Source organism: Candidatus Glassbacteria bacterium (genome assembly GCA_019456185.1).
In the GTDB taxonomy this organism is placed as follows: Bacteria; Gemmatimonadota; Glassbacteria; order GWA2-58-10; family GWA2-58-10; genus JAJRTS01.
Map to the genome: position 1 here is coordinate 1 of VRUH01000021.1, position 57,671 is coordinate 57,671.

A 57,671-nucleotide genomic window follows, 5' to 3' on the forward strand; every position below is an offset into this window, starting at 1 on the left:
TGTGGGGCCGGCGCCTGGCGGTCGAACGCATCCGTTACATCTCCCGGTTCTCCGACCACCTGATGCTGCTGTTGCTGGCGGCGATCGCGCTCAGCGGCCTGACCCTCAAGTACGTCGCCCGGACCGACATCGTCGCCCTCAAAGAGTTCATCATCGGCCTCCTCACCCTCGACTGGCGACCGCTGCCCGCCGATCCCCTGGTCCTGATCCATCTCGGGCTGGTCGTGGTGCTGATGGCGGTACTGCCGTTTTCCAAGCTGCTCCACATCCCGGGCGTCTTCTTCAGCCCGACGCTGAACCAGATCGACGACCCGCGCGAGCGCCGCCGCGCCGCCCCCTGGGCGGCGGATCCGAACGCCCGGCGGCGGGGCTGAACGGGAGCCGTCCGTGGCCAGAGAACGATACCAAGCCCCCGAACTGAAGGACTTCCTGGAGCTCCCCGCCCTCCGGGAAGGGGCCACGGCCCACCTCAAGCCCTACCCCGCCTCGCCCGAGCACCAGCATGCCCTGGGCTTTCCCGGCGAACTGGTCGACGGCTGGCAGGACGCGGCCGCCGCCAAGCTGGGCGAGCTGCTGGGCCGGTACCGTTCCCTGGAGGTGTTCCTGGATTCCTGCGTCGAGTGCGGGGCGTGCGCCGACAAGTGCCAGTTCTTTCTCGGCTCCGGCGACCCCCGGAACATGCCGGTGGCCCGCGCCGACCTGCTGCGCCGGCTCTACCGCTGGCACTTCACGGCCTCCGGCCGCCTGGCTCCCGAGCTGGTCGATGCGGCGCCGATGAGCGAGGAAATGCTGAACGACTGGTACGTCTACTTCCACCAGTGTTCCCAATGCCGCCGCTGTTCGGTGTTCTGTCCCTTCGGCATCGACACCGCCGAGATCTCGATGGCGGCGCGCGAGATCATGAACCACATCGGAGTCGGCCAGAAGTACGTCAACGAGGTGCTGGGCAAGGTCCACAAGATCGGCAACAACCTGGGCCTGCCGGGGCCGGCGCTGGTCAACACCCTCGAGGAGCTGGAGGAGGAGGTCAAGGAGAGCACCGGCGTTAACGTCCGGTTCCCCCTCGACGAAGCCGGCGCCGAGGTCCTGCTGGTCACCCCCTCGGCCGATTTCTTCGCCGAGCCCCACGTCGACGGCCTGATCGGCTACGCCAAGGTTTTCCACCAGGCCGGCATCCGCTGGACGCTCAGCAACCATGCCTCCGAGGCCGGCAACTTCGGCATGTTCATCGGCTCCTACACGCAGATGCGCAAGGTCGCCATGCGGATCCGCGAGGCGGCCCTGGAGCTCGGGGTCCGGCGCATCGTCTTCGGCGAATGCGGCCACGCCTGGCGGGTCGCCTACAACTTCCTCAACACCCTGGCCGGGCCGTGGGACTTCCTGGACCCCGGCTATCCGGTGCCCCAGCACATCTTCGAGGTCACCCACGAGTTGATCGGGCGGGGCGCCCTCGCCCTGGACCCCTCGGCCAACGACCGCATGACGGTGACCTATCACGATTCGTGCAACATCGCGCGCGCCTCGCGGATGGGCGACAGGCCGGGCGGCCAGTTCCACATTCCCCGCCAGGTGATCAAGGCCAGCGTCAACCGGTTCGTCGAGATGAACCCCGCCACCACCTTCGAGAAGACCTTCTGCTGCGGCGGCGGCGGCGGCCTCCTGACCGACGAGCTGATGGAGATCCGGATCCAGGGGGCGCTGCCGCGGATGCAGGCCCTCAAGGACGTGGTGGACAACGACGGGGTTACCCACATGGTCGCCGTGTGCGCCATCTGCAAGGCCCAGTTCACCGGCGTGCTGCCCTATTACGACTTCGATCCCGAGATGATCGTCAGCGGCCACCAGCTGGTCGGCAACGCCATCCGGCTGGGCACCAAGGAGTGACGGTAATGGCCGATTCCGCCCTGACCTACCGCCGCTACCGGGACGGCGACGACAGTCCCGGCGAATGGCGCGAATGGATCGTCGTCGGCGGCGAATCCGATCTCTGTCCGACCTATGTCCACCGCACCCCGCCGTGCCAGGGGAACTGTCCCTCCGGCCACGACGTACGCGGCTGGCTCAACATCGTGCGCGGCCTCGACACCCCTCCCGAAGGCGTCTCGTGGCAGGAATACGCCTTCCGCCGGATGACCGACGCCAACCCCTTCCCGGCGCTGATGGGCCGCTGTTGCCCGGCGCCCTGCGAGGACGGCTGCAACCGCAACCAGGTGGAGGACCACGTCGGCATCAACGCGGTGGAGCACTATATCGGCGACTTCGCCCTCGAGGCCGGCCTTGCCTTTCCGCCGCCGGAACGCGAGACCAACAAGAGGGTCGCCGTCGTCGGCGGCGGCCCGGCCGGCCTGTCGTGCGCCTACCAGCTCCGCCGGATGGGCCATGCCCCGGTCGTCTTCGAGGCCAACGCCAAGCTCGGCGGCATGCTCCAGTACGGGCTCTCCACCCACCGTTGCCCGCGTCCGGTGGTCGATGCCGAGATCAAGCGCATCCTCGACATGGGGATCGAGGTCCGCGTCGCGACGCGAATCGGCGTTGATGTCTCCGCCGACCGGCTTGACGCGGAGTTCGAGGCCGTCTTCTGGGGCATCGGCGCCCAGGCCGGACGGCCCCTGCCGTGCCCCGGCGCCGAGGCCGCCAACTGCATCGACGGCCTGGCCTTCCTGCGCGCCGTCAACCTGGGCCAGACCACCCGTCTTCCGGGCAAGGTGCTGGTTATCGGCGGCGGCGACACGGCGCTCGACTGCGCGGCGGTGTCGATACGGCTCGGCGTCGAGGCGGCCATCGTCTACCGCCGCTCCATGGCGCGGGCGCCGGCGGCGAGCGATGACATCGAAGACGTGATCGCCGAAGGCGTCGAGTGGCGCCAGGAGCTGGCCCCGGTCGAGGTCATGCGGGGCGAGGACGGCCTGGCCACCGCCCTGCGCGTGGTCCCGGTGGAGTGGATCGACAACAAGAAGATGGTGCCCCGCGACGGCGAGGAGTTCGACATCCCGTGCGCGATGATCGTCGCCGCCACCGGCCAGCGGATGGACCTCGCCGGGATCGAGCGCCTGGACAACGGCGAGGGCTGGATCGATTTCGACAAGGTTTTCGGGATCGCGGGCCGGCCGGGCCATTTCGTCGGCGGCGACGCCATCGCCCCGGGGCTGCTGACGACGGCGATCGGCCACGGCTGGAAGGCCGCCGAGGGCATCGACGCCTATCTCCGCGGCGAGGAGCCGGCGCGCCGGCCGAGGGTCGATGTCCATCGTTTCGAATTCCCCCGCGCCGGGGGCGCCGACCTCACGCTCCACAACCTCGAGGACCGCGCGTCAGTCGAGACCGTCGGCCACGACAACCTGTTCCTCGGCCATTTCACCTATGGGGAACGCAACCGGCGCCGGCGCGTGGAGATCGCCGCCGAGGCCCTGGTCGGCAACTTCGACAACCGGCTCATCGCCCTTGACGAGGAACAGGCGGTCGCCGAGGCCGGGCGCTGCATGGACTGCGGGTTGTGCCTGGAGTGCGACAACTGCGTCATCTACTGTCCCCGGGACGCGGTGTCCCGGGTGGCCAAGGACCGGCGGACCATGGGCCGCTACGTGGAGACCGACTACGGCGCCTGCATCGGCTGCCACATCTGCATGGACGTCTGCCCCAGCGGCTACATCCAGATGGGGTTGGGCGGATGAACCCGCTCCGCGTCCTTCCCGCCGTCGCCGCGGCGGCGTTGCTGTGGGCGGCGTTGCTGTGGGCGGCGTCGGCCGAGGGCGAGGAGGGGAAATGCGTCGCCCCGGTGGACGTCATGCGCCGCTACCATATGGATTTACTCTTCCACCAGCGCGACGACACCGTGCGCCGGGGCATCCGCGACGGTCGCTACTCCCTCAAGGGCTGTGTCTCCTGTCACGCCGTTCCCGACCCGGCCGCCGGCGGGGAACCGACCGTCCGTCCCTTCTGCGAGACCTGCCATGCCTACGTGGCGGTCCGCATCGACTGCTTCCAGTGCCACACCGCCAAGCCGGGGAGGCCGGGCAGATGAACCGCCGCCGCCGGAGGCTGGTCGGCGCCATCGCCGGCATTGCCCTGGCCCCGGGGATGGTCCTGGTCGCCCCGGCCGGCGCGGTCTCGGCCAGGGTGCGCTGGGGGCTGCTCATCGACACCACAAAGTGCAAGGACGGCTGCCAGACCTGCGTCGAGGCCTGCCGGAACGAGAACGGCTGGCGGCAAAGCGGCGATATCGACACCGACCCGCAATGGATCCGCATCGTTACCGTAAGCGACCGCCAGGGCGGCGCGACCCGCCGCCTGCCGGTGATGTGCCAGCACTGCCGCCGTCCGTCCTGCGTCGACGTCTGCCCCACCGGCGCCTCGTTCAAGCGGGCCGACAACGTGGTCCTGGTCGACAAGCACATCTGCATCGGCTGCCGCTACTGCATGATGGCCTGTCCGTACAAGGCGCGGTCCTTCGTCTTCTCCGAGGTCGAGGACCAGAAGCCTCACGCCCCGCGCGGCAAGGGGACCGTGGAATCGTGCACCCTGTGCGTCCACCGCATCGACGACGGCCGCATCCCGGCCTGCGTCGAGGCCTGTCCCGGCGCGCTGACCTTCGGCGACCTCTACGACCCCGACAGCGCCATCTCCCGGCAGGCCTCCCGCCACCTCGCCACCCGCATCCGGGCCGACCTGGGCCTCGAGCCCGGCGTCCTCTACCTGGGTTTGTGAAGGGAGGAGGACGGGACCATGAAACGCTTCGTCTACCGGCAGATCGCGGGCCGCGGCGGCGACTACGTGACCCTGCTCTTCTGGCTGTTCCTGTTCGTCGCCGCCGGCCTCGGCGCCGCCTGGTACGTCGATGACCAGGGCCACCAAGTCACCGGGATGACCAACCAGGTGGTGTGGACCCTGCCCCACGTGGTCTCGGTGTTCCTGATCCTGGCCGCCGCCGGGTCGTTCAACGTGGTCACCATCTCGCGGCTGTTCGGGCGTCGGGCCTACTGGCCGCTGGCCCGTCTCTCGGGACTGCTGGCGGTGGCCCTGCTGGCCGGCGGGCTGTTCGTGCTGGTGCTGGACCTGGGACGGCCCGACCGCCTGTGGGTGGCGATGAGCCACTTCAACTTCAAATCGACGCTGGCCTCGAACATCTTCCGCTACGCCGGCTTCGTGGCCGCCATCGGCGTCTTCCTGTGGACGGTGATGGAACCGCGGATGAGTCGCTACAGCCGGGCGGCCTGCCTGGTCGGGTTCCTGTTCGGCATCTCCCTGAGCACCGGGATCGGCCTCGAATTCGGCTTCCTGGCGGCCCGCGAGGCCTTCGATTCGGCGCTTCTGGCGCCGATGTTCGTGTCCCTCTCGCTGGTCCTCGGCCTGGCCGTCTTCATCCTGGTCCTGACGGCCTGTCATGTCTGGAGCCGCCGGCCCTTGGGGAAGACCGTGGTGCGCCGCCTGGGGAACCTGCTCGGGGTGCTGGTCGGCGTGGTGCTGTATTTCACCGTCGTCCACCACCTGACGACCCCGTACGCCGCCGAACATCGGGGCATCGAACGTTTCATCCTGCTCGAAGGCGGCGTTTACACGGCCCTGTTCTGGGCCGGTCAGGTGGCGCTCGGGGGGCTGGCCCCGCTGTTCCTGATCTACTATCCGAGGACCGCCGGCTCGCTGGGGGCGGTCGTCGTCTCGGCGCTGCTGGTGGTGATCGGAGGCCTGGCCCAGATCTACGTCCTGATCATCGGCGGCCAGGCCTATCCCATGGTCCTGTTCCCGGGGATGGTGGAGGCCAGCGTCATCGACGGCCATATCAACGCCTACGCCCCCAGCCTGCCGGAAGCGGCCCTCGGGGCGGGCGGGGTCGCCTTGGCCCTGGCCATCGTCGCGGTGGCGGTCAAGGTCCTGCCGCTGCTGCCCGAAAGCCTGGCCGACGAACCCGCCGAGTGAACCATGGCCCACCTCTACATATCGGCGGCCCACAAATCGTCGGGCAAGACCGTCGTCACGACGGGCCTGTGCGCCGCCATCAAGAAACGCGGCCTTGCCGTCCAGCCCTTCAAGAAGGGTCCCGACTACATCGATCCCATGTGGCTGGGCGCGGCCGCCGGGTGCCCCGATATTCGCGCCGCCATCGACGGCGGGCTGCCGGCCTATGTAGCTTCGCAAATCTCATATGTCGAGGGATCATTGGCGATATCTACTATCATACTGCCGATCCAACGCCCGCACGTAAAATGTGCTCCACACCTTCTTGCTGAGCGGATGAAGCCAGTCGGCCTCTGCCTCCGCGAAGCCGGGCTGGGGGAGTTGGTCTCCTACTGCCAGGCCAGATGGGAATAAGCAATCCCATCTGGCCCCAATGCTTTCTGTAACGCCGAAACGGGAACTACTTCTTGGCAGCGGCCTCGATAGTCTTGACCTTCTTCTCGAGCGCCTTGATTTTCTTGTTGACGCCGGCGAAGTTGTACCACTGCTCGCCAGCAACGGGATAATCCAGCTGGGAGCCGTAGACTCGCCATGATTCATCCCAGTTCGCGGGGTCCTTGAACCCGAGCAGCCTGAGTTGCAGGTAGGTCATGGTCGAGCGCGTTCCCGTCTGGCAGTAGGCGACGGTGCGCTTGTTCTTGTCCAGGGACGCGAATTTCTCCGCCACCACGTTGGGGTCGAAGTAAGAGATCGGCCCCATCTTCCCTGTCTTCGGATCCTTCGCCTGGGCCAGGGTGTCCAGATGCGAGACATTGAGGTCCGTGTTGGGGACGCGACCGCCCCGGATCGCCCGTATGTCCTTTCCTACGAACTCGGCCTTGGTCCGGGAATCGAGAAGCTGCACGTCTTTCAAGCTCCCCGTGGCGATCCGCAAAATCTCCTCGGTTTCGCTATAGGCGCTGGCTTTCACGTTGGCCTTGAAGGTGGCTGCCTTCCTGATGGTCGGCTTGGCTTCGAGACGGTTGCCCGCCTTGCGCCATGCGTCCAGGCCGCCGTTGAGGACATGGGCCTTGTCGTGGCCGAGATATTCGAGAATCCAGAATCCAACCGTGGCGTCGGTTATGGTTCCAATACCGTCATAATAGAATACCACATGGGTGTCGTTGCCGATGCCCACCTTTCCCAGGAGACTCTCGTATTTTGAAATGTTCCGAAAGGCTCTGGCGGTGACGTCCCTGAGCGCCTTCTTGCACCGCTTGCCGAGGCTTATGGCGCCGGGGATATGGCCTTTGGCGTAGGCCTTCAGGGCCCTGCAGTCGATGACCGCCCAATCCGCCTTGCCGATGTTCTGTTTCAGGGTTTCCGCCGACAACAGCAGATCGGGGTTCGCCCATTCCGCGGCCTTGACCGTTGCGCTCCAACCTAACAACGAAAGAGCCATAACGCCGGCGGCGAAAGTCCGCCAAATAGATAGCTTGATCATACTTTTCCTCCTCTGTTTTGGACTCCGTTGACATTCCGCCTCTCCCCTGGCCCTCGATGCGGGGGCGGACGGTTTCATGACAACACTTTACCTGTTAGCCCTTCTTGACCGAGGGCTTAACGGTCTCGCAATAGAGCGGAATCGGTGATTCCCCTGTTGGCAAGGCGGGAGGCGCCCGAAACCAAGATACTGCATGGCACCTCCCCTTCCTGCCACAGGAAAGCATGGCCACGCTCATGTGCGTTCACACAATGTATTTTCTCTTTAATATATTAGATTCTTCAATATTTCAACATTTCAAATGGAATTACCCATGCTCGCATCAGCTCGCGCCGCGGCTTTCCCTAACTCTCGACATCCTCAAGACCGACAAGGAACGGCCCCCGTCCTACTACTGAGCATCGATGCTACGCCGTCTTGCCGTGGCCGGCGCTGTTGGCAACCCACACCGGCTTCTATAGTATCGTTGTCATAGGACGATGGCGCCATTTATCTCCTTAATAATTCCCAACCGCAACGGCGAAGCGACGATCGGACTATGCCTTGAAGCGGCCTTCGCGTCCAAGTACGAGCCCTTCGAGGTGATCGTCGTCGACGACCATTCCGAGGACGAGTCCATCGAGGTGATCGAACGGTTCCCTTGCAAGCTGATCCGCCTCGACCGGCATGGCGGAGCCTCGACCGCCAGGAATACCGGCGCCGCGTACAGCCGCGGCGAGGTTCTTTTCTTTACCGACGCCGATTGTCTTCTGGAAGAGGGCTCCCTCGCCGTTGCGGCGAGGTCTTTCTTATCGTACGGGCCCGGCGTCGTGATCGGGGGGACCTACACCCAACAGCCCTACGACCAGGGCTTCTTCGGTCATTTTCAATCCATTTTCATCAACTACTCGGAGTGCAAGAACATCGACCAGGCCGACTATGCGGCCGCCCACGTGATGGTCATCGACTCCGAGACGTTCCGGAGGAACCGGGGCTTTCCGGAGGGTTTCCTGCCGGTGGCCGAGGATGTCGAGTTCAGCCACAGGCTGCGCCGGGCGGGATGCCGCATCGTCATAAACCCCCGCCTTCAGGTCCGTCACATCTTCAACTTTTCCCTCTACCGGTCCCTGCGCAATGCCGTCTTCAAGTCCATGAATTGGACCATTTATTCCATTAAGAACAGAGATGTCTTCGCAGATTCAGGAACAGCATCTACTGAATTAAAAACAAATGTCGCTTTCTTCTTTACTAATGTTACTCTACTACTATTGTATGTAATTTATAATAATTCCTTGATATTGTATTTGATGACCCTGCCTATTGCCGGCAGTCTATCGGTTAGCAGGGGCCTGATCATGGCGTTTTTCAAGGGTGGAGGGGGCGTCTTCGGGGTTGCGGCAGCGGCGTATTATCTGTTCTTGTATCCCCTGGCCGTAGGCGCCGGCGGCTTCGCCGGCGTCGTGCGATATCTCGCCTTCGGACACAGCCAACGAAAGGGCGGATGACGATGTATTCCCCCTTGCGTCACATTCCATCGATTTTCCGGAAAGGCCGGCCGATCCAGTTGACCTTCTTCGTGACCAGGAAATGCAACGCCAACTGCCCCTGGTGTTTCTATCTGAGAAGCGCCGACGGCGCGGCCGGCGACGGCGAGGACCTGTCGTTGGACGAAATCCGCAGAATCTCCCGGTCCCTGGGGCGGCTGTTGTGGGTCGCCTTCTCGGGAGGCGAGGTTTTCCTGCACGACGGCCTGGTGGAAATGAGCGCGATCTTCCACGACCAAAACAGGCCTCCGATCATGCTGTTTCCAACCAACGGCCTGTTGCCGGAAGTGATCCGGGATCAGACCGAACGGATTCTCCTGCGTTGCCCGAAAAGCGTGATCGTCGTCAAGGTCTCGGTCGATGGGCTCAACGGCGCTCACGATGCGTTGCGCGAATCGCCCGGCGGTTTCGACAAGGCCATGGAAACCTATCGGTTGCTGGGCGATCTTCTCGACAGGTATCCGAATCTCGAACTGGGAATCAACACCGTCTTCTTTTCCGAGAACCAGCACCGGATGGACGAGATCATCGATTTCGTCGCGGGCCTCGCCCCCCAGGGCACCCATACGATCTCGATGGTCCGCGGCAATCTCCTCGAGGAACGATACAAGACGGTCGATGTCGAAAAATACCGTCGCGCCATAGACCGTCTGGAGCATAACTTGAGGAACCGGACGGCCAACATTCACAAGTTCGCGGGCGCCCGTCTCAAGGCCGCGCAGGATATTCTGCAACGTCGATTGATCCATCGAACCCTGATCGAGGGTCGCCGGCTGGTTCCCTGTTATTCGGGAAGGTTGAGTCTGGTCCTGACCGAATCCGGCGAGGTCTATCCCTGTGAAATCCTAACAACAAGTTTCGGAAACGTGAGGGACCATGGCTGCGATATGGGGAAGATGCTACGCTCGAAACAAGCCAAAGAAGTATTGAAACCCATTATGGCCAGCGCCTGCCACTGCACCCACGAATGCCATTTCATCATGAACATACTGTTCAATCCGAGGCTGTATCCCGCGCTCCTCAAGGAGTACCTCAATATAAGCGGTATTCGCCCGGCGCCCGCCGTGGCGCCGGCTTCCCCCGATGAAAAAGCATCCTGTCCATCCACAGCCAAAACAGGCTCCGCAGGCCCGTGATGGCGGTCTTGCAGTCGCTCCAGCTCCGTATGGCGCCAAGCCTGCGGACAAGGAACGAGGGCCGCGAATAGAATCTCCGGAAAGCCAACTGTCGGGCCTTCAGAATCTCGTCTCTGGTCATGGTGTGGGGGACGAACGCCGCGCCCTGATAGGTGAAGTCCAGGAGATCGCCGGAAACGGCGCCATATTCCTCGGCGCGGTCGTACAGCGGCGTCCCGGGGAACGGCGTGATGGCGTGAAAGTTGGCCAGGTCGGGATCCAGTTCGACGGCGAAATCGATGGTTCTGAGGGCATCGTCAAAGGTCTCGCCGGGAATTCCGAACATGAACGGCACGCTTACCCTAAGACCCACCTTCTTGGCCGCGCGCACGGCGTTGCGTATCTGATCGAGGGTGATGCCCTTGCGCAGCGTGTTGAGGTTCCTTTGCACGCCGCTTTCGCCGCCGATCAGGATCGCCCAGCAGCCGGCGTCCTTCATCGCCGCGAGCAGAGGTTCGTCCACCTGGTTCGCGCAGGCCGAGGCAAACCAGGTGAAGTCGAGGCGGCGGCGCTTGATCTCGCCGGCGAGCCGCATGGCCCGGCCATAATCGGCGGCAAGGGAATCATCAATGAACTTGATTTCGCGGTAGCCCTGTCTGAGGCACAGTTCGATTTCTTCCAGCACGTTTTCGACGCTGCGAAAACGGACACCGCGGGTTCCGCCCTTTCTCTCCTTGTCGATCTGGAAACAGAAGACGCAGCGCCGGTCGCATCCTCTCGAGGTGGTGATGACGGCGACAGGCTTTCTTCTGTATGTGGCCGGCGCCGGGATGTAGCGGCTTCCGTCGCCCAACAGCTCCCGGGCCGGGAAAGGCAGCCTGTCCAGGTCGGCGATCAGGGGCCTTGGCGGGTTGCGGACGATGTTGCCGTTTTTCCTGGCCACCACGCCCGGAACGCCTACCAGATCCATTCCCGATCGGAGCCGCTTCAGGATCTCGACGACGGTTCCTTCGCCCTCACCGACGACGACCGCGTCGATCCCCTCGCCTCCATCGCCCAGGCACCCGTCCTGTGCCACCGTTGGATAGGGCCCGCCGACGCAGGTCAATATCTGCCGGTCGAGCGCCTTGATATCGGCCGCCGTCCTCACCGCTCCAGGCCAGCCGAAGGTCGTCGAATAGATGCCCGCGAAGTCGGGTTTCATTCGGTCGACCCGGCGCAGTATGGCTTCGTGAGTCAAGAACGACCCGTCGAGGAACTCGACCTCGTGGCCGGCCTCGACAAGGGAGGCCCCCACGTAAAGGGTTCCGAGGGGCTGCCAGTAATTGATTTGCGAGCCGGCGGTCCTGGTCGAAAATATCTCCTCGGGCCTCCAGGCCGGGATGATCAACGCACATTTCATGGGCGCGCCTCCGCCAGGGCCGATTCGTCGCAGCCGTGGGAGCGCAATTCCGGATTTCCGGCGATGATCTCTTCGGCCGCGGAGATTCCCGATTCGATGGCGTGATCCATGTTGAAATACCTGAACGTCCCGCCCCGTCCGATCACCCGCAAGTTCCCGAATGTCTCCAGGTAATCGCGGATTTTCCGGCGGTTCTCGTGGTGGCTGACTTCAAAGACAGGATAGGCGTTGGGAATCCTCAGGACCAGGCTGTCGATCACCTCGTGCCTGAGGATGAACCCCAGGCCTTCCAGGCTGGCGACGGTGGTTTCGACCAGGGCATCATCAGCCGTCCTCCAGAGACCGTCGCCGCGGAAGCAGAAATGCTCGGTGACCAGGAGGGTCTTTCCCTCCGGGGCCATTTTCGCGCTCCAGTTGGTCGGTTCGTGTATTCGCCCGAACGGTATCTGGCGCCCGGGCACGTATATCCAGGTCAGGTCGGTAACCCTCGGACGGTCGATCATGACCGTGACCATCAAAAGGTCCCGGAATCGAAGCCCGGCCGCCGCCTCGAGGATCTCTGCCGGCGGTTTCGGATCGAGCAGGCGCACCAGGGTGTTGAGGGGGATGCTGGAGACGAATTCCGCGGCCCGGTGGAGACGGGTTTCGTTCCCCTTTCGCACCGTCACGCTATCGATCTTGCCGGTGGAATGATCGACCCGCACGACCGTTGTGTCGGTCAGAACAGGGTTGTTTCTTTCGATTTCCCGCCGCAGTCCCTCGGCGATCATCCCGATCCCCAACGGAGGAAAGAGGAACTTGCGGGCAAGAGTGCGCACGTTTCCGCCGCCGGGACCGTACAACGCGTCCCTGGCGGCGACCCACAAGGAAAGGCCCTGGATGCGCCACTCGGCCAATTCCTTGGCGATAAGGCCGCACTCGATGCCCCAGACCTTTTCGCTGTATTCCTTGATGAAAATGTCGAACATGGCGCGGCCGAAACGGTGCACCATCACGTCCTCGAACGATCTTATCTCGGTTTTGCGGAAAAGACGGCGAAGCCGTTCGGCGGAATAATCGAAAAGAATCGCCGACGTTCCGCGGACGCCCAGGCCCCGGAACGCGTTCAACAGTCTCCACGGGTAGTCGAAATACTTTCCGTTCAGGAGGACCTTGCTCGAGCGGTCCACTTCCAGAAAATCACCGTCGAGGATATCCTTGACCAAATCATCGACCCTCTGGTTGTCGGTAATGAACCGGTGCCCTCCAAGGTCGAACCTGAATCCGTTGTGCTCCATGGTCCTGGAAAGGCCGCCGACCGCCCTTTCCCTCTCGATGACGAGTACGTCCGCGCCCGGCCCGGACAACAGATTGCCCGCCGTGAGGCCGGCGAGGCCCGCGCCCAAGATCACCACGTCCCAGGCTTCGCCGTCATTCATATTCAAGGGAGATTCCCGCCGCCTAATGCAAAAGATAGCGGCTCATTCCGACAGCAGTTTCTTGTAATAGTCTTGCATCTCCTCGTCCATTCCGGCGGCCCCGGCATCTCCGTCCCCCGCCCCGGCGCCGTAGCTGCCGGCCTCGACGGCCTCGAAATATCCGGGCTCGACGCCGGTCTTGAACGACACGGAATACCCCAGAAGAGAGGCCAAGAGGCCCACCGTAATAACTGTTAGCACCCAAAGAGCGGTGCGCACTGTACTAGTCATTCACCCTCGCCCTATTCACCCTCGCCCTATTCGCCTTCGGCGGCGAGGCTGCGGTAATACTCCTCCATGGACTCGTCCACTTTGGATTTCAGTCCGACCTCCCCGCTTTCACCGCCGCCCCCTATCAACCCGACCTCGACCATGGGCGGCACGGTGTAGCCTATCAAGTAGCCGATGAAACCCGCCACTATGATGGTAACAATCCAAAAATCGGTTTTCATAACCAACCCACCTCTTAGACCACTAGGCCTTGCGTATGTTCCATATGAACTGGCCGCCCTCCTGGCTCTTTTCGATTATTTCATCGCCCTTGTTATCGCACATGGTGGCGATCGATTCCCCCGACGAGGGGTTGTCGAAGGCGACTTCGATAACGTCTCCGGGGTTCACCTTTTCAAGCGCCTTCTTGGTGTAAATCTGCGGATGCGGACAAACATAGCCCTTCACGTCGAGCAGATAGACGCCATCGGCTTTCTTTTTGAACTTCATGGTCCCAGTTACCTTTTTCCTAAGTTGGGAGAAGCCTAGAAATCACAGGAGTTGAATTCTTTCGCCATTTTCCTCTCGGTCCACCAGTTGAAGACCTTAACTCCGACAAAGGCGCCGGCGAACATCCCTATTCCGAACAGCCATCCCGAAGGATCGCCTTGCGAGACCCTTACGAAAAAGGCTCCGACGTTGCATCCGAGGCCAAGCCGCGAGCCGATGCCCATCAGCGTGCCCCCGATAATGGCCCAGGTGGCGAGTTCCAGCGTCGTCTTCTTGAACTTGAATTCGTTGTGTAAAAGCGCCATCACCGCGGCGCCGCCGATCAGGGCGAGCGACATCCAGTCGGCCGGGTTGACGGCGGGGTTGGGGATGCCGTTGACCAAGCCGAAATAGATGTTGTCCATGTTCTCCGTGCCGAGCTTCTGGAACGCCCAGCCGACCCATTGCGCCTCCTGGGTGGTCACATACCAGTATCCCGGATCGAAGACGGTTCCGTTGACCGATATACCGAAGTCGAAACCCATTCTTTCGAGCAGCGTTCCCGCGTTCTTGACGCCGAACTTGACCCGCAGGCCTTGGATGACAAACATGTGCATCCCGGCCGCGACGCCGAGAATAAGGCCGGCCATGGCGGTTCTCTTGTTGGCCGTGATCATCGCCCAATAGCCGGCCACGTCGTCGGCGAAGGTGGTCGCCGTTTTCCCTTCCTTCATCTTTTTCCGCAGGTAGCCCTTACGCGACCAGCCGTAATAGACCACGATCAGCAGCAGCGCCGCCGGGATGATGACGCCGATCAACAGGTTGCCGACGAACGCCCCCATGAACGACTCGTTAAGCCACCCCGACATCTGCGCGAAGGTCGTCACCGGCTGGTCCCAGACATAACCGGCGAGGTACTGATCGACCCAGCCGTCACCGGCGTTGATGGACGGCGGCAACCCCTTGGCGACCGCCGAATCGTGCCAAGCCTGCGGCACCAGCTCGTTGGTCCATCCGCCCATGTTGACGAACAGCGCCTGGGCGACGCTGATCGACACCACCACAATCAGCGCCGAGCCGTTGCCTTCGCCGGTCTTATAGAGGGACCCCGAGGCGCAGCCGCCGGCGAAAACCATCCCCACGCCGAAGATGAATCCGGCGACCACCGAATGGAAACTGGTCGGGGCGGGGTGGAAGGTGCTCAGGCCGGTCGCCGTCACGAAGGCGCTGACCAGGGCGAACAGCACGGTGGCGATCATGATGCCGACGGCCATCCTGGGCACGCCGACCGCGAAGAGGTCCCGAAACGCCGAGGAAAAACAGAAGCGCCCGTACTGGAGGCACATTCCGTAAATGAACCCGAACCAGAGGTAGACGGATAAGTAAGCGTAATACTCGTTGTAGGAGTAGGTCCCTACGCTGACAATGGCGAAGAAAGCCGTTATCCCGAACGCCCAGCGGCGTTTCTTGATCATGTCGTCAGTCATCATTTCAACGTGACCAACGGCATTTGTTGTTACTGCCACCATCTAAACCGTCCCTCTCCTGAAATGATTTGAGGATAGCGAGTTCAAGATACATGATAAAAGTTTAATACGGCGAATATTTATTTAGAAACCCCAAACGCCACCCCTGGCGCCGCCTACGGGGGAAGGTAAATCCCGACGATGGTCTTGAACCTGAAGACCCTGTCGGCCACGGCGAACTCCTTGGACAGGTGGTAGCCGGCGAGTCTTCGGGCGATCCGGGGCGGCGGCGGCTGGCCGTCGCGGCTGGCGATCACCACCAGCACCGTATCGTCACCCGGACTCTCGAGGCCGGGCGCGAAATAGGGAGGGGTCTGGAATTCCCAAGTGAACCTCAACGGCGAGGTCTCGATCAGGTTGCGGGCGGGTGGCGGTTCCTGGTTGCCCCGATAGACGATTCGTTTCCCGGTAAACAGATCGAGAATGGGAACCGTAACGGCCGGATTGATGATCGACCGCGTCCGGGGCAGGGTGATGACTTCCACCTTTTCCACGTCCAGGGAATCGAGGTATTCGCCCGCCCGCATCAGGTTGACGGCGCTGGTTCCCTTGAGGAACGGCAGGAACCCGACAAGGGCCGTCACCAGCGACGAGGCGACGGCGCAGGAAACGATGAACCTCCGTGTTTTGCCGTCGGCGATCTCCCTCAGCCCGTAGGCCGCCATCAGGGCCAGCATTGGAAAGGTGATGAGGATATACCTGGCCCGCCTCACGCCCAGAACCATGATAAGAAACAGCATCCAGCCGATGATCGCGTACTTGACATCCCTTTTTGCGACGGCGACGAAAATGGAGAAAACCGCCGCTACGGTGACGAAGGGATGGACCTGAAAGAGAAACGTGGACGTATGGCTCTCCCCCCACCGCGCCAGCCCGGGAACCTGGTAGTTCCACAATAATTTCAGTTGATCGGCGAAGACGCCGAATTTCATCGACAGGGCGGCGCCCGCGAGCAACAGCGTACTCAGCGAGATAACCGCGGCGCGGCGCAAAACCGTTCTCCGTCCGTATTTCAGGTGGGCCAGGAAAATGACGGGAACGACGCTCAGCATCACCCAGGTGGAATACTTGGACAGCATGGCGAGGGTTATCGCCACCGGCGCCGCCGCCAGGAAAGGCGCGCCGCCGTCCCTGACGCCCTTGATCGTCGTGTACACGGCCAGGGTCAGAAAGAACATGGTCGGGACGTCGACCAGCATCAGCGGAGGCTGGGTGAGAAGATAGGGCATGGCGAGGAGAAGCGCGCCGGCGCAGGCGCCGGTAGTCTGGTCCCACAAGGTCCTGCCGGTCAGGTAGGTAAGGACCACGGTCGCGGAAAAGAGAAGGGTGGTGAACACCTGCACCGCAACCCGCGTCTCGCCGGACACGGCGAGGACCAGCCCTTGAAGGAAGGGGACCAGGGGAAGGTCGGTCCACGCCGCGATGCCCGTGCCCCATTCCCCGAGGAAATACCCGACGCCGTACAGTTCCAGATACTTGGCCTGCATGAAGTACCTGGCGGCATCGACGATGACCTCGGGTTCCCCCCAAAAGAGCGCGGCGGCGGCGAACGACGCAACGAACAGCATCGCCGCTCGCCCGCGTTGGGGAAAGGAAACCCTGGAAACCGCGTAGGCGACAACGATGCCGGCGGCCAAGACAAGGAATATGGGAACGATATCGGTCCCGGCGAATGTCCACCGCCAACTGGTCAAGCGGTTGTCGTCGAGGGAACGGAGGACGAAAAGGCCAACGAACGTGGTCAGCGTCAGAAGGGAAATCAGGACGGTCGGGAGGCCCTGTTTGTCCTCTTCCGGCTTATTACAGTGCGGCGCGATTATCAAACGGCCCCTGCTACCATGAAACCACCTTGTCGCTCGAAAAAATGGCGTCGATGACGGCCTCATAGGAGAGGTCTTCACGCGACAGGTCGATGACCTCGACCTCGTTGTCCGGGGACTGTGTTTCGACGATCCGGGTGGATAGTTCGCCGGGTCCGCCGTTCAGGATATGGAGCAGTTTCATGGTTGCGTGGTTTCCATCCGATTATTGCCTTAGAGGACGATCAATTTGTCGGCCTTGTTGACCATCATGGCGTTTTCGAACTGTCCGGCGAAGACAATCGCATCGGAAATTCCTTCGGTGACGACCCCGTGCGCTCTGGCGCTGTGGTCGCAGACGCTGACGAAAACACCTTCCCGCCCGGCCAATTCAACGAAGGAGACGTTTTCGAGCAGCCGGGCGCCTTGATCCATGGCGAAAATCATGACCTCGTGATCCTTTGCCGTGGCAGCGGCGACGAGTCCCAGGATGTGCCCGAGGTGCTTGTCCGTGTTCACCAATATCCCCAGCTTCATCCTCCGAATCCTTCCCCGCGGCGGCAATGTTCAATACGGGATGACATGATCGTAATCGGTCAACTTGCGCGCCATCTTCTCGGTGGAGACATGCTCCGCGTCCTCGTTTCCCTGGTTGTTGGTGAAGAACTCGACATCCAATTCCTTCATCATCTCGATGTTGGTGGAATCCGCCTCGCTCAAATCGAACCTTTTGTCGACGAGGTAAACATGGATGGTGTCATCCATGAGGGTCAAACCCAGCGCCATCCTCAAGGCCTCACCTTGCCGGTCCCTGACGATTACGGCGATCTTCCGGGTCATTGATCGCGGCCTCCCTAAGTCGTGGTTTGAACCAATCCGGCGGATATCCGAGGCCTCTCAGACTCCACCGTGCATCACCATATAGAATTACGGTAACAACTCAAACCGATGAGGTGGAACTCATTTCCATGAAACGAGCCAATATTTTGAACCTTTGGTATCCGTCGCCTGCGGCCCTGGCAACCCGGGATGCATCGGGCATGACGAACTGACGGACCGTCTCGTAGGCGCGGGCAGCCCGCAGCGCCAAGGCGTCGGTGGTACATGGGGCCGACGATCTGCAGGCCGCCCGGCAATCCGTCCGCGGTGAAACCACAGGGGACGAAGGCCGCCGGCTGCTGGGTCAGGTTGAAGGGATAGTTGAACGGCGTCCACGCCGACCACCGATCCTGGTCCGCCGGGTCGGCCATCTCGCCCCCGGCGGCGAAGGCTGGGATCGGTAGAGTCGGTGTGAGCAGCAGGTCATAGGTGTCGCTTTTCCCACCCCCTCTGGGCGTCGGGAACGCTTGACGATGTCCCCTTCATCACCGGTACGAGCGCCTCGCCGCCTGACCACAGCGGGGCTTCGAGCGAGATCTGTCGCCAGCGACGTGGCCGCAGCCAGAGGCTGCCTGCCTTTGGACCAATCTGTTCACTCCAATCCGGCTCGAACAGCTCGGGCGGGCGTTTCTCGAACCTGGATTTCCTGCTATCCCGAGATTCCGTCGGCGGATGCCCGAGAGGCGGGTCGTCGTTGGGGTGGGCCGATTGGATAAATAGGAGGGACAGGTCTGGCGGTGGGTTCGCGGGGGGAAGGGTGGTGGGCCCGGCAGGACTCGAACCTGCAACCAGACCGTTATGAGCGCGATTTTACGGTGAATCCCAGTGAAACCCCATGAACGACGATATCACGAAAATGCCTTCCATATCATCATGTTACAACGCACCGCCCAAATATCGTTGTGCATGCAGATTCACCATGTTACATTCAATCTGCACTTACAGTGCACTTACAGAACGCCCCCCGATTTGCACTTACAGAAAGAGGGTCACGTGTGCAAGCGGTAATCAGCAACACCTTCCTCAAGGCTATCAAGCCGGCGGACAGGCCCTACGAGGTACGCGATACCCAACTCAAGGGCCTGATCCTGAGGGTCCAACCCAGTGGCGTCATGGCCTATTACGTCGAGTATGGCCGTGGACGGCGGATCAATCTCGGACGGGCCGATGCAGTCACCCCGGCCCAGGCCCGGGCCAGTGCCAAGGCCGTTCTCGCGGAAGCCTACAAGGGCGGAGACCCGAGGACCAGCCGGTGCAAGATCAAGGCCCATACTCTCGCCACCTTCATCGCCGAGGTCTACACCCCCTGGGCCGAGGCCAACATCCGCACCCATCGGAAGACGGTTGCCAGGTTGCAGGGCAACTTCCCCGACCTCCAGGACCGGAAGCTGGCCGACATCACCCCATGGCAGGTCGAGAAATGGCGGACGGCCCGGCTGAAATCGGGGATCAAGAAGACCACCGTCAACCGTGACCTCGACGACCTCAAGTCCTCCCTGGCCAAGGCGGTCGAATGGGGACTGCTCACGACCCACCCCATAGGAAGCGTCAAGCGGGTCCGGGTGGACACCAACCCGACGTCACGGTTTCTCGCCGACGACGAACATGCCCGCCTGATGGCGGCCCTCAAGGAACGTGAGGAACACCTCCGCCAGGACCGGGACAGCGCCAACGAATGGCGCCGGGATCGCGGCTATCCGCTATTGCCCAACCTACGCGCGGTTTCCTTCGCCGACCACCTGCGGCCCATGATCATCTGCAGCCTGAACACCGGATTGCGCCGTGGCGAACTGTTCGGTCTCACTTGGCAAGTCGTACACCTCGCCGAGGCCTACATCACGGTGCGTGGTGCCACCGCCAAGAGTCTCCGAACCCGTCATGTGCCCTTGAATGGTGAAGCCCAACATTGCCTGATGAACTGGAAGGAGCAAGCCATAGATGCCGACGGTCTGGTATTTCCGGGCAAGGACGGCAAGCGGTTCGACAACGTCAACAGCTCCTGGCGGCGGATCCTGAAAAGTGCCGGCATTCGGAACTTCCGCTGGCATGATCTCCGCCACGACTTCGCCTCGAAGCTGGTCATGGCCGGCGTCGACCTGAACACGGTGCGCGAACTCCTCGGCCACGCCGACCTGCAGATGACCCTGCGCTACGCCCACCTGGCGCCAGAGCATAAGGCGGCGGCGGTGGCACGGCTCGTTAGGGTGTAATGATGGTAGATAATCCTCGAAATGCTGGACGAAGCGTCAAGCCTGGATCACTCGAAGAATTTTTTAAATACGAGCTTGAAATTCTTGAGCGCGCATTCAACGCTGGAAACGAAGGTGCTTTGTTTGAAGCAATCATGTTTTGCTTCAGCGATAACTCTTATGGGAAAATTTCTACTGCGGATTTTCTTGATGATCAGGGGGTGATCCTGCCGCGATGGGTTGTCGAGGCAATGGTTGTTCGTCAATTTCGATACATGATGGACCTCGCCTCAACGGGCACTGGTCGCAATGCAAAATGGGCAAGTCGGTTCCGTCAGGACATGATCGATTACGCTCGCTACGATGCCGTTTTGGAGCTTCGTGAGCATTTTTATCTTAAAGTTAAATGGGACGACGTTTACGACCGCGCCAGCGAACTGCTGGCAGACACTTCAGCCGCAGGCGCTTCCGATACGATCAGGGGTAGTTACTTCCGGGTGCGCCGTCGGATGAAAAAGAACCCGTTGCGCTACAAGGTATTTAAGTACCTGCGTGTTAAGGGACTGGTGTGAGAAATCATCATAGTTTCTCACACTAGAGGAATTTTTCCGTTTCCCCTTGAATGCCTCCTAGTACCTCAAGGAACTTGGAGGCACCATGAAGAGCAGCATAGTTCCCCAAACTCTTTCTGATCGTGAAACGGCGTTCTATATCGGGATGTCATCTTCCTGGCTGCGTCAGTCCCGCGTGACGGGGAACCCGGATGCCCCGCCCTTTATCAAGATTGGCAGGTCGGTGCGATATCTCCGCGAGGATCTTGAAGCCTGGTTGAGGTCGAAGCGCCGGACTTCAACAGTGCATGCCGCAAATCCCGATACGCAGAATTCCCATTAAAGCCGTCAAGGATCTTATCGCGGTGACCGAGCAAGACACCCATATAGCAGTTGAAGGGTTGCTTTCGGAATACGCTGGGAAAAATGAAATCACACGTACGTTCGGGATAAGGAGCCATGAAAGCACCATTGTTCGCCAACCCCGCACGAAAAACAAGGCGACAGTATTATGAGCTTCCAAGTCATGGAGCTCGTTTACCAACTGAAACTACCCACAAACCGGAAGTTCGTGTTGGTAACGTTAGCGAAATTCGCGAGCGATGATGGGAGCCGAGTATTTCCATCTGTTGCGACTGTTGCTCGTCTCTGCGGTCTTGCGACACGAACTGTACAACGGTGCTTGAAATCTCTCGTGATGTCTCGAATCCTGGTGATCGGTTCCCATGAAAAGGGTGGCCGGCACCCACGAGTCTACGCAATTGACCTGCAAAGAGTTCGTGATCTTCTTGGCAGTAAGAGAGAGGCCGGCCAAAAGGGCGATAATCATGATTCAGGTCACCACCAAGAAACGGATGATTCTGTGTCACACCAAAGCTATGCAAGGGGTGACACCTCGGCACTTATCAACAATGAGGGGGGTGACGATCAGCGCTTAAGGGATGACACGGAAGCCGTTCAGGGGTGCCAAAGCCTGTCACCCGATTCTTCAGGAATAGTTATTAATAAAAGAGAAACAACCCGCGACAAAGACGACACCAACCACACTCAGTTTGGTTCAGCGGACTGGGCAGAATGTCAAGAAATGCTAGCCACCCAATTTGGGCAGCAAGATTACAACTCGTGGATCAAATTGCTGTGCTTCAAGGAATATGCTGGTGGGGTTATCTATCTTAAGGTCCCATCGCGCTTTATCAGTGATTATGTGAGAGAGCATTTTCAATTGGGCCTTCAGGAGACGCTGGGCCTTCATGTACAAATTGACCATTAAGCACATAGATTAATTAAGGGGCTGTCCTAGATATAGACGACACTAGCCATCAGTGACCATCTGCCCGAGGCTTAGTGCCCTCGATCAATCGCCTACAATGCAGTAGCCTCTCAATACGCTTCGCAGATTATTTTGGCAGACCAAAGGAGATGACCAATGCCGAGACGAGCAAAACGATCACAATCCAAGCACGACGTGGAGGTCCGGCGGATCGCTAAGGACCTGAAAGACAAGGGCTACGAGGTGCAGGCTGACATCCGTGGGCACAGCAGGCCCGATACCATCGGGGGATTGCGCCCCGACGTGATTGCAAGGAAGGGCATCGAACGTAAAATTGTTGAGGTCGAGACCTCGGAATCCCGCAGCACCCCCCGAGACCTCAAGCAGCAACGAGCCTTTCGTCAAGCAGCAAACCGCTCCAAGAACACTACATTCCGACGAGTGATCGTTAAGACTGAGGATGATTAGGGCGGCGTTGGCATAATCAAGGCCATCGTGACCTGCTTTACCTGCTCCGAACGTCGAGAGGATCATAGCCAGATTGCTTGTTCCCGGCGTAGCAGACAGCGATGTACCAGCCGTAGCGATCGCGCCTAGGGGTAGGGGGTTTCGATTTCTAGCGATCGTGGCCCGTGGACCGGTGGGAAGTTTAGCGTGATCGTCCGCGAAATTAGGTAGGGGGGGGGTCGGGTATGGGGGAGTGACGGGAGTTCCTTCAGAGAGCTCCAAGGGGTGCACCCTTTCATTTCATGCTGTTGTTGACGAAATCCATCTGGACGCTGACCTGACGCAGGGCCAGTTCGATGGCCTTGAGCGACTTCCGCATCTCGGCCATGCGGTCGGCAAGAGTGCCGGCCCTGGTCGGGTTGACCTTGTAGATGGCGACGACCTCGTTGTCGCGGATGCCGGCATTGAGCAGGGCCGCGACCTGTTCGATCTTGCGCTCGAAGCCGCGGGCCAGCTTGACATCCTGGTCGGTGGCCGCCGGCGCCGCGTCCTGATCGAAGATGGCGGTCTGGGCTTCGGCCTCGACCAGGGCGTTGGCGGTGGCCCTGAGCGTTTCGTAGGTGGGGCACTTGCCGGTTCTGATCGCCCGGAAAAGGGTGTCCTGGCCCCGGTCGTCGAGGCGGGCGAGCTCGGTCGCCTGGCTAGGTGAAATCTGGCCGGTGGCGAGCAGCTTCCGGTAGCCGGGCTGGAGCTTCAACAGCGCGGTCCGCTCGGTGATCCGCCAGGGCTGCTTGATGCCGAGCCGGCGGGCCAGTTGCTCGGGCGTATAGCCGTGATCGTCGAGCATTTTCCGATAGGCGTGGGCTTCCTCCAGCGGCGAAATGTCGACCCTTTGCAGGTTCTCGATGATAGCCTGCTCGGCCGCCTCGCGGCCGTCGATCTCGACGACCTGGGCGGCGATCGTCGGCAACCCGACCAGCTTGTGAGCCCGGTAGCGGCGTTCACCGGCGACGATAACGTAGCCGGCCTGGTCGGGCCGCACGATAATCGGCTGCATGAGGCCGTGTTCGCTGATCGAAGCGGCCAATTCACGCAGCTTGCCTTGGTCGAAGTCCTTGCGCGGTTGGTCGGGATTGGGATGGACCTGGTCCAGAGGTAGCTCGCTGAGCATGGGGTCTCTCCTGTGGAAGGGTGGCATTGCGGGGTGCGGGTGCCGCGTCTTAGCCCCCCTTGACATGCGGCGAGGCAATTCACCGACCCCGTTCCTGTTCATTCGAACCCCGGCAACATGAAGCCGGGGATCGATCGCCTCTCGTACTCGGGGACCTCGATGCCGAGGGTGTCGGACAGCCATTCGGCGACCATCCGGCGATGGCACCAGTTGTCGTCGCCGAACGGCGGTTTCTCGAAGCACAACAGCACCGGCTCGAACCCGCCGGCCAGGCGCTGCAGGTCATCGACCACGCGGGACGGGTCGAGCGGCCCCAGGATGTCGTGGAAGTAGGCGGCCCGATAGGGCTCGTAGCGCATCGACAGCATGGGGTAGGTGGGAGCCAGCGGCCGATAGAACCGGTAGCCTGGCGGGATGCTGCGTGGCGTTCCCCGCGAAATTCCGATGCGCCCAGGGCCGGTATAGGTGAAGTAACTCGCCGTTTTCACGTGTCAGATCCCTTGCCTAGCCCTCATGGGCCTGGACGACCCGGTGGCTGTCGGCGGTGCGGATGGTCGCGGCGTCGATGCCGTGGCCCTGACTGACCAGGTTGCGCAGCCAGGTTGCCAGGAAGCTGTTCAGTTCGCGTTGAACCCTGGCCCGTCGCGGTGGATCGGCCAGGGCGACGGCCCGGTAGCCGAAGGTGTCTTGATAGGTCAGGGCCACGACCGTCTTGTCGACGAAGTTGACATGTACCTCCATGTCCGGGTCCGACACCATGTCGCCGTTGACCTTGTAATAGTGGGACAGCGCGATCAGCGCGGCGAGTTCGTTGCCGTGCAGATAGTCTATGTGCAGGTCCATGTAACCGGGGACCTTCGATCTGGCGGCGTCGAAGCGGTTGTCGCGGATGAATTCGACATCGATCAGCTTGGCCAGCATCTTGAAATTCCGTTCGGGAATGGTCATCTTCTCCGTCTCCTGTGCAAGGGAGCTGCCCCCGCAAGGGGGCTGAGGGCCGGGCCTTCGGGCCCGGCCTGTTTATTACCCGGGGTGTTCCTCCATCACCTGCTGTTCGTATTCGGCGGTATCGACGATTGTCTCTTAGAGGTCACGGTGGTCTCCGGACAGTACGGCGATGATCGCGATGTCGTCGGAGTCCATGCCGCCCCCGGCCATCCGCCGCTTGGCGACGCGGGCGGCGATGGTCGGGCTTACGGCTTCGACCGGTTCGACGAAGGTGCCTTCACGGAGGCAGGGTAAAGCGGTCGCTTCCGGATAGTCGCCGATCACGGTATAGGTGCTCATGGTCAGGCCTTTCGCTGCTGAGAGATCTTGGTTCCGAAGCGGGCGCTGGGCTTGTTGTTCCGCTCGGCGTGGTAGCGGGCTTCCTGCCGACTCAGGCGCCTGATCTGCGCCGCCGACCATCCGAGCAGGAGAAGCCATTCGACGTCGCGCCTGAAGGGCGCTTTCTTCGGTTTCCGCTTCGCAATGGCGATGCGTTTGCCCCGGCGGGCCGCCCCTTTTGACGGCCCGGGTTCACTCTCCCGGCGCAGGAATGAGGGGATGTCGAGCAGGTCGTCGTCCATCGGTGCTCTCCCTTGGTGACCGGGTGACGCGATGGGCCGGCACCGCGGCCGGGAACGGCAGGCCCCGTTCCCAGACCAGGATGCGGCCCGGATGATGCCGGGATGGGCCGATATATCGTGCCGGGTGCTCCCGCCCGTTCCAGTGGACCATGCAATCGAAGATCATGACCGCAGCTCCGGGAACGGACAGCCAAGGACGCGAGGAAGATCGTACTTCCTTGCCGCCTTGGCGGTGATCCAGTAGTAGGCGCCGCCGTGACCGTCCTTGCGGATGTAGCCGCCGTCGATCAGGAAGCGGAGCACGGCCTGGCTGATGTGCTCGAGGGCTTCGTCCACTTCGACCACGCGCCGGTTGAGCAGCCACCCGCGGACTTCCTCGGGGCCGCACCAGTTGTCCTTGGTGAACACGCGGATTCGCCGGCCCTGGGCGTCGGTGGTGTACTCGTGTCCGAGCCTCGCCCGGAAAAGGGCCATGGCCGCCTTGGCCCGGCGACTGAACCTCCGGGTTCGGTCGTGGTAGGATTTGCGTCGCATTGGGGTTCTCCTGTGCAAGGGGAAATGAGCAGTAATAACATAGCATATGAACAAACAAAGTACAGTTAATAATCAATTTATTGCTCTGCTGTACTCATATGTACAGACATAAACTGATTCGTATACAGAATTGTTTACAAAAAGGAATTTGATAGATTGGTCAAAGAAAGGTGCGCCACGACCAACAAGGGGGTTAAATCGACTGTTGTTGCAGTGGTGAAGGACCGGCGACAGCACGGGCAGGTCCCGGCATGCAGATGGATCAGGTGACAACCTGCAGGGGGAGGTGAGCCGTTAGCATGACAGTGCTGGAGTTAGCGGTCCTCATCGGTTTTATCCTCATCTTGTTTTCAAACCAACCTCGTGGAAACCACCAGTCGGCGCGAAACCGGCCTTGATATTGCCACAATCTTGAGTCGCGATGTGCCACTACCGTGATATCATCCGGCCATCAATACAGGGGGCTGGCAATGAAGAAGAGTCTCCAAGCACTATCCCTAGCCGTTGCCATATGCTTCGGGCTGGCCGCCGCGTGGGCCGATACCTCCAGTGATAGCCCTGATCAACTCGATGCGGCCCTCAAGCAAGCCGACCAACTGATCAAGATCGAGAGACTCGACGAGGCCCTTGCCGTCCTCAAGACCATCGATACCGAAAAACCTAAGGCTTCGGCCAGGATCGACACTCGCCTCGGCAACATCTATCTCCGCCTCGACAGGCCCGCAAAGGCCCTGGAGCTTTTCGAGCATGCCGTCTTCTCGACTATGGAGGATGCCGACGCTTACCTTGGGTTATCCCAGGCCAATCTGGCTCTCGGCAGTCTCGTCCAGGCCCGCCACCACGCCCGGACCGCTCTCAGGACCAACCCCGACCTGATCGATGCCCATCTGGTCCTCGCCAAGGCGGACGACCGGAGCGGGCAGGTTTCCAAGGCCCGGGAACGGTTTGCCGGTCTCATGCGCGACCAGCCGGACAGTGAGTCCGTCATCGTCGCCTACGCCCTGTTCCTCTCCCACAGAGACGATGTCAATGCGGCAACCGGGCTGCTGTCGCGGTTCCTCGACCGGCACCCCTTTGCCGCCGAAGCGGGCGACCTTCTGGGCCAGATGTACTGGCAGCAGGATCGGAAAACCGAGGCGCTTCGATTCCGGGCCAATGCCGCCAGGGCGTTCAGGGCGAAGGGCAACGACTTCCGCGCCGAGGCGATCATCTCCTGGCTCGAGTCCAACGACCCCACCGGCAATTACTCCGGCCAAGTAGAGCCTCAGAACCCTCCTGAGCCCCCGCCGCTGAAGGAGCCCAAGCCTTCCGCCGCCCCGGTCCCAGGGGTCGAGAACGCCGAACTTCCGGATGTCCCCCGCCCGGTAAAGGTTCTCAAACGCCCCGATCCATTGCCCCTATCCCCGGGAGTCAAGATCAGCATGGGCAGCGGCTTCATCGTGGACGGTGGCCGGTACGTGATTACCAACCGCCATGTGATCGAGAACACCGGCAAGATCGCCGTTAGGAGCGGAACCGGGGAGGTCAGGACTGTCCGGGTGGCGAGGGTGTCTTCTGATGATGATCTTGCCGTCCTCGAACTGTCCCAGGCCTTCCCGGATAACTACGCCATCCCCTTTACTCGCATGGCCGATGCCAATACAGGCCGGACGGCGGTCGTCATGGGCTTCCCGATGGCGAGCATGCTGGGGGGGCAACGACCCTCCTTGACCGAAGGGATCGTCAGCAAGGCCAGTGGCATGCGCGACGACCCAAACACCTTCCTGATCACCTCGAAGATGAACCGGGGCAACAGCGGCGGTCCCGTCTTTGACCGGCAGGGGAACCTCATCGGAGTGGCCGTCGCCAAACTCGATGCGACGAAGGTCTACGAGAAACTGGGGCATCTGCCGGAGGACGTGAACATCGCCATCAAGGCCAGCCGGGTCCTCTATTTCCTGAAGCGCCCGACGAGTATGGGGAACCAATCATCAGGGACCGAGGTCAGCCTTGAAGAACTGTATCAGGCCATGATGGCCAAGGTCGTCCTGGTCGCGGCGGAGGCAAAATGAACCGGTTCATCTTGCCGCTTGTCGTCATGGCGACCCTGGTGTCGGTGGATGCGTATGCCGAATGGGTTCAGGGCCGTGGCGAGTGGTTGTTCGGGCCGGATACTACCGAGAACGAAGCCTGCGAGTACGCGGAACAGAAAGCCCGCAAGGACGCCATCCGGAAGGTTACCGGGGAACACCTTTCGACTGAGGACATGATGGTCTGTAGCGACCGGGGTGACGAAGCCTCGTGTAAGCTCAACCAGATGACCTGGAGCACGATCGATGGTGCGATTCTCGATATTCGGTCCTCCAATCGTCAAACTGTCCAGGCCCTTGATGGGTACAATAAATGTGTCATCACCTTGGAAGCCGATGTTGGCGTTGCCGCCGGTCGTCCCGATCCCGGCTTCGATATGACCGTAGAGTTGAACGAAAGAACTTTCCGCAGCGGGGAACCGCTGGTGATCACCATCGAACCAACACGGCCCATGTACATCAGCGTCTTCCAATGGCTCCCCTACGAAGAGGCGGACCATCAAGTTCAACGGATATTCCCTAACTCGTTCGACAGGAACAGTCGCTTTACCAAGCGGGGAACCATCCCGACAAAGGGAGAAAACACGGGCTACGACCTGAAAGTTACTTTCCCCGAAGCGAATAAGGTGAAAGGCAACCTCGTTGACGAGTACCTCATGGTGGTCGGTACGCGGAAAGCCTTTGTTTTCAGGGAGACCTATACACTTGAGGAATTCAACGCCCGTCTCTTGGAGATACCCAGACAGGACCGCCGCGATGTCAGAAGGGCCTACTACGTGGTGAGGCCGAAATGAAGAAGGGGGGCGTCATCCCCCTGGTTGTGGCGGGGCTCCTCGCGGGGTGCGCGGGGCCGTCCTACATCGACGAGGGGAAGGAAGAGTCCTCTGCGGCCAACCCGTTCAGCAAGGTCTTTTTCCGCGTCCACGACGCCTACAACGACGACCCGCCCGACTGTGTCGCGGTGATGCCGTTCACGACGCCCGAGGACGGGGCCTCACAGGCAGAGGACATTAACCTTGATCAGACGGAGACCGTGCGCCGGGCGCTGTATGCCCACCTATCCCCCCAGGGAAAGAGGGATGTGGAAATTCCCCGGATCGATTTCGTGCTGGGCCGGATGTCGGATACGGAGAAAAACGACTTCGGCTTGGTCGGGAAGAACCTCAACTGCGGTACCCTGGTTGTCGGGGAGGTCACCGAATACGGCTCCAGCTTCTTCGGGATTTATTCCAGGGTGGCCGTGGGGGCCGAACTGAAGATGATCAGGGCCGACGACGGAAGCCTCTTGTGGGAGGGCCGACATGTGGCGGCAAGCCACGGTGGCGATGTTCCGTTGTCTCCCATCGGTTTGGCCATGGGAATCGTCAAGGCGGCCTCCAACCTCAACGAGGAACAGATCTTCAGGGTGATCGACGACCTTGCCCGCCGCCTCGTCAAGACCATCCCGGACAACCGCATCGCCGTTCTCGAAGAACCCCTGTCGCCGATGCTGGTGGCCGTTCGCCGGGAACCCAAGGATGCCACGACTGCTCAGGACCTCCTCGCGGCCCTGGAGGACCAGCCATTCGACGAGCGAAAATCGGTCTTGATCGAGGCCATCGAAGGGGGGCGGTTCGGCGACGACGGAACCAGGAAGCTCCACGAGGCCTTGATCGAACTGGCCCCGAGCGAAGCCGAGAGCCATGCTCGATACGCCCGTTATCTGGTGGACCAGGGTGATTATGACGGAGCTATCAAGTACACGGACCGGACCCTGGAACTGAACGACCGGGATCACGGGACGCATTTCCTGAAGGCCCGGATACTGGTCAAGCTCGATGATCTGGACGGAGCCGATTCGTCGATCGTCCGGGCGGTGGCCCTGGATGACGGCAATGCCGACTACTTCAACGGCCTTGGCTACGTGAACTCGCTCAGGGGGAACTCCGACCGCGCCCTGGCGGCCTACCGGATGTCGCTGGATCGCGACCCGGTAAACGGTTTCGCCTACTACAATACCGGCGTGACCCTGTTCAACCTGGGGAATCTCGAAGAGGCCGCAAGTGCCTTCTATGGCGCTGGCCTCTCCTACCTCAAGAGCGGCGACTACGGCCAGACGGAGAAAGCCGTCGTGGATTTGAAGGACCTTGCCTCCCAGGGGATCGATCTCGACGATGAGATCAAGATCCTGGAAGAGGCGCTGAAAGCACTGACGAAGGGAGAAGGTGAAGATGTATAGGTTTGAACTGTTGACGAAGCCCGGTGTCGTGATCGGAACGCTGTTGATGGCCGTGGGGTTTATCGGCGGCTGCGCGACCCCAGAACCGGGCTCCCCCGCTGCCGTCTACGAGGAGCAGGAGAAGAAGGAGGAGGCGCGAATCGAAGCGGTGGAAGAGACCGTCGATGAACTTCCCGACTGGTACACCAACCTGCCAACGGACCCCCACAGCGTCTATTCCGCCGGAACCGCGACCTCTCCCGACCTGCAACTGGCCATGGACAAGGGCACGTTGAACGCCAAACGTTCCCTCGCCGATCGGATCAACGGCCTGATCAGCAGCAAGATGAAGACCTTCATGGCTGAGGTGGGAGCCGGTGAGGACACCGAGGTGGTGACGGAAGTCGAACGGGTGACCACCAACCTGATCACCGAGGTCAATGTCTCCGGATATTCCCAGGCCAAAGCCAAGGTTCTGTCTCAAGGGAAGCAGTACCGGGCATACATTCTTCTCCAATATCCCATCGGCAAGGCGAACCGTATCCTCGTCGATCAGGTCAAGAAGAACCGGATTCTCGAAGGCAAGCTTCGGGCCTCGAAGGCGTTCCAGGAACTGGAGGAAGAGATCAAGAGAGCCCGACAGACACAATGACGCTCGGGGGCCGTATCATGATGAAACGTCCATTCACATGGCTGATAGCGGCCAGCGCAGTCGTTTTCATCCTGAGTGACGCGACGCCGGTCAGCGCGGAGACCAAATGGCTGATCTCGCCGGAGGAAGCGGACATGATCCGTCCGGCAACGGAGGACTTCAAGGAACCCGCTGCCGCTGTCGAGGGGCCGGGGCCGCTCATCGTCGTCAAGAACCCGAAGGCGCTCCAGCGGGTCCAGTCCCCGGTTGACATCTTCGTGTCCTTCGAGCCGGGCAAGAGCGGAAAGCCTCCGGCCATGAAGACGCTCACGGTCACATTGATCGGATTGTTCGACTTCGACATCACCGACCGGGTCCGGGAATACATCAAGGGCACCACACTGGATGTCGAACAGGCGAACCTGGCGACCGGAAGCCATTACCTTCGCATGGCGATCAAGGATATCGAGGGCAATCCCAATGAGCGGGACGTGGTGGTGGTGGTAGAGAAGTGAGGAACGGTGGCGAGCGAGAAATAATTTGGAGTACCATGGAGAAAAAGCAATCTTGGGAAGACCAGGAACGCAAGTCGGACGAAAAAGCGTTTCAGCGGCTTGAGGAAACAGTGCCACTTTGGCGGCGTGAGCGGATCGAATGGCTTGACCGGGCATTTCGACACCTCACCATTGCTCATTTTGGTGGTTTGGCTTCTATGCTTGCTTTCGCGGGGGCAATGTTTCCTCTGCACCCGTCGGTGTTTGTCTTGGTACCAATTGCGGCGTTCGGTTTCGGCATAGTTGCTGGCGCAGGGTTGCTGTTTCTTCGATGGCATTTAGCATCCGTTCAAGAACGCAGTCATCGCGATCAGATCGATATAGCTTACGACGATGAAACGATGTCCTTCTCCTTGCCGCCGAGAAACATCCTTGAAATAGTTCAGCCACCAAGCGAGAAGCACCTCAAACTGACCGCCGTGTTTCTTTGGGTCATGTTTATCTTGCTTATTGCCGGTTTTGTTGTGGGAGCATTTGGTTTTTTGATGTCTATTTCATACGAAGCTGCCAGTTGAACTCGAAAGCCTGGGATATTACATATGAGTACTTATTATCGGAGTATTCTTGACATCCATCGCCGATGGGCGAGAAATGCCATGAGGAACCTATTCTTCACCGATAATTCGCTTTAGGGGGCGGGGGAATGACTATTTTCAAGACAATGACCTCACGTCCAAAGTGCGATCTATCACCATGAGGTACTTCGGGCGAGAGCAGATACCACAGATCGTCGTCGGTACTGGGGGATAACCGCGAATAGACACTTGCCGCCGGTTGTGCGAACATGATCACCGTCGTCTTGTAGGTGGCAGGGCTGCTGGACGAACCATGGCATCGCATCGGCATATTCGGTTGGCGTTGGGGTTGGCGGCTGTCTTGTTGGTGGCGGCGGTTGGTGGGTGCTTAAAACCTCTTTGGTCACCAGCCGGTCCAATCAAACCCTCCAATTTATCAGATCGGTTGCTATGCCAATCCGCTCTGATCTCTAATTCTTCGCGGCTTGATTGGAGTTCACATTATGCAAATGCCCCCTATGCCCAAGAAGCAAAGCGCCGGGGGCTGACCCTCCAGCAATGCGCCTCCTTGACGGGGCGGAGCACCCAGGTCGCTACATCAACCGGCTCCAGCAGTTATTCCAGTTTGTCTGATAAGGGGCTTTGCTATTTTGCTCTGACCTCCTCATCAAAGCCGCTTGCCTGGAACAGGATCAACCCTAATTTTGCAAATGAAGCGAAACGCCGGGGACTGACCCTTCAGCAATGCGCCTCCCTGATGGGGCGCAGCACCCAGGTTGCCACATCCACCGGCTCCAGCCAGTATTCCAGTTGGCCCGATAAAAGGCTTTGCTTGGTTTCCACTGGCTACGTTTCCACTGGCTACCATTCAGGACCACTTGCCTGGGAAACTCTCCCTACTTATTTCTCTCATGTCCAAGAAGCAAAGAGCCGGGGGTTGACCGTTCGGAGATGCGCCAAATTAACAGGGCGGCCCTTTGAGGAGGCCTCCAACTCTACCAGTGTATTAACCAGTTGGAATGACGAGAGGCTTTGTTGGGTTGTCATAACCACCTCAGCGAAGCCACTTGCCTGGGACCGGATCAGCCTCCCAGTAAGTGCAGAATATGTCCAAGAAGCTAAGCGCCGTGGCCTGACCCTTCAGCGATGTGCCAAGTTGACGGGGCGGAGCACCCAGGTTGCAACCCCTCAACCAACCCAACCCGCCTACCCACCTCCAACGCCCTCTATCGCCGCCGCCAAGCCCAAAGACACCACCCCACCGGTAATCGACATCGCGTCTTCGATTGCCGCCCAGACAGACAGCCCGACTGTACGAGGGCGGGTTTCGGATACCAATCGGGTGGCACAGGTAATCGTTGAAGGAACTGCCGTCGATCTGGGATCAGACGGAAGCTTCACCTTCTCCCGCTACGTCCCCGTTGGAGGAACGACGGTTCGGATCGAAGCGATAGACGAATGGGGCAACCGTTCCGAACGCACCATCAAGATCAGCCGCGCCGTAGTCCAGGTCACAGACACCATCTCCTTCCCCCGTCTGGACCCCACCACCATCTCTGGCAGGCCCAACCAGAACGCCCTGGCGCTGATCATCGGGGTCGAGGACTACGAGGATGCCCCACCCGCCAAGTACGCCGACAACGACGCCCAGGTGTTCAGCGACTACGCTCGGCGGGCCTTGGGGGTGCCCCAGAACAACATCAAACTGTTGACCAATGAAGGTGCTGCCCTGACTGATGTGAGACTGAGTTTGAAACGATGGCTTCGCCGCAGGATCGAAGCCGACGTCGATGTGTATGTCTTCTTCGCTGGGCATGGGCTGGCTTCGCCTGATGGGGAGAACTTGTACCTGCTCCCTTATGACGGTGCGCCTAGTTATCTTGATGATACTGCCCTTCTCCGCTCAGAGTTGTTTGAGGTGATCAGCGAGGCCAAGCCCAGATCAGCAACTTTCTTCATGGACACCTGCTACAGCGGCCTGAGCAGGGGGGAGGAGATGCTCATGGCCAGCGCCCGCCCGATAGTAATCTCGCCGAAGAACCAGAGCATCCCAACCGGCTTCACGGTCTTCTCCGCCGCCAGCGGCCAGCAGATATCCAGCGGGCTGGACGAGGCCGAGCATGGGCTGTTCAGCTACTACCTGATGAAGGGGATGGAAGGTCCGGCAGATTCCAACGAGGACCACCGTATCACCGCTGGGGAACTCCATGCCTATGTCCGTGGTAACGTCCAGCAGCAGGCGATCCGGCTGGGCCGGGATCAGACGCCGGAGATGGTGGGGGATGCTGAGAGGGTGTTGGTGGCATGGTAGGCAGGCGAACCATGGTATCTCATCGATATTTTCGGCTTGCGTGGGGGTTGGCAGCTATCTTGTTGGTGGTGGCGGTGGGCGGGTGCCAGACGAACCAGTTGTCATCTCTCTTCGACAAACCTTCCAGTTGGTCTGAAAAGAAAATTTGCCGTGGTGCCCTGACCCCCACATCAAGCCCCCTTGCCTGGGAATCTCGACCTACGTACTCCCGGCATGTCCAAGAAGCGAAGCGCCGGGGCCTGACCGTTCAACGGTGTGCTACCCTGATAGGGTGGAGCAACCAGGTCGCTTCATCCATCGGCTCTAATCAGTATCCTGGTTTGTCTGACAAGAGGGTTTGCGTATCGGCCCTGACCAGTCCAGGGAAGCCGCCTGACTGGCACCCAAACCCAGAATTCTCCAATGCAGTCCAAGAAGCAAAACGCCGGGGGCTGACCGTTCAACAATGTGCCAAGTTGACGGGGCGCAGCGCCCAGGTTGCATCGTCCACAGGCTCCAGCCAGTTTCCAGAGATTTCTAATGAAAGTATTTGCCTTAATGCCCTAGCTTCCAGGTCAAAGCCGCTTGCCTGGGATACAACTCCAATCTTTGTCCGGGAAGCGAAGCGCCGGGGACTGACCCTTCAGCAATGCGCCTCCCTGACGGGGCGCAGCACCCAGGTTGCCACATCCACCGGCTCCAGCCAGTATTCCAGTTTGTCTGACAAGAGCGTTTGCTTATCGGCCCTCAGTCCATTGAATGTGCCTGCCTGGTACTCAGAACATTTTAATAGTGCCCCATATGTCCGAGAAGCAAAACTCCGTGGTTTGACTATTCAGAAATGTGCCGAATTGAGGGGACGCAGTTCTCAAGTTGCGGTCTCCACACGCCGAAGCAAACCATCCAGTTTATCGGAACGATTGCTTTGCCAATCCGCTCTGACTTCTTTTAAGCCGCTTGGTTGGAACTCAAATTCTGCACATGCCCCCTATGCCCAAGAAGCGAAGCGCCGGGGGCTGACCCTTCAGCGATGCGCCGCTCTTACGGGGCGGAGTACCCAGGTCGCGACATCTACCGGCTCCAGCCCGTCTTTATCCAAGGCCCAACCGCAGGATGGCATTATCCCTGCCGTAGGCGTGTTTCCTATGTACAAGCCCGGTGACGTGTTCAAGGACTGCCCCGAGTGCCCCGAGATGGTGGTGATCCCGCCAGGGAGTTTCCGAATGGGGGACTTGAACGGCGGCCACCAAAACGAAAAGCCGGTTCACGATGTGCGCATCGATTACACCTTCGCGGTCGGCAGATACGAGGTGATGCAGGCGGAATACAAGACGGTGATGGGGATAAACCCAAGCCAATTCAAGGGCTCGCGGAAGCCAGTTGATAGTGTTTCGTGGAACAACGCAAAGGAGTTTGTGCGGCGTCTGAGCACAAAGACGGGTAAGACTTATCGGTTGTTGAGCGAAGCAGAGTGGGAATACATGGCCCGAGCAGGGTCGAGCGCCAAGTATCCCTGGGGTAACGACATCAATTCATCACAAGCAAACTACCATAGCAGCAATGGAACGACTTCAGTCGGTTCCTTTTCGGCAAACAGTTTTGGCGTTTATGATACCGTCGGTAACGTATGGGAATGGGTCGAAGACTGCTGGCACGGCAATTACAACGGTGCACCTAGTGAGGGTGCTGCGTTGACGAGCGGGGGCGATTGTCGCACCCGGATTCATCGCGGCGGATCTTGGGTCTATAGCCCGAGGGACGTGCGCTCTGCCACTCGCTTCCACACCCCCCCCGCGACCCCGGGCAACGACCGGGGGTTCCGTTTGGCAAGAACGCTAACTCCTGAGACAACCAAGAAAACCCAGATAGCTGTCGCCTCTCCCAAAGTTGCCCCGCCAACGCCAACCATCGCCAAGGCCCAACCCCAGGAAGACACCAGCCCACCCAGGATCGACCTGCCAGGCCACCTGACGGCGTCGGAAGATACAATCAAGATCACGGGCAGGGTCACCGATGACAGTGAGATCGCCGCGCTCAGAGTACGGGGAAAGGCGATCAAGATTGACCGGGATGGGTCCTTTACGGTTTCCCAATATGTACCCGCCGGTGGCCTCACGACCCGCTTTGAGGCCGTCGATGTCTGGGGCAACCGATCCGAACGCACCATCAAGATCACCCGTGCCGTGGTCAAGGTCACTGACAGCATCACCTTTGAAAGCTTGAACCCCACTACTATCTCCGGCAGGTCGAACAGTCATGCCCTAGCGCTAGTGATCGGGGTCGGTGACTACGAGGACGCCCCTGCCGCCAAGTACGCTGACGCCGATGCCCAGGTGTTCTCTGACTACGCTCGGCGGGCTCTAGGGGTGTCCCAGAGCAACCTCAAGATATTGGTCAACGAGGAGGCATCGCGCACCAAGGTGAAGTTGGCCTTGAAGCTGTGGCTCCGTGGTCGGATCGAGGCTGATACCGACGTGTATGTCTTCTTCGCTGGGCATGGTCTCGCCACGCTTGACGGAGAAACCCTCTACCTCCTGCCCTATGACGGCGCTCCAAGCCTTCTCGATGAAACCGCCATTCTTCGCAATGAACTGTTCGAGGTGATCAGCAAGGCCAAGCCCCGCTCGGCGACCTTCTTCATGGATACCTGCTACAGCGGCCTGAGTAGGGGCGAGGAGATGCTCCTGGCCAGCGCCCGGCCCATCCAGATCGTCCCCAAGAGCCAGCAGGTCCCAACCGGCTTCACGGTGTTCTCGGCGGCCAGCGGTCAGCAGATATCCAGCGGCCTGGACGAGACCGAGCATGGCCTGTTCTCGTACTACCTGATGAAGGGGATGGAGGGTCCGGCAGACGCCAATGGAGACCGTCGGATCACCGCTGGTGAGCTTCATGGGTATGTCCGGCAGAACGTCCAGCAGCAGGCCATTAGGCTGGGCAGGGAGCAGACTCCGGAGATGGTGGGGGATGCGGAGAGGGTGTTGGTGGCGTGGTAGGCAGGCGAACCATGACATATCAAAGACATGTCCGGCTTGCGTGGGGGATGGTGGCTGCCTTGCTTGTAATGCTCCTTGCTGTACCAGCTTGGGCAGGGTTCGAAGAGGGCGTGGCGGCCTATGAACGGGGCGACTACGCAACGGCGTTTCGTGAGCGGAGGCTGCTATCGGCTAATATCCCTACTCTCCGAATGGTGATTTGAGATGAAACGTCTACTGTCCGTTCTAGGTGCCTTTGCCGTTGCCATACTTGTTTCAACAGGAGGGTGGAGTGGCAATTTACAAACCTGTTTATCAGGGAATTACCCTTCTCTCTGCAAGCACAACCTTCTGACGCCGGGACAAAAGGTTCAGGTTCAGAATGCAGAACTTGCTGCGAATTTACAAACCTGTTTATCAGGGAATTACCCTTCTCTTTGCAAGCACAACCTTCTGACGCCGGGACAAAAGGTTCAGGTTCAGAATGCAGAACTTGCTTCGAATTTACAAACCTGTTTATCAGGGAATTACCCTTCTCTCTGCAAGCACAATCTTCTGACGCCGGGACAAAAGGTTCAGGTTCAGAATGCAGAACTTAGCATTCAACCACAACAGTCACTTCCAACTACAAGAGCAAAAGATACAACCCCACCAACAATCGATATCGCTTCTTCAATCAACGTTCAATCCGACAGGCCAACAATTCAGGGTCGTGTTACGGATAACAGTCGAGTGGCGCAGGTCACGGTTGAAGGGACGGCTATCGATTTACAGCGCGATGGCACATTTACCTTTTCACGTTATGTCCCTATTGGAATGACATCGGCTCGTATTGAGGCTTTTGATGAGTGGGGAAACCGTTCAGAACGCACCATCATGATCACCCGGATCGTGACCGCCCTCATCAAGAAAATACAGAGATCACTTACCCAACTCGGCTACGGCCCTGGGCCAGTGGACGGCACTCTGGGAGATCGCACCCGGTCAGCCATACGGTCCTTCCAGAGGGACAGCGGGCTACCTGTTGATGGTGATGGGACAGAATCTCTCCTGGCCCGTCTGGAAGACGCCGTATCCCGGAAGGCCGAGACACTGCCCCCATCCATTGCCAAGGCCCAACCCCGGGAAGACACAGTTCCACCCAGGATCGACCTGCCGGGCCACCTTACGGCCTCTGGTGACAGTATCCGTATTCGAGGACGGGTCACTGACGATAGCCGGATCGTGGCTGTGGTGGTTTCTGGAAAGTCGGTGGCTTTCGGATCTGACGGATCGTTCTCGGTAGATCGCTATGTCCCAAGCAGCGGTGATATGGTGGATGTTGAAGCCGTCGATGAATGGAACAACCGCTCCAAGCACTCCATCAAGATCACTCGAGCAATAACTCAGGTCACCGACACCATCTCCTTCGCCCGCCTCGATCCCACCACGATCAATGTCCACCCCAACCAGTACGCTCTGGCCCTGATCATCGGGGTCGAGGACTACGAACGTGCCCCGAAGGCCGTGTTTGCCAACCGGGATGCACAGGTGTTCAGCGACTACGCCCGTAGGGCCTTGGGGGTGCCCCAGAGCAACATCAAGGCTCTGATCAATGATCAGGCGGACCTCAGCGATCTGAGGGTGGCCACGAAGCAATGGCTCCGGGGGCGCATCCAAGCCGGGTTGTCGGATGTGTATGTGTTCTTCGCCGGTCATGGGCTAGCTTCTCCCGATGGGGAGGACCTGTATCTCCTGCCCCGCGATGGGGTCCCCAGCTTGTTGGAGGACACTGCCCTGTTGCGTTCCGAGTTGTTCGAGGTGATAAGCGCCGCCAAGCCCCGTTCTGTAACCCTGTTCCTCGACACCTGTTACAGCGGCCTGAGCAGGGGTGAAGAGATGCTCATGGCCAGCGCCAGACCTATCGTGATCTCGCCCAAGAACCAGAGCATCCCGATAGGCTTCACCGTGTTCTCCGCCGCCAGCGGCCAGCAGATATCGAGCGGTCTGGACGAGGCCGAGCATGGGCTGTTCAGCTATTTCTTGATGAAGGGGATGGAGGGTCCGGCAGACGCCAATGGGGATCGCCGGATTACCGCTGGTGAGCTTCATACCTACGTCCTGGGCCACGTCCAGCAGCAGGCAATCCGACTGGGTCGGGAGCAGACGCCGGGGATGGTCGGGGACGCGGAGAGGGTGTTGGTGAGGTGGTGATGAAGCGCCCGCTCCTTTCATGCATCTTGTTGCTGACAGTTATGGTCAGTGCTTCTGGTTCGTTTGGCGCAGATTGGCAGAAGGGATTGGATGCTGCACAAAGAGGGGATTATGCAACAGCTTTGAGGGAGTGGAAGCCTCTTGCCGAAATGGGACATGCTAGAGCCCAATTTAAATTGGGGATGATGTACGGTCTCGGAGCAGGTGTTCCCCAAGATTATGCCAAAGCCAACAGGTGGTATCACCTTGCCGCCCAACAAGGACTTAAAGAAGCCCAGTACAATCTGGGTGAGATGTACTACCACGGAAAAGGCGTCTCGCAAAATTACAAGACCGCAGTCAAGTGGTTCCGTCTTTCTGCCAATCAGGGATATGCCGAAGCTCAGAATTATCTGGGTACGATGTACTACAACGGAGAAGGTGTATCTCAGGACTATACCGAGGCAGTGAAGTGGTACCGTCTTGCTGGCGAACAGGGGTATGCTGTAGCCCAGAATAATCTGGGTGAGATGTACTACCACGGAAAAGGTGTATCTCAGGACTTTACGAAAGCAGTGAAGTGGTACCGTCTTGCTGCAAATCGGGGGAATGCCTTTGCCCAGTTTAGTCTGGGTGTGATTTACGACAAGGGAGAAGGTACCCCGCAAAATCGCAAGACTGCCGTCAAGTGGTTCAGTCTTTCTGCTAATCAGGGATATGCCAAAGCTCAGAACTATCTGGGGACGATGTACTACAACGGAGTAGGTGTATCTCAGGACTTTACGAAAGCAGTGAAGTGGTACCGTCTTGCTGGCGAACAGGGGTATGCTGAAGCCCAGTACAATCTGGGTGAGATGTACTACCATGGAGTAGGTGTATCTCAGGACTTTACGAAAGCACTGAAGTGGTGGCGTCTTGCTGGCGAACAGGGGTATGCTGAAGCCCAGTTTACTCTGGGCACGATGTACGCCGAAGGAAAAGGAGTCCCACAAAATCACAAGACCGCCGTCAAGTGGTATCGTCGCGCCGCCAATCAAGAATATGCCAAAGCTCAACAAAATTTGGGGGCGATGTATACGAATGGGTTGGGTGTTTCTCGGGACCTTGCCGAAGCAGCTAGGTGGATCCGTCTCGCTGCCGAGCAGGGACTTGATTATGGTCAGTACGGCTTAGGTTTCATTTATGAATTTGGAAGAGGTGTTCCTCAAGATGACACTGAGGCAGCGAAGTGGTATGGTCGCGCTGCCAAACAGGGATTGGACCATATTAAGGCAATAAAATGGTATCGTGAAGTTGCCGACGATGGAGATGCTGAGGCACAGTACGGCCTAGGAAAATGGTATGAAATTGGACGAGGTGTCCCGCAGGACATCGCCGAAGCGGTCAGGCGGTATCGCCTTGCCGCCGATCAGGGAGATCCAGATGCGAAGAAAGCATTGGAAATACTGGAGCCCAAAACAGCGATCAACACCTTCCCCACCAAACCCATAGATGTCCATTTCCGTTCGTCGCTAACCCGTCCCAACGACATAGCAGTCATCATCGGCAACGCCGACTACGGCAAGCAGGGCAAAGATATACCAAACGTGATCCCGGCCTACGCCGACGCCGAGGGGATCAAGCTGTACGTCAAGCAGGCCCTAGGCATCCGCGATGAAAACATTATCTTCCTTAAGGACGCCAGCCAGGCCGTAATGATCTCCACCTTCGGCAGCGCAACCAATCCCAAGGGCCAGTTGTTCAACTACGTCAAGGCGGGAAAGTCGCGGGTCTTTGTTTATTACTCAGGTCACGGCGCTCCTGGCAGCGAAGAAGGCGGCAGTTATATCGTTCCGGCGGACGCGCAGGCGTCGCTCATCGAGCTCAATGGCTATCCCCTGAAGACGCTTTACAAGAACCTGAGCAAGATACCGGCGAAGTCAGTGATGCTGGTCCTTGAGGCGTGTTTCTCGGGATCAAGCCAAAGTGGAACCTTGATCAGCAAAGCCTCGCCTATTCAGATTCAGCCCAAAGAGACAAATATCCCGCCCAACATCACCGTCATCTCAGCCGGCGCCGCCAACCAGATTGCGTCTTGGGAGCAGGACTCATCAAGCGGCCTGTTTACCAAGTACTTTCTCAAAGGCATGTCCGGAGAGGCCGACGCCAAACCCTATGGCAATGGGGACGGCAAGGTCGGCTATGACGAGCTAGACCGCTACTTCAAGGAAACTCTCACCTACTACGCCCGCCGCTACTACGGACGCGATCAGACGGCGCAAATAGTGGTTGGCAGTGGTGGCTAGGAACAACCCCCGATGAGATGGCTCGCTCTCGCTGTCGTTCTTGTGCTCGTCGCGCCCACCTGGGCCGCCGAGAACAAGAACGGCGTCGCGGTCATCATTGGCAACAAGACCTACCAGGGTCACATCCCAGCCGTTGACTACGCCCACAACGACGCCGAGGCCATCAAACGGTATGTGGTCGATATCTTGGGCTTCCGCGAGGGCAACATCATCGACCTCCGCGACGCGACCCAGGCCCAGTTCCTGTCGGTCTTCGGCAACGAACGCACCCATCAGGGCAAGCTGTATCAGTACGTCTGGCCCGGCAAGTCGGACGTGGTGGTGTTCTACTCCGGACATGGGGTTCCCGGGCTCAAGGACCGCCGGGGGTTCCTCCTGCCGGTGGACGCCGATCCCGATACCCCAGAGATCAACGGCTACTCCCTCGACCTGCTGTACGGGAACCTGTCTAAGGTCGAGGCCCGGACAACGACGGTGTTCCTCGACACCTGCTTCTCCGGCGATAGCGCCGGGGGCATGTTGATCGGCTCCGCGTCACCAATACGCATCGTGGCCACGATGCCGTCACTGGCCAAGGGCATGACCGTGATTACCGCCGCCCAAGGCGGCCAACTCGCCAGTTGGGACGATGACGCCAGGCACGGCTTGTTCACCGAGCATCTGCTTCAGGCTCTCTACGGGAAGGCGGACGCCAACGGAAACGGAAAAGTCACCGTCAAAGAGATCAAGGCGCACCTAGATGAGGAGATGACATACGCGGCAAGACGCCGCTTCAATCGCTTACAGCAGGCAACGGTCCTGGGCGACACGGATCGTGTGCTTGCCTCGTACCCGCCCGGCAGACCGCCAGCCCGGCCGAGTATCGAGGTCGCCGTCGGCGCCATTGTCGCCAAGGATTCCGCCAGCGATACTGCGATCGACTGGAAGCGCAAGGTCATCCACGTAAAGGGATTCGGGGCGGCAGACCGTTCATTCCCGGAAAACGTCTGGAAGCGTGCCGCCGAGGAGGCCGCCAAGGTCGATGCTCAGACTAAGCTATTGGAGGTTCTGAACGGCTCATTGATCAACTCCAAGACATTCGTCAAGAACTACCAGAGCAGCCTCGACGAGAAGGTCAAGGAAATCCGTGGCCACGTTCCCTATGCGCGACAAGTAGGGTCGACGATTTATCCGACCGAGGACACTGCGGAATTGGTTCTGGAATTGAGTATCGAATGACGTGAGGAGGGCGAGCATGTTTCGCACCGATCTAATGGCATCCGTACTGGGGGCGCTTGTAGCAGCTGCATTGCTGGTGCCGGTGATGGCTCGCGGCGCGGATGAACCGTTGCTACTGTGGGATAAGACTTACAGCGGTGGGTTTCCCTTGACCAAGCAGAGATAAGTTTTTTCATTTTAGGCAGGGTGTATTCCGGAATGAAATTTTCGACGTTTCTTAAGGTCGTGTTTTTCGGGGCACTCTTGTTGCCTCCCGGTTTGGCGTCGGCCGAGACCATCGACGTCACCATCAAGGGCGTTGATGACGGGGTCAGGACTAGCAAGCAACAGGACTACAAGGAAGCCCTACTCCACGCCAAGCTTCAGGCCATCGAGAGGGCAGGGGTCGCCATCGAATCGATCACCCGGATCGTCAACTTCCAGATGAAGCTCAAGCAGGTGGAAACCAAGGCGAAAGCCGTCTTACTGCCAGGCTTCCAGGTCATTGATATCGGCTACACCGAGGACGGTTCGTACCAAGTGGTCCTTTCCGGTAAACTTCGGGTTGGAGGAGCTACGGCATCCGAGGACGTGCCCGCCATGCAGATGGACCCGGTGGACGCGCCCTATATGATCATTCAAAAGTCCAACATCCGTAAAGTACCGCACGGAGCCGCCGAAAGGATTTACGTTCTTGCCGCTGGAACGGAGGTTTTCGTCTTGGGTATTTCCAAGGACCGTACCTGGGCCGCGATCGAATACAAAGGAAAGGGTTTGGGATACGTGCAATTTTCCGTACTGCAGGAAAAGAGAGCCTATTTGGCTGAACAGGAGAGAAAGAGAAAACAGAAGGAAAAGGCAAGACAGGAGGCCAATCGCAAAAAGGAAAGAGAGGAACGGGAACGAGCCGAAAGCAGGCGGAATCTCGCCGAACTACTGGAGGCGAAAAGACGATTGAAGGCCTGGAAGAACGTCCGGCTGACGCCGAGCGACGCGCAGGAATGCCGCTCACAATGCGAATCGCTCCGCGAGCGATCGAGACAAGTTTCCGATGAAGCCTGGAGAGCGCGTAGCCAGATCAACCGGGTCAGTCGGTACGCCCAGGAAATCGGTCGAATGGATCTCAACAATTTGGCCAGGGAACTTGCCGCGAAACATAAGGCAGGTGTGGCGCAATCGGCGAGGCTTAAGCAGGCGTATGAAAACTGCAAAGTTGGTTGCGATAGCAAAACTTACGGATCAGGAAACAAATTCAAATGCCCGAATCAGCAAGAAATGAAATTGATAATTCCAGGGCATTTTTTTGAGATTCAGCGGGACGGTCCCCAAACGATTTCCACTTGGCGGTGCCCCCTTCCGCCGAAGTGACGCTTCGAGGTGCGCAGACTTTGTTATTAGGGCGGACTGGGTAATATCGGTTCAATTGTTAGATTGGGAGGTAATCGATCATGAGGCGCATATCAACAATTCTCGGTTTGACTTTCGTAGTAGCATTTATCTTCCCTGACCCGAGTTGGGCTGCCTGCAAGTTTGATTGGTCGGCAGGGGCTTACTGTGGTCCTGGGAAGACGGCTAATCGGGTCACGGATGAATTCGTTGGACCTTTTTCGAACGCATGCCGGACCCACGACTTCTGCTATTTCGCAGCAGGAGAGCAGATTGCTAAAGAAATTGAAGAGGGCTACTTGAGAACAAAATCTGATATTGCGAAGCGGCGAGATGAGTCAAGACGGCAATGTGATTCTTATTTTTACGAGAGTCTTATGGATGCATGCTCTCAGGTTCCAGCTGTCATGAGAACCAGTTGTAAGACTAACGCGCTGCAGTACTTTGGCTGGGTTAAAGGTGTTGGCTGGTCGGCGTTCAGGCGGTCAATAACAAAGGCTCAGAACTGTCGGTAACGCCGGCACTGTCATGTACTAGGCGAGGCCTCTGAAGACCGCTTGAGGTGACAGGTGGTGGGAGATGTGTCCGTTGGTTTTGCTGATAGGGAGAGCGAAGGATCTGCTGTATGTGCCCCGATCCATGATTATTTTCGGATCGGACAGGCGTTAGGATCGACGGTCTATCCGACCACGGACACGGCGGAAGTGGTTTTGAAATTGGCCATCGAATAGGAAGGGGAGCATTGATAAATGTGGGACCAGTCCATAATGAAGAAAAAAAGGGGGAAAGGGGGTTATGGCAAAAGGGATTTCCTAACCCTTATCCCTATAATAGTAATTTTGCTGTTTTTTGTGCTTTTTTCTAATTTCGCACATGTTAAACAAGCATGGGGAAGCCCTATTGTAGCTTCATTAGTTTGCCGCGATATTTTAAAGGGTAGTAGATTTGAAATTGTCAAAAGACTTTTTTTAGGTAGATGTATATTTGCTAAAGATGGTTCTTCATCTGTCAACGCCACAAATTGGAATGCATTTTCTTTTGTTGGAATTTGGATCGACGATGCATTGTGGCATCGTATTGTGACCCTTGATGGTGATGATAAAAATATGAAACACACAGTCATGAAATATTTCTATGGTGTATTGAAGAAGGCGGCTCAATTAGCTGAGGCACCCTCAAACACCAAACTTACTTTTTACCTTGTGAATAATAATGGGAGTGTCATAGCTCGTGGTATTATTATCGGAGGCGAAATGATACCAAACTTTGTTGACCCCAAGCATTGGTAACGGATTTCGGCTGGGTTTGTATGCTGGCTGAAAATATGAAAGGGGATTTCGTTATGAAGAAAGGAATGGTGTTCGTCTGGATTATTGTGTTGATTTTTATGAATTATATAGAAGTGGCGTACTCTGGACAAAGAAATTTGGTCATTCGTAATGTAAAAGTTACGGAACACAATTTAGCGCATGGAAATCATTGGTTTGGAGTCACAACACGGGCAGGTGAATAAATTTATTTCTGGTCTAAAATGAGTCCAAATCGAAATGACCCAGATTTAATTTCTGAAGCTTTTACCATGCAGCAGACACAACACACTTTCGACATATACTATTTCAATGATTTAAACAAGTTTCAGTGGGGAAAAACGTGGATGAACGCTTATGGTATTGGCTTTCCCCGCGTCCAGGAAATGAATGAAGGCCGAGGCAGGCAATCCGTCATCACCCGTGCTTCCAACCGCCGGTGCCTGCATTAACTCGTGCGCAGACAAGGCCACCAGCAATTCTCCCTCCCTGAAACCTCGCCGGGCCATCGTGGCCCGGCAATTTTTCGGTTATCTCATGGGGGTTACGTGAAATTCCGTCAGGCACCGTTCCAGGCAGTTACCGGAACTCGTTGTGTTCCTGCACACTCGATGCCCAAAGGGCCGATAGTTCCTCCGCCTGTTCCAAGACCGTGCGAACGGCCGCTTCCTGGAGGTCGGGGGGATAGCCGTATTTGCGGAGTATCTTCTTGACCAGAACCCGGATGCGGGCGCGGGCGTTTTTGCTGTGCTTCCAATCGACGCTCACGTTCGCCTTTACGCGCTCAAGAAGATCGTGGGCGATGACGCGAAGTTGCTCGTCGCCCATGACTTCGCGGGCGCTCTTGTTTTCGGCCAGGGCGTCATAAAAGGCGATTTCCTCGTCGGTAAGCCCTTCCTCCTCGCCCCGCTTGCGGGCAACCTTGATGTCGTTGGCCAGCGCGATCAGTTCCTCGATCACCTGGGCCGTGGTGATGGCGTTGGTGTGATAGCGGTTGATCGCTTCCTGGAGCCTTTCGGTGAACGCCTTGACCTGAACGACGTTGGTCCGGACCTGGGACCTGATTTCGCCGTTGATGAGCTTCTTGAGGGCTTCCAGGGCCAGGTTCTTCTTCTCCATCCCCCTTACCTCGGCAAGGAACTCGTCCGACAGGATGGAGATATCCGGGGTTTCGATCCCCGCCGCTTCCAGGATATCGACGATCTCGGTTGAAATGACCCCCCGGCTGACGATCTGCTGCACGGCGAGATCGAGGTCGGCTTCCGTTTTCTTCCCCCCCTCGGATTGTGATTTCGCCAGCGCCGCACGGACGGTCTGGAAAAACCCGACTTCGTCGCGGATGCGTTTCGCTTCGTCACTGGCCGCCGCCAGCGCGAATGCCTTGGAAAGCTCAAGGACGGCGTCGGAATAGCGCCGCCATGCCTTTTTCTTCCCTTCGTCCGTGGTCTCCTTGTCGGCGTTCCGGCGCTGCATTTCCAGGACCCATTCCATGGCCCCGGCGATGGCGATCAACCGTTCCCTGGGCGTGCCCGAGATCGCCGCCGCGTAGTCGTAGCCATGGAACATGTCGCGGACGATTTCGTGCTTCTCCAGCATGATCGCGACGGCTTCCGATTCGTCGATGCCGGTAATCTCCCGGTCGCGGTCGGTATACCGGGCGAGGGCATTCTTGAGGTTCTGGGCAAGGCCGATGTAATCGACCACCAATCCCCCCGGCTTGTCCTGGAACACCCGGTTCACCCTGGCGATGGCCTGCATCAGCCCATGCCCGCGCATGGGCTTGTCGACGTACATCGTGTGCAGGCAGGGGGCGTCGAAACCGGTCAACCACATGTCCCGCACGAGGACGATCTTCAAGGAGTCGCCCGGGTCCTGGAGCCGTTTCCTCAGGAACTCCCGCCGCGCCTTGTTGCGAACATGGGGTTGCCACGCCAGCGTGTCGGTGGCCGAACCGGTCATGACGACCTTGATTTCGCCCTTTTCGTCCTCCTCGCCGTGCCACTCGGGCCGAAGGGCCGTGATCGCGTTGTAGAGATCGACGCAGATACGGCGACTCATGCAGACGATCAAAGCCTTGCCGTGCATGCCGGAGACCCGGTCCTCGAAGTGCTCGACCATATCCTCCGCGATCAGTCCCAAACGCTTTGCGGAGCCGACCAGGGCCTCGGTCCGCGCCCACTTGCCCTTGAGCCTCTCGGCCTCGGTGGTTTCCCGTTCCTCGGTCAGTTCCTCGATCTCGGCGTCGATCCTCGGTTTCTCGTCCTCGTCGAGCTCGATCCGGGCCAACCGGCTTTCGTAATAGATGGGCACCGTCGCCCCGTCCTCGACGCCCCTTTGAATGTCGTAGATGTCGATGTAGTCGCCGAAGACGGCGGGTGTGTTGACATCCGTCTCCTCGATGGGGGTGCCGGTGAAGCCGATGAACGAGGCGTTGGGCAGGGCGTCGCGCATGTGCTTGGCGAAGCCGTATGAGATTTCCCCTGTATCCCGCGCCACCTTGGCCTTGAAGCCGTACTGGCTGCGGTGGGCCTCGTCGGCGATGACCACGACATTCCGCCGCTCGGTGAGCGCCGGATAATCGGTTTCGCCTTTCTCCGGCATGAACTTCTGGATGGTGGAGAAGACGACCCCTCCCGAGGAAACCGAGAGCAGCTCGATCAGGTGTTCCCGACTTTCCGCCTGGACCGGCTTCTGGCGGACCAGGTCGGTGCAGCCGGAGAAGGTCCCGAACAATTGGTCGTCCAGGTCGTTGCGGTCGGTGATGACCACCAGAGTCGGGTTTTCCATCTCGGGATGGACGATAATCCGGCCGGCGTAAAACACCATCAACAGGCTCTTCCCCGACCCCTGGGTATGCCAGATGACCCCGACCCGCCGGTCCCCGTCGGGCCGGGTGGCGTTGACCGTGCAGTCCACGGCGTTGCGGACGGCGTGGAACTGGTGGTAACCGGCGATCTTCTTGTTCAGCCTGGAACCGTCGCTCTCGAAGACGACGAACCCCCGGAGGTAGTCGAGGAACCGCCGTTTCTCGAACACGCCCTCGATAAGGGTCGCCATCTCGGGCCAGCCCTTGGGCGAGATTTCGCGCCCGTCGGTCGTCCGCCACGGCATGAAGCGTTCGATGTCGGCGGTCAACGAGCCGATCCGCGCCTGTATCCCGTCCGATGTCACCAGCACGGCGTTGGGGCGGAACAGCGACGGGATATCCAGCTTGTAGGTCTGTAGCTGGTTGAACGCCCCGTCCAGGGTGGCGTCCTCGTCGCCCGGGTTCTTGAGTTCGACGACCCCCACCGGCAGGCCGTTGACCAGCACCACCACATCGGGACGGCGGTTGTTCCGGTTCTCGATCACCGTGAACTGGTTGACCGCCAGCCAGTCGTTGTTGTCCGGATTGTCGAAGTCGATCAGCCACGCCTTGTCACCGGCGATGGAACCGTCGTCGCGGGCCACCTCGACATCCACGCCGTCAACCATCATGCGGTGGATACGCCGGTTCTCTTCCACAAGCGACGGCGTTTCCGACATCTGAATCTTGCGGATGACTTCGTCGAGCACGTCGGCGGGCAAGTGGGGATTGATCCGCTTCAACGCCGACCGCAACCGCCCCGACAACAACACCTCGCCATAGCTGACACGCTCCGGCGCCGGCCCCTCGGGAGCGATCTCGGTGCCGTAGCGAATCTCGTAGCCCAGGTCCTCGAACCAGGCGAGTCCCGCTTCCTCGACGGTGGCTTCGGAAAGGCCGTGGGTCACCCGGCGGCCTCCTCATCCACCCTCTCAATGAAACATAGGTCCACGTTGAACCCATAAGCGCCGAGACGGCGCGCCGAGTGCTGGAAGGACACTTTGCTGAAAAACGGGATGTCGAACGTGCCGTCCCGTCTGCGCTTCGCGATCACCCCGAACCGTATCGTGTAGTCCCGCGCATTGGGTTGATCCACCGGGATCAATTCAACATTCTCCGCAGCAACACGCGTGAGGTAATCTCGAACCTGGTTTCGAAATTCTGGCTCCCGCGCCAGCAACTCCCCAGCCATCACCCCTTGTCTGAACAAGTGGCTGAGAGTGCTTGATCCCTTTTCTCCCGGCTTGGTGTGCAGGAGCACCCGTTCGTCCGTCAGGATGTCGCAGAGTTCGTACCCGGTCGCTTCACCGGGGACTCGGAAAGTCTGTCGGTCGAATAGGATGCGCCCGTCGCGTCCACACACTCTCGCACAGTAAGCCGGTTCACTCTCTGCTACGCCGGCATCGGGAAAGCCGGACTGCACGACCTTGGACTCGTAAAAGTCAATGACCCGATCCCTGAAATCGGTGTCTACACGGTACCAACTCCCCTCGGACAGAATGTATTGATGTCCTCCGTGGCTAACTTCGAAGATGATGCATTTGTAGAGCTTCCAACGCGGGAAAGACGTGCCTTCGACCTCAAATTGAATTTCGACGTGATGCGCCTTCAACGTCTCTAGCTCGATGTCATCATCAGTGCGACGACCAGCGAAGTAGTCCGTAATGTCCAGATCGGAGTACAGCGTCTTGTTCCACGTGCCCTGAAACTTAAAACCGACAATCGCCGTTTCGTCGATGATTTCGGGAGGAGACAGATACACTCGCTCGAACTCAGCGTTGTTCAATGCGCCAAGGAGCAACTGGTCCAGCGTTCCGATCATGACGGGATCGCTCACCGGACGCAGTTGATCGATCATTGCAAAGCTGGCCTGGTAGGCATCGCTTTCAAAGAGGTCGAGCGCCTGCGCGCACTTACGCCCGAGCCCAGCAAAATCCAATTCGGCGGACAGCTTCAACGAACTGCTACCCGTTGCCTTCTTAGCGAAGCCGTCATCGGCGGCCCTTCCGGTCACGCTCCGGATGACATCAACCAGTTGGTCGATTTCAAACTCGTCGAGCCTGGAGGATCGCCCCGTCTGTTGACGTTTGCGTAATGCCGCCGTCTCGGGTCGCATCACGTCAACATTCCGGAGTTCATCCGGGGCCACGGCGCCCAGGGCTGCTTTCAGCCCGAAGTCCTCGACGAACCTCCCGTCGTCGAGCATCGACCAACCATGGCCGAACGTGATTGCAAACGTCCGCTCGCGCACCTTCAGAAACAGGACAGCCGACACGCTTCGCACCGACAAGTTCAGGGCGCTCAGATCGAAAGCCTCGTCGAGTAGCAATTTCCACCTCGGCGGATTAGCGGGGTGTTGTTTGACGAAGAGCACCGGCTCCTCCTCGTGATCGTCGTCCGGATCAAATCGGTCGAACATGTCCGGTAGCTTTAGCGCGTCCTCGTACCGGTCGAGGTCGTCCTTGGCGAGGTGGATGGTGATGGTCCTGCTTTTCATTCGCCACCTCTCAAAGTTCACTTGTTCCGTATTTATCGATGTATCGACGAAGTTGGGCCTTCGGCCGTTCGATCACCCAGTCGAAGTATTTCGCTATGGACTGTTTGATCGCCCAAACATCGAAAAACATTTGAGCAAAACAGTCAGCAACACTGAACGGATTGCGCCCTTTATACGAGACCTTCTCGACCCCATCTCCATGAGCCGCGACGTTGCGAGCCTCGTTGATGTCTCGAATGGATTGGAGGTCCGGATAGGGCCAAGAGTTCAAGACCGGCTCCAACACGCGGTACATGTCCATGAACCCTAAGCGTCCAATCATACGGTCGAATTTTTCCAGGGTCTTTTTGTTTTCTGTCTCGTCGTCCGTAAGGAACAGTTGGGCTTTGAATGTGTGGTAGAAGATTCGCCGTAGTTCGACCTCAACCGCGGCATGAAGATCGAAAATGCAGGACCTGATTTGATGCTGGTTATCGTCCAGGTTTGAGGCAAGTTCCTTCACCCCCTCATAAGCCTCCTCGGCGCTCTTGAAGCTGAGGAGTTCAAGGTAACTTTGAGATGTTTCCGTCACGCGGCAACCTCCTCTTCGCCCTCAGGTTCCTCCTCCGGCAGGTCGCTGAGCACATCTACATATGCTCCCCGGTCGAGGGCGTAGAGTACCTGGCTTGGGCGGAAAGTGAGGAAGTCGTTGATAACGATATGGTTGTTGTCTTCGTCAACGCTCACCGATACGGCGGTGTCCATGCGTTCGTTTTCATCAGCCTCTTCATTGTATTCCCGGCGCGTATGGCCAAGGTTCAATGGGCGTGCCGCATGGGCCTCGTAAAGAATGACGGCGATGGCTTCGGCGGTGGCGGCGGCGAGTGTCCGGTGGCGATGGCCGACGGATTGATGCACCACATCGCGACCGTGCCCGAGAGGCCCATTGCTGTTGCGCAGCTCGGACAGTCCCCGTGTCGCCGTGATCAGGCCGCTTGCGATATCCCGGAGCGCCGTATCAACGGTTTCCACGTCCAGGCCCACGGTCCGAGCCGCCAATGTCACAAGCTTGGCGGGTGAGGCGTCCGATGGACAGGCCTGCCCATGTTCAGAGAGGATGGTTTTGCACACGCACTCGACGATACATTTCGCACCGTCTAAGGCTTTGTCCGAACCTTCGTGGATTGCCGCTTCGGTGGTTTCAATGAGTTCCCGCAGGTGGCCTGAGTCGGGCCAGTCCTCCAAGATGCGGCGGACTCCTTCAAGAACGAAATCGGGAGTGCCATCGGTCATGTCGCGGCCTCCACTTCCTTCTCCGCACCACGAACGCGGATTTCGCCGGACATGAGTTTGGGCAACAGCGTATTGCGCAGGTCGGTGAGGGTTTCGTTTTCATGCCTATTGGCACTTATTTTATTATGAAACTCACAAACTAGATCATCAAAGGCCGACAAGACGGGTTTATCTGGGAGACAGAATGATATCTGCTTTAGGTTTGAAGCTGGCCGGGAAATTGACGGAACGCCCGTTGATGAAGTGTTAGCTAGCAGCCTGTGCTGACCAGTGTGGGATTTGAAAAAATAAAGTATAAAAGATGGCAAAACTTTGTTCATGTTGCATCGCAGATAAAATTGCCGCTGCGATATGATATATCTATCATACTTTGACGCATCTGGAACTAAGGAGACCTGACCGATATTTCCAGCGTGAGTGAATATAATATCTCCTCGTTTTACATTTGATCTCTTTAGGCTATTAGCGTGTTCTTCGGTTATATAATTATAAGTGTTATCTTCAAGCAAAATGCTATTTAGATGTTGCCCGCTGATAATCGGAATACCGTCAGGGACAAACGTTGAAACTTTAATGTTCGAACCAAATGGTCCCATCGCAATTTGCGCGGCAACATCCTCCATTTTCGATAGTATCCACCCCTCCGGCAGCCCCTCGTCATTGAACCCATCCGGAAACAGCGCAGCCGTTTCGGTGTCCATGTGGGGGGGGTGACGGCCTTCGGCCTTGGCGTGAACGGGGTCGAAATCGACGAACCAGGACTTGAACAACGCCCGAGCCATCGCCTCCAGCGTTTCGTTCATCCGCCGGTTCAGATCGATCTTGTCGTCGAGGACACTTATGGTCTCGACAATTGCTTCTTGTTCTTGGATTGGAGGCGCTGAAAGGACGATTCGGTTCATGTTGCCCTGGGTCAATTTGGGCATCGTTGAGCCGGTCAAATAGCCCGAGATATCTTTGACGGTCAGCGCGTAATTGAGATAACGGGTTAACGCATTCCTGTTGCCACGAACGATGTGTGCATGGTTATTCACCCAAAACTGACCACGTGCCAAGAAAGCAATGGGTGTTTGTCGCGTTCGGAGATTTTCGCCATCCTCAGCGATGAGCAAGTGCTCTCCATCAAAAATATAATCATCAACATAATCCACCACGCCGGACGCGCCGTAGTATGGATATGGACCGGGTGATCGGTCGGCCGATTTGACCGGCCTTCTTAACGCGTCGAAATTCTCGGTCAGTTTCCCGAGAGGTTGCAGGGTCCACCCATCAGGAAGCATCGAAAAAATCTCCTAGCCTCGCGCGGGTCACCACCTCCAGCCGTGCTCCTTCTTCAAACTGCTCCTCCAGCGTAACCATGAGCTTTGCGAACTTCTCCTCGAAAGGCACGCCGTCATCCTCCGCCATCTCGGCACCGACGAAGCGGCCGGGGGTCAGGACGTGCCCATGTACGGCTACTTCCTCCAAGCTTGCCGCCTTACAGAAGCCGGAGACATCCTCGTATTCGCCACGCCGTCCTATGGCCTCTGTTTCACCCCGCCAAGCGTGGTAAGTGTCGGCGATATTGGCGAGGTCTTCGTCGGACAGTTCCCGCCGTTTGCGGTCCACCAGGTGGCCCAGCTTGCGGGCGTCGATGAACAGGAGCTCACCGCGACGGTCACGGAAGCCGTTCGGTTTCTTGTTCCGGGCCAGGAACCACAGGCAGGCGGGAATTTGGGTCGAGTAGAAGAGCTGGCCGGGCAGGGCGATCATGCAATCGACCATGTCGGCCTCGATGAGGGCGCGGCGGATGTCGCCCTCACCCGACTGGTTCGAAGACATGGAGCCGTTGGCCAGGACCACACCGGCGGTGCCCTTGGGCGACAGGTGGTGGAGGATGTGCAGCAGCCAGGCGTAATTGGCGTTGGCCGCCGGTGGGATGCCGAAGGCGCCCCAGCGCACGTCGTCGCGCAGCCGCTCGCCGCCCCAGTCGCTGACGTTGAAGGGAGGATTGGCGAGGATCGCGTCGGCGCGCAGGTCCTTGAACTCGTCGGCGTGGAAGCTGCCGTCGTTGTTCCAGCGGATGTCGGCGTCGATGCCGCGTACCGCCATGTTCATCTTGGCCAGCCGCCAGGTGGTGTGGTTCATCTCCTGGCCGTAAATCGCGATGTCGCCGAGGCGTCCGCCGTGCTCCTCGATGAACTTTTCGGACTGCACGAACATGCCGCCCGAGCCGCAACAGGGGTCGTAGACGCGCTGGTTGCGTCCCGGTTCCAGCATCCCGACCAGCAGGTTGACCACCGAGCGTGGGGTGTAGAACTCACCCCCGCCCTTGCCCTCGGCGTTGGCGAACTTACCCAGGAAGTATTCGTAGACCCGGCCCAGGATGTCCTTGGAGCGGGCCTGGGGATCGCCCAGGCCGATGGTGCCGATCAGGTCGATCACCTCGCCCAGCATCTGCTTGTTGAGCGCCGGGCGGGCGTAGTCCTTGGGCAGGACGCCGGTGAGGGTCGTGTTGTCGGCCTCGATGGCGACCATGGCGTCGTCGATGGTCTTGCCGATGGTCGGCAGCTTGGCGGCCCGCTGGAGGTGCCGCCAGCGAGCCTGTGGGGGCACCCAGAAGATGTTCTCGGCAAGATACTCCTCGGGGTCCTCGGGATCGCTCAGGTCGTCGGCCTCCAGTTCGGCGTGCTTGGCCTCGAAGGCGTCCGAGATGTACTTGAGGAAGATCAGCCCGAGGACGACGTGCTTGTACTCGCTGGCGTCCATGGAACCGCGCAGCTTGTCGGCCGCCGCCCACATCTTGTCCTCGAAACCGAGGTTGGCGCCATTATTCTGGTTCTCGGCGGAGGCCTTTCTGTTCTTTTTCCTGGCCACGGTTACCTCCCTGAACTCCGAACAAGTAGCAGATGTTATCGTCACGGTGCAATGGATGGTTTAGTTATTGCTCCCAGTACACATCGAAAAGCATTCAACTGCAACCGATTTCGCAAAGTGAATCGAGGGCCTTGCCACGCGCCGGACGAATCCGGAACATCCACCTGTAGGTATGTTGCATCCGTGTTGCACGGAATCCCCGGCAATGGTTGGAAATGCCCGGGATTCAGAGGTTTTTTGAGGCAACGGTTGGTGACGTGTTTGGCAAACAAATAGCCCGCCGCGAGGCGGGCTATGTTATTGTTTTTGCATGGTAAAAGGGTGGTTGCGGGGGTAGGATTTGAACCTACGACCTTCAGGTTATGAGGCTGGAGCGGGCGGAAGGCCGATGGCATGGGAACGAGCGCGGCCTGAGCCATTACAGCACTCTCCTGGCCACCTTCGATTTCGAAGAGCGCGAGCGGAGCGCGCTTTCCCTGACCGCACAGGTGCTCGCGCGGCTTGACGGGCAAGTTTAGAGCGGAAAAGGCAGGCACCCCCGCCTTTGGTCAGTCTCGATGTCCCGGATGTTCCATCCGGTGTGCGCCGAGGCGGTAACAACACTGTTCCCGGTGCCCTCAGCGGCTGGCCAACGGGCTTGCATTGCTGACGGAAAAGCCCTATTAGCAGAAGCAATCCCGGATGGGGATACGCCTACTAGATCATGGGAGCGTTTGCAATGAGCAACGGCACCACGAAAATCCGCTTAAAAATCGGGGGATTGGAGATCGAGTACGAAGGCAAGGAATCATTCTTGCAAGATGAGCTATTCAATACGGTCAAGAAGGCTCTGACTCTCTATGCCGAGAACAAGGAGCTGATTCCGGCTGAGCCAGCGGCCCAGGCCGGTGCCGGTCGGGCGGCCCCGCTTGGGGGGTTCGACCACTCGACAAACACCATCGCGGCACACCTTGGCGTCAGCACCGGTTCGGACCTGGTAATCGCGGCTGCCGCTCACCTGGCGCTGGTCAAGGGCAAGGACAAGTTTACGCGCAAGGAGATCAACGACGAGATGAAGGGGGCCACGACATATTACAAAACGAGCATGTCGGCGAATTTGTCGAAGTCGCTGGAGACGCTCGTCAAAGGCAAACGCCTGAATCAGGTGGCAATGAATAATTATTCCCTCTCCGCCAGCGAGAGGCAGTCTTTGGAGGCGAAGCTTGCTGGACAGCACTGACCTGAAGACGTGGCTTCACCGCGATCTGTCGCAGCGGGACAAGCTGCTGCTTATCCTTGCCACGTTCGATGCGCCATGCCAGGTGAAGGAAATGAAGGACCGGGCAAAGGATGCGGGGTTACGGATTCCTGCGGCGTGGAACCCGTCGGCTGCATTGGGCAAATCCAAGGGTCTGGCGATCAGGACGCCGCAGGGCTGGGAAATCACCGACGCAGGACGGCAGCACCTGAGAAATCTTGGCGTCACAAAGATCAGCCCGGCAGCCGTGCAGGTCGCAACCGATCTGCGGGCCGAACTGTCGAATATCAAGAGTGCCGATACCCGCGCCTTCGTTGAGGAAGCGATCAGGTGTCACGAGGCGGAACTTTACCGCTCGGCTATCGTGATGTCCTGGCTATCGGCGGTCGATGTTCTGCACAACCATGTGCAGGGCAAGCATCTGAAGGCGTTCAATGCCGAGGCAAAACGCGTGGACGCAAAATGGAAGGACGCGAAAACGACGGACGATCTGGGCAAGATGGGCGAGGCGGATTTCCTCGACCGGATCGCGGCCCTGTCGATCATAGGCAAGAATGTCAAGGAAGAGCTTAAGACGTGCCTTAAAAGACGCAACGGTTGCGGGCACCCGAATTCATTGAAGATCGGCGCGAATACGTCGGCACACCACCTTGAAATCCTGCTGCTGAACGTGTTCAAGGTGTTCCAGTAGAAGGCGGCGGAAAGGGCAGGCACCCCCTTGCTTTTGAAAATTTTCGATGTTCCGGATATTCCATCCGGTGCGCGCCGGGGCGGGAACAGCGCCGGTCCCGGCAGTCCCGTCGATAAATCGGCAGGTTATCCGTGGCCGAATGGCTGCGACAGAAAATTACTAAGAGCCGAACATGGTGCACGGCATGTCCGGTCCGAGGAAAGAGAATGGATGGTCCGGCCCGAGAAGGTATTCGGGCCAGGTCCGGACTACTGAAGCAACGTCCTCTCCGGGCAAGGGCGCGTGCGACGGCCTAAGAGCGTGCCGGGCCATCTCGACGAATCGGTGGATTGTGTCGGTAATAACCGCTGCGCCAAGCACGGACGGGATAGTCAGCCGTAAGGTGCCCGCATATGCGTCCAGAAATATGTGGCAACAATGCTCATGCAGGCGTTTCGTGTTGGAAAGAAGATTGGCGTAGTCGAAGGCCCGGTTCTGCCGGGCGCCTATGTGAACGTCATAGAGATATCCGTATTTGCCCGCGATTTGAGCGGCCAATCGCGCTTTAAGCCAAGGCCGTCTTAGCATCTCAATGGTCACGCTTATCAACATGTCGGGCGGGGCGCTGCCGAAGCGCGCCAGCGCCCCGTCGCCTGTAAGTCCCCAGGGAAATGGATCGAGGTCTATGAACTGGCGGGCGACCTTCTCGCGCTCGGGCGGGTAAATGGGATGCGCATAGTTGTACGACGTGCAAAAGGTCCATATGCCGTTGTCGATGTCTGCCAGATGCTGCCTGACGCGAGCCAGGTCGCCGTCATGTCCCTGCCGGAAGTGCGCCACGCGGTTTCGGATTTGCGCCACTTCCTCGATTCGGGCGTCCCAAACGGAGCGCACGGGCAAGTACGGCGCGAACAGGCGACGATGCTTGCTGATGGTTTTGATAAGAGCGTCGAACGTCAGATAGCTGAGCGGACCGCGTTCGCGCGTTGGCATATGGGTCAGGCGCGAGTCCGCTCTTTGCGGGCCGGGGCGTAAGCCAACAAGATAGTTGGCCCAATCGGTCCCGTATCGGGATTTCAGTTCGAGATAGACAAGCTCCCGTAGCCACAGTTCCAGTTGCCACAGGCTGACGTAGCAATCAAGCCTCCCCGATGGGAGGGGCGGCCAGATCGAACTGGTTCCCCTATTGCCCGATGGCGGGTCGGGTGAGTGGA

Annotated in this window: 50 protein-coding genes and 2 pseudogenes (1 of these 52 running past the window's edge); 29 read left to right on the plus strand and 23 right to left on the minus strand. The window is 59.0% G+C overall.

The features are described 5' to 3' along the window. The 7 genes and pseudogenes from FVQ81_09470 to FVQ81_09500 all read left to right on the plus strand — a co-directional run. Positions 1–374: nitrate reductase (locus tag FVQ81_09470; GenBank protein MBW7996776.1), on the plus strand; the 374-nt coding region annotated here is incomplete at its 5' end. A gap of 13 nt (positions 375–387) precedes the next feature. Then, positions 388–1,884: a (Fe-S)-binding protein gene (locus FVQ81_09475; GenBank protein MBW7996777.1), complete on the plus strand. Its 1,497-nt coding sequence runs from the start codon at positions 388–390 to the stop codon at positions 1,882–1,884. 5 nt (positions 1,885–1,889) lie between these two features. Then, positions 1,890–3,671: an NAD(P)-binding protein gene (locus FVQ81_09480; GenBank protein ID MBW7996778.1), complete on the plus strand. Its 1,782-nt coding sequence runs from the start codon at positions 1,890–1,892 to the stop codon at positions 3,669–3,671. Positions 3,672–3,784: 113 nt separating this feature from the next. Continuing rightward, positions 3,785–4,021: a hypothetical protein gene (locus tag FVQ81_09485; GenBank protein MBW7996779.1), complete on the plus strand. Its 237-nt coding sequence runs from the start codon at positions 3,785–3,787 to the stop codon at positions 4,019–4,021. After that, positions 4,018–4,704, plus strand: a complete 687-nt coding sequence (locus FVQ81_09490) for a 4Fe-4S dicluster domain-containing protein (GenBank protein ID MBW7996780.1) — start codon at positions 4,018–4,020, stop codon at positions 4,702–4,704. The genes FVQ81_09485 and FVQ81_09490 overlap by 4 nt, the downstream gene beginning before the upstream one ends. Positions 4,705–4,722: 18 nt before the next feature. Continuing rightward, positions 4,723–5,913: a molybdopterin oxidoreductase gene (locus tag FVQ81_09495; protein MBW7996781.1), complete on the plus strand. Its 1,191-nt coding sequence runs from the start codon at positions 4,723–4,725 to the stop codon at positions 5,911–5,913. Between the two features lie 3 nt (positions 5,914–5,916). Beyond that, positions 5,917–6,081 (plus strand): annotated as a pseudogene (locus FVQ81_09500) (cobyrinic acid a,c-diamide synthase). A 271-nt stretch (positions 6,082–6,352) separates the two neighbouring features. Here the strand turns inward: FVQ81_09500 and FVQ81_09505 are convergent. After that, the gene (locus tag FVQ81_09505) at positions 6,353–7,453 is read right to left on the minus strand and encodes a sulfurtransferase (protein MBW7996782.1); all 1,101 of its coding nucleotides are present in this window, start codon (positions 7,451–7,453) and stop codon (positions 6,353–6,355) included. 401 nt (positions 7,454–7,854) lie between these two features. Here FVQ81_09505 and FVQ81_09510 point away from each other — a divergent pair, with 401 nt between their 5' ends. Together FVQ81_09510 and FVQ81_09515 are read left to right on the plus strand one after the other, a co-directional pair. Beyond that, positions 7,855–8,859: a glycosyltransferase family 2 protein gene (locus tag FVQ81_09510; protein MBW7996783.1), complete on the plus strand. Its 1,005-nt coding sequence runs from the start codon at positions 7,855–7,857 to the stop codon at positions 8,857–8,859. Further along, a complete protein-coding gene (locus tag FVQ81_09515) occupies positions 8,856–10,034 on the plus strand; it encodes a radical SAM protein (GenBank protein ID MBW7996784.1) in 1,179 nt (392 codons plus the stop codon). Before FVQ81_09510 ends, FVQ81_09515 begins: the two co-directional genes overlap by 4 nt. Here FVQ81_09515 and FVQ81_09520 read toward each other — a convergent pair. The 9 genes and pseudogenes from FVQ81_09520 to FVQ81_09560 form a co-directional block, all read right to left on the minus strand. After that, the gene (locus FVQ81_09520; protein ID MBW7996785.1) at positions 9,931–11,415 is read right to left on the minus strand and encodes a radical SAM protein; all 1,485 of its coding nucleotides are present in this window, start codon (positions 11,413–11,415) and stop codon (positions 9,931–9,933) included. The two genes, FVQ81_09515 and FVQ81_09520, sit on opposite strands and share 104 nt — an antisense overlap. Next, complete coding sequence (locus tag FVQ81_09525; GenBank protein MBW7996786.1) at positions 11,412–12,833, minus strand: NAD(P)-binding protein; 1,422 nt, start codon at positions 12,831–12,833, stop codon at positions 11,412–11,414. The genes FVQ81_09520 and FVQ81_09525 overlap by 4 nt, the downstream gene beginning before the upstream one ends. Before the next feature lie 296 nt (positions 12,834–13,129). Continuing rightward, a complete protein-coding gene (locus FVQ81_09530) occupies positions 13,130–13,324 on the minus strand; it encodes a hypothetical protein (protein MBW7996787.1) in 195 nt (64 codons plus the stop codon). Between the two features lie 22 nt (positions 13,325–13,346). Further along, positions 13,347–13,592 (minus strand): sulfurtransferase TusA family protein, encoded by a 246-nt coding sequence (locus tag FVQ81_09535; protein ID MBW7996788.1) that lies wholly within the window; start codon positions 13,590–13,592, stop codon positions 13,347–13,349. A gap of 35 nt (positions 13,593–13,627) precedes the next feature. Further along, positions 13,628–15,100: a YeeE/YedE family protein gene (locus tag FVQ81_09540; protein MBW7996789.1), complete on the minus strand. Its 1,473-nt coding sequence runs from the start codon at positions 15,098–15,100 to the stop codon at positions 13,628–13,630. A gap of 113 nt (positions 15,101–15,213) precedes the next feature. Continuing rightward, positions 15,214–16,983 carry a glycosyltransferase family 39 protein gene (locus FVQ81_09545; protein ID MBW7996790.1) on the minus strand — a complete coding sequence of 590 codons (1,770 nt, stop codon included), beginning with the start codon at positions 16,981–16,983 and terminating at the stop codon, positions 15,214–15,216. A gap of 147 nt (positions 16,984–17,130) precedes the next feature. Continuing rightward, on the minus strand, positions 17,131–17,433 hold the full coding sequence (locus FVQ81_09550) for a DsrE family protein (protein MBW7996791.1): 303 nt from the start codon (positions 17,431–17,433) through the stop codon (positions 17,131–17,133). A gap of 30 nt (positions 17,434–17,463) precedes the next feature. Continuing rightward, positions 17,464–17,736 (minus strand): hypothetical protein, encoded by a 273-nt coding sequence (locus FVQ81_09555; protein MBW7996792.1) that lies wholly within the window; start codon positions 17,734–17,736, stop codon positions 17,464–17,466. 100 nt (positions 17,737–17,836) lie between these two features. Beyond that, positions 17,837–18,197: pseudogene (locus tag FVQ81_09560) on the minus strand (hypothetical protein). Between the two features lie 573 nt (positions 18,198–18,770). Here FVQ81_09560 and FVQ81_09565 point away from each other — a divergent pair. From FVQ81_09565 to FVQ81_09585, 5 genes are all read left to right on the plus strand, one after another. Then, positions 18,771–19,985, plus strand: coding sequence for a site-specific integrase (locus tag FVQ81_09565; protein ID MBW7996793.1), 1,215 nt, complete (start codon positions 18,771–18,773; stop codon positions 19,983–19,985). A gap of 2 nt (positions 19,986–19,987) precedes the next feature. Further along, the gene (locus tag FVQ81_09570; GenBank protein ID MBW7996794.1) at positions 19,988–20,536 is read left to right on the plus strand and encodes a hypothetical protein; all 549 of its coding nucleotides are present in this window, start codon (positions 19,988–19,990) and stop codon (positions 20,534–20,536) included. 85 nt (positions 20,537–20,621) lie between these two features. Beyond that, the gene (locus tag FVQ81_09575; GenBank protein MBW7996795.1) at positions 20,622–20,858 is read left to right on the plus strand and encodes a helix-turn-helix domain-containing protein; all 237 of its coding nucleotides are present in this window, start codon (positions 20,622–20,624) and stop codon (positions 20,856–20,858) included. Between the two features lie 168 nt (positions 20,859–21,026). Next, positions 21,027–21,785, plus strand: a complete 759-nt coding sequence (locus FVQ81_09580; GenBank protein MBW7996796.1) for a hypothetical protein — start codon at positions 21,027–21,029, stop codon at positions 21,783–21,785. 156 nt (positions 21,786–21,941) lie between these two features. After that, positions 21,942–22,253 (plus strand): hypothetical protein, encoded by a 312-nt coding sequence (locus FVQ81_09585; GenBank protein MBW7996797.1) that lies wholly within the window; start codon positions 21,942–21,944, stop codon positions 22,251–22,253. Between the two features lie 274 nt (positions 22,254–22,527). Here FVQ81_09585 and FVQ81_09590 read toward each other — a convergent pair whose 3' ends face one another. The 6 genes from FVQ81_09590 to FVQ81_09615 form a co-directional block, all read right to left on the minus strand. Next, positions 22,528–23,586, minus strand: coding sequence for a ParB/RepB/Spo0J family partition protein (locus FVQ81_09590; protein MBW7996798.1), 1,059 nt, complete (start codon positions 23,584–23,586; stop codon positions 22,528–22,530). Next, positions 23,502–23,675 (minus strand): DUF488 domain-containing protein, encoded by a 174-nt coding sequence (locus FVQ81_09595; GenBank protein ID MBW7996799.1) that lies wholly within the window; start codon positions 23,673–23,675, stop codon positions 23,502–23,504. Before FVQ81_09595 ends, FVQ81_09590 begins: the two co-directional genes overlap by 85 nt. A 232-nt stretch (positions 23,676–23,907) precedes the next feature. Further along, positions 23,908–24,351 carry a hypothetical protein gene (locus FVQ81_09600; protein MBW7996800.1) on the minus strand — a complete coding sequence of 148 codons (444 nt, stop codon included), beginning with the start codon at positions 24,349–24,351 and terminating at the stop codon, positions 23,908–23,910. Positions 24,352–24,486: 135 nt separating this feature from the next. Further along, complete coding sequence (locus FVQ81_09605; protein MBW7996801.1) at positions 24,487–24,690, minus strand: hypothetical protein; 204 nt, start codon at positions 24,688–24,690, stop codon at positions 24,487–24,489. Between the two features lie 2 nt (positions 24,691–24,692). After that, positions 24,693–24,971 carry a hypothetical protein gene (locus FVQ81_09610; GenBank protein MBW7996802.1) on the minus strand — a complete coding sequence of 93 codons (279 nt, stop codon included), beginning with the start codon at positions 24,969–24,971 and terminating at the stop codon, positions 24,693–24,695. 162 nt (positions 24,972–25,133) lie between these two features. Further along, positions 25,134–25,523, minus strand: a complete 390-nt coding sequence (locus tag FVQ81_09615) for a hypothetical protein (GenBank protein MBW7996803.1) — start codon at positions 25,521–25,523, stop codon at positions 25,134–25,136. Between the two features lie 452 nt (positions 25,524–25,975). On the opposite strand from FVQ81_09615, the gene FVQ81_09620 reads away from it, so the two are divergent. The 13 genes from FVQ81_09620 (at position 25,976) to FVQ81_09680 (ending at position 45,062) form a co-directional block, all read left to right on the plus strand. Continuing rightward, complete coding sequence (locus FVQ81_09620) at positions 25,976–27,556, plus strand: trypsin-like serine protease (GenBank protein MBW7996804.1); 1,581 nt, start codon at positions 25,976–25,978, stop codon at positions 27,554–27,556. Further along, complete coding sequence (locus FVQ81_09625) at positions 27,553–28,368, plus strand: DUF4384 domain-containing protein (protein ID MBW7996805.1); 816 nt, start codon at positions 27,553–27,555, stop codon at positions 28,366–28,368. Before FVQ81_09620 ends, FVQ81_09625 begins: the two co-directional genes overlap by 4 nt. Beyond that, on the plus strand, positions 28,365–29,792 hold the full coding sequence (locus FVQ81_09630) for a tetratricopeptide repeat protein (GenBank protein ID MBW7996806.1): 1,428 nt from the start codon (positions 28,365–28,367) through the stop codon (positions 29,790–29,792). The genes FVQ81_09625 and FVQ81_09630 overlap by 4 nt, the downstream gene beginning before the upstream one ends. Before the next feature lie 46 nt (positions 29,793–29,838). Next, complete coding sequence (locus tag FVQ81_09635; protein ID MBW7996807.1) at positions 29,839–30,423, plus strand: hypothetical protein; 585 nt, start codon at positions 29,839–29,841, stop codon at positions 30,421–30,423. A gap of 17 nt (positions 30,424–30,440) precedes the next feature. Further along, positions 30,441–30,917 carry a hypothetical protein gene (locus tag FVQ81_09640; protein MBW7996808.1) on the plus strand — a complete coding sequence of 159 codons (477 nt, stop codon included), beginning with the start codon at positions 30,441–30,443 and terminating at the stop codon, positions 30,915–30,917. A gap of 35 nt (positions 30,918–30,952) precedes the next feature. Further along, positions 30,953–31,471 carry a hypothetical protein gene (locus tag FVQ81_09645; GenBank protein MBW7996809.1) on the plus strand — a complete coding sequence of 173 codons (519 nt, stop codon included), beginning with the start codon at positions 30,953–30,955 and terminating at the stop codon, positions 31,469–31,471. A 313-nt stretch (positions 31,472–31,784) separates the two neighbouring features. Next, positions 31,785–33,782, plus strand: a complete 1,998-nt coding sequence (locus FVQ81_09650; GenBank protein ID MBW7996810.1) for a hypothetical protein — start codon at positions 31,785–31,787, stop codon at positions 33,780–33,782. Beyond that, positions 33,776–36,754 carry an SUMF1/EgtB/PvdO family nonheme iron enzyme gene (locus FVQ81_09655; protein MBW7996811.1) on the plus strand — a complete coding sequence of 993 codons (2,979 nt, stop codon included), beginning with the start codon at positions 33,776–33,778 and terminating at the stop codon, positions 36,752–36,754. Before FVQ81_09650 ends, FVQ81_09655 begins: the two co-directional genes overlap by 7 nt. 204 nt (positions 36,755–36,958) lie before the next feature. Then, positions 36,959–38,926 carry a hypothetical protein gene (locus tag FVQ81_09660; protein MBW7996812.1) on the plus strand — a complete coding sequence of 656 codons (1,968 nt, stop codon included), beginning with the start codon at positions 36,959–36,961 and terminating at the stop codon, positions 38,924–38,926. Next, positions 38,920–41,190 carry a hypothetical protein gene (locus tag FVQ81_09665; protein ID MBW7996813.1) on the plus strand — a complete coding sequence of 757 codons (2,271 nt, stop codon included), beginning with the start codon at positions 38,920–38,922 and terminating at the stop codon, positions 41,188–41,190. The genes FVQ81_09660 and FVQ81_09665 overlap by 7 nt, the downstream gene beginning before the upstream one ends. Before the next feature lie 12 nt (positions 41,191–41,202). Further along, a complete protein-coding gene (locus tag FVQ81_09670; GenBank protein MBW7996814.1) occupies positions 41,203–42,408 on the plus strand; it encodes a caspase family protein in 1,206 nt (401 codons plus the stop codon). A gap of 198 nt (positions 42,409–42,606) precedes the next feature. Beyond that, a complete protein-coding gene (locus FVQ81_09675) occupies positions 42,607–43,755 on the plus strand; it encodes a hypothetical protein (protein MBW7996815.1) in 1,149 nt (382 codons plus the stop codon). 785 nt (positions 43,756–44,540) lie between these two features. After that, a complete protein-coding gene (locus FVQ81_09680; GenBank protein MBW7996816.1) occupies positions 44,541–45,062 on the plus strand; it encodes a hypothetical protein in 522 nt (173 codons plus the stop codon). Between the two features lie 597 nt (positions 45,063–45,659). On the opposite strand, the gene FVQ81_09685 is transcribed toward FVQ81_09680, so the two are convergent. From FVQ81_09685 to FVQ81_09710, 6 genes are read right to left on the minus strand one after another with little or no spacing between them, the layout of a single operon-like run. Then, positions 45,660–48,833, minus strand: coding sequence for a type I restriction endonuclease subunit R (locus FVQ81_09685; protein ID MBW7996817.1), 3,174 nt, complete (start codon positions 48,831–48,833; stop codon positions 45,660–45,662). Continuing rightward, positions 48,830–50,422, minus strand: a complete 1,593-nt coding sequence (locus FVQ81_09690; protein ID MBW7996818.1) for a hypothetical protein — start codon at positions 50,420–50,422, stop codon at positions 48,830–48,832. Before FVQ81_09690 ends, FVQ81_09685 begins: the two co-directional genes overlap by 4 nt. 10 nt (positions 50,423–50,432) lie before the next feature. Beyond that, entirely contained in the window at positions 50,433–50,993 is a 561-nt protein-coding gene (locus tag FVQ81_09695; protein ID MBW7996819.1) for a hypothetical protein, read from the minus strand. Further along, positions 50,990–51,694 carry an abortive infection family protein gene (locus FVQ81_09700; GenBank protein ID MBW7996820.1) on the minus strand — a complete coding sequence of 235 codons (705 nt, stop codon included), beginning with the start codon at positions 51,692–51,694 and terminating at the stop codon, positions 50,990–50,992. Before FVQ81_09700 ends, FVQ81_09695 begins: the two co-directional genes overlap by 4 nt. Further along, entirely contained in the window at positions 51,691–52,974 is a 1,284-nt protein-coding gene (locus FVQ81_09705) for a restriction endonuclease subunit S (protein ID MBW7996821.1), read from the minus strand. Before FVQ81_09705 ends, FVQ81_09700 begins: the two co-directional genes overlap by 4 nt. After that, positions 52,964–54,475 (minus strand): SAM-dependent DNA methyltransferase, encoded by a 1,512-nt coding sequence (locus tag FVQ81_09710; GenBank protein ID MBW7996822.1) that lies wholly within the window; start codon positions 54,473–54,475, stop codon positions 52,964–52,966. Before FVQ81_09710 ends, FVQ81_09705 begins: the two co-directional genes overlap by 11 nt. 793 nt (positions 54,476–55,268) lie before the next feature. Between FVQ81_09710 and FVQ81_09715 the strand changes: the two genes are divergently transcribed. Together FVQ81_09715 and FVQ81_09720 are read left to right on the plus strand one after the other, a co-directional pair. Beyond that, positions 55,269–55,769, plus strand: coding sequence for a hypothetical protein (locus tag FVQ81_09715; protein ID MBW7996823.1), 501 nt, complete (start codon positions 55,269–55,271; stop codon positions 55,767–55,769). After that, positions 55,753–56,478 carry a hypothetical protein gene (locus tag FVQ81_09720; GenBank protein MBW7996824.1) on the plus strand — a complete coding sequence of 242 codons (726 nt, stop codon included), beginning with the start codon at positions 55,753–55,755 and terminating at the stop codon, positions 56,476–56,478. Before FVQ81_09715 ends, FVQ81_09720 begins: the two co-directional genes overlap by 17 nt. A 159-nt stretch (positions 56,479–56,637) precedes the next feature. Here FVQ81_09720 and FVQ81_09725 read toward each other — a convergent pair whose 3' ends face one another. Beyond that, positions 56,638–57,671 carry the 3' portion of a hypothetical protein gene (locus FVQ81_09725; protein MBW7996825.1) on the minus strand. The gene runs 10 nt beyond the window's last position, so only the last 1,034 of its 1,044 coding nucleotides appear in the window; its start codon lies beyond the right edge, outside the window; its stop codon occupies positions 56,638–56,640.

Coding starts and splice junctions, on each gene's coding strand:
- FVQ81_09645 (MBW7996809.1), top strand. CDS start 30,953: ATGGAGAAAAAGCAATCTTGGGAAGACCAGGAACGCAAGTCGGACGAA.
- FVQ81_09610 (MBW7996802.1), bottom strand. CDS start 24,971: ATGGACGACGACCTGCTCGACATCCCCTCATTCCTGCGCCGGGAGAGT.
- FVQ81_09575 (MBW7996795.1), top strand. CDS start 20,622: ATGAAGAGCAGCATAGTTCCCCAAACTCTTTCTGATCGTGAAACGGCG.
- FVQ81_09570 (MBW7996794.1), top strand. CDS start 19,988: ATGGTAGATAATCCTCGAAATGCTGGACGAAGCGTCAAGCCTGGATCA.
- FVQ81_09710 (MBW7996822.1), bottom strand. CDS start 54,475: ATGTGGGCGGCGGCCGACAAGCTGCGCGGTTCCATGGACGCCAGCGAG.
- FVQ81_09550 (MBW7996791.1), bottom strand. CDS start 17,433: ATGAAGCTGGGGATATTGGTGAACACGGACAAGCACCTCGGGCACATC.
- FVQ81_09520 (MBW7996785.1), bottom strand. CDS start 11,415: ATGAAATGTGCGTTGATCATCCCGGCCTGGAGGCCCGAGGAGATATTT.
- FVQ81_09505 (MBW7996782.1), bottom strand. CDS start 7,453: ATGAAACCGTCCGCCCCCGCATCGAGGGCCAGGGGAGAGGCGGAATGT.
- FVQ81_09525 (MBW7996786.1), bottom strand. CDS start 12,833: ATGAATGACGGCGAAGCCTGGGACGTGGTGATCTTGGGCGCGGGCCTC.
- FVQ81_09640 (MBW7996808.1), top strand. CDS start 30,441: ATGATGAAACGTCCATTCACATGGCTGATAGCGGCCAGCGCAGTCGTT.
- FVQ81_09625 (MBW7996805.1), top strand. CDS start 27,553: ATGAACCGGTTCATCTTGCCGCTTGTCGTCATGGCGACCCTGGTGTCG.
- FVQ81_09530 (MBW7996787.1), bottom strand. CDS start 13,324: ATGAAAACCGATTTTTGGATTGTTACCATCATAGTGGCGGGTTTCATC.
- FVQ81_09545 (MBW7996790.1), bottom strand. CDS start 16,983: ATGAGGCCGTCATCGACGCCATTTTTTCGAGCGACAAGGTGGTTTCAT.
- FVQ81_09535 (MBW7996788.1), bottom strand. CDS start 13,592: ATGAAGTTCAAAAAGAAAGCCGATGGCGTCTATCTGCTCGACGTGAAG.
- FVQ81_09670 (MBW7996814.1), top strand. CDS start 41,203: ATGAGATGGCTCGCTCTCGCTGTCGTTCTTGTGCTCGTCGCGCCCACC.
- FVQ81_09540 (MBW7996789.1), bottom strand. CDS start 15,100: ATGGTGGCAGTAACAACAAATGCCGTTGGTCACGTTGAAATGATGACT.
- FVQ81_09715 (MBW7996823.1), top strand. CDS start 55,269: ATGAGCAACGGCACCACGAAAATCCGCTTAAAAATCGGGGGATTGGAG.
- FVQ81_09490 (MBW7996780.1), top strand. CDS start 4,018: ATGAACCGCCGCCGCCGGAGGCTGGTCGGCGCCATCGCCGGCATTGCC.
- FVQ81_09650 (MBW7996810.1), top strand. CDS start 31,785: ATGGCATCGCATCGGCATATTCGGTTGGCGTTGGGGTTGGCGGCTGTC.
- FVQ81_09660 (MBW7996812.1), top strand. CDS start 36,959: ATGAAACGTCTACTGTCCGTTCTAGGTGCCTTTGCCGTTGCCATACTT.
- FVQ81_09620 (MBW7996804.1), top strand. CDS start 25,976: ATGAAGAAGAGTCTCCAAGCACTATCCCTAGCCGTTGCCATATGCTTC.
- FVQ81_09705 (MBW7996821.1), bottom strand. CDS start 52,974: ATGCTTCCTGATGGGTGGACCCTGCAACCTCTCGGGAAACTGACCGAG.
- FVQ81_09605 (MBW7996801.1), bottom strand. CDS start 24,690: ATGAGCACCTATACCGTGATCGGCGACTATCCGGAAGCGACCGCTTTA.
- FVQ81_09655 (MBW7996811.1), top strand. CDS start 33,776: ATGGTAGGCAGGCGAACCATGGTATCTCATCGATATTTTCGGCTTGCG.
- FVQ81_09495 (MBW7996781.1), top strand. CDS start 4,723: ATGAAACGCTTCGTCTACCGGCAGATCGCGGGCCGCGGCGGCGACTAC.
- FVQ81_09630 (MBW7996806.1), top strand. CDS start 28,365: ATGAAGAAGGGGGGCGTCATCCCCCTGGTTGTGGCGGGGCTCCTCGCG.
- FVQ81_09600 (MBW7996800.1), bottom strand. CDS start 24,351: ATGACCATTCCCGAACGGAATTTCAAGATGCTGGCCAAGCTGATCGAT.
- FVQ81_09510 (MBW7996783.1), top strand. CDS start 7,855: ATGGCGCCATTTATCTCCTTAATAATTCCCAACCGCAACGGCGAAGCG.
- FVQ81_09590 (MBW7996798.1), bottom strand. CDS start 23,586: ATGGCTGTCCGACACCCTCGGCATCGAGGTCCCCGAGTACGAGAGGCG.
- FVQ81_09690 (MBW7996818.1), bottom strand. CDS start 50,422: ATGAAAAGCAGGACCATCACCATCCACCTCGCCAAGGACGACCTCGAC.
- FVQ81_09700 (MBW7996820.1), bottom strand. CDS start 51,694: ATGACCGATGGCACTCCCGATTTCGTTCTTGAAGGAGTCCGCCGCATC.
- FVQ81_09680 (MBW7996816.1), top strand. CDS start 44,541: ATGAAGAAAAAAAGGGGGAAAGGGGGTTATGGCAAAAGGGATTTCCTA.
- FVQ81_09485 (MBW7996779.1), top strand. CDS start 3,785: ATGCGCCGCTACCATATGGATTTACTCTTCCACCAGCGCGACGACACC.
- FVQ81_09635 (MBW7996807.1), top strand. CDS start 29,839: ATGGCCGTGGGGTTTATCGGCGGCTGCGCGACCCCAGAACCGGGCTCC.
- FVQ81_09580 (MBW7996796.1), top strand. CDS start 21,027: ATGAGCTTCCAAGTCATGGAGCTCGTTTACCAACTGAAACTACCCACA.
- FVQ81_09480 (MBW7996778.1), top strand. CDS start 1,890: ATGGCCGATTCCGCCCTGACCTACCGCCGCTACCGGGACGGCGACGAC.
- FVQ81_09555 (MBW7996792.1), bottom strand. CDS start 17,736: ATGACCCGGAAGATCGCCGTAATCGTCAGGGACCGGCAAGGTGAGGCC.
- FVQ81_09675 (MBW7996815.1), top strand. CDS start 42,607: ATGAAATTTTCGACGTTTCTTAAGGTCGTGTTTTTCGGGGCACTCTTG.
- FVQ81_09515 (MBW7996784.1), top strand. CDS start 8,856: ATGACGATGTATTCCCCCTTGCGTCACATTCCATCGATTTTCCGGAAA.
- FVQ81_09585 (MBW7996797.1), top strand. CDS start 21,942: ATGCCGAGACGAGCAAAACGATCACAATCCAAGCACGACGTGGAGGTC.